At 38.5% G+C, this 57,671-nt stretch carries 51 protein-coding genes and 1 other RNA gene (1 of these 52 only partly in view); 21 read left to right on the forward strand and 31 right to left on the reverse strand.

The window, feature by feature from the left end:
• Positions 1–1,408: the 3' portion of a pyridoxal-dependent aspartate 1-decarboxylase PanP gene (gene panP, locus B7C41_RS10120; protein WP_085298819.1), read on the forward strand. 236 nt of this gene lie to the left of the window's left edge; 1,408 of the gene's 1,644 nt are visible here — the last part of the coding sequence; its start codon lies beyond the left edge, outside the window; its stop codon occupies positions 1,406–1,408.
• 126 nt (positions 1,409–1,534) lie between these two features.
• Here panP and panC read toward each other — a convergent pair whose 3' ends face one another.
• The 7 genes from panC to sfsA all read right to left on the reverse strand — a co-directional run bounded on the left by panC (position 1,535) and on the right by sfsA (position 7,741).
• Complete coding sequence (gene panC, locus B7C41_RS10125; RefSeq protein WP_085299436.1) at positions 1,535–2,380, reverse strand: pantoate--beta-alanine ligase; 846 nt, start codon at positions 2,378–2,380, stop codon at positions 1,535–1,537.
• Positions 2,381–2,414: 34 nt separating this feature from the next.
• Positions 2,415–3,209 carry a 3-methyl-2-oxobutanoate hydroxymethyltransferase gene (panB, locus tag B7C41_RS10130; RefSeq protein ID WP_085298820.1) on the reverse strand — a complete coding sequence of 265 codons (795 nt, stop codon included), beginning with the start codon at positions 3,207–3,209 and terminating at the stop codon, positions 2,415–2,417.
• A gap of 58 nt (positions 3,210–3,267) precedes the next feature.
• A complete protein-coding gene (gene folK, locus B7C41_RS10135; RefSeq protein ID WP_085298821.1) occupies positions 3,268–3,759 on the reverse strand; it encodes a 2-amino-4-hydroxy-6-hydroxymethyldihydropteridine diphosphokinase in 492 nt (163 codons plus the stop codon).
• Entirely contained in the window at positions 3,759–5,210 is a 1,452-nt protein-coding gene (gene pcnB, locus B7C41_RS10140; RefSeq protein ID WP_085298822.1) for a polynucleotide adenylyltransferase PcnB, read from the reverse strand. Before pcnB ends, folK begins: the two co-directional genes overlap by 1 nt.
• A gap of 87 nt (positions 5,211–5,297) precedes the next feature.
• Positions 5,298–6,200, reverse strand: coding sequence for a tRNA glutamyl-Q(34) synthetase GluQRS (gene gluQRS, locus B7C41_RS10145; protein ID WP_407919559.1), 903 nt, complete (start codon positions 6,198–6,200; stop codon positions 5,298–5,300).
• 76 nt (positions 6,201–6,276) lie between these two features.
• The gene (dksA, locus tag B7C41_RS10150; RefSeq protein WP_085298823.1) at positions 6,277–6,717 is read right to left on the reverse strand and encodes an RNA polymerase-binding protein DksA; all 441 of its coding nucleotides are present in this window, start codon (positions 6,715–6,717) and stop codon (positions 6,277–6,279) included.
• A 298-nt stretch (positions 6,718–7,015) separates the two neighbouring features.
• Positions 7,016–7,741, reverse strand: a complete 726-nt coding sequence (sfsA, locus tag B7C41_RS10155) for a DNA/RNA nuclease SfsA (RefSeq protein WP_085298824.1) — start codon at positions 7,739–7,741, stop codon at positions 7,016–7,018.
• A 107-nt stretch (positions 7,742–7,848) separates the two neighbouring features.
• Here sfsA and pepB point away from each other — a divergent pair, with 107 nt between their 5' ends.
• Positions 7,849–9,156: an aminopeptidase PepB gene (gene pepB / locus B7C41_RS10160; RefSeq protein ID WP_085298825.1), complete on the forward strand. Its 1,308-nt coding sequence runs from the start codon at positions 7,849–7,851 to the stop codon at positions 9,154–9,156.
• A 154-nt stretch (positions 9,157–9,310) separates the two neighbouring features.
• On the opposite strand, the gene B7C41_RS10165 is transcribed toward pepB, so the two are convergent.
• Both B7C41_RS10165 and thpR read right to left on the reverse strand, forming a co-directional pair.
• Entirely contained in the window at positions 9,311–9,721 is a 411-nt protein-coding gene (locus B7C41_RS10165; protein WP_085298826.1) for a hypothetical protein, read from the reverse strand.
• Between the two features lie 111 nt (positions 9,722–9,832).
• Positions 9,833–10,432 carry an RNA 2',3'-cyclic phosphodiesterase gene (thpR, locus tag B7C41_RS10170; RefSeq protein ID WP_085298827.1) on the reverse strand — a complete coding sequence of 200 codons (600 nt, stop codon included), beginning with the start codon at positions 10,430–10,432 and terminating at the stop codon, positions 9,833–9,835.
• 113 nt (positions 10,433–10,545) lie between these two features.
• Between thpR and hrpB the strand changes: the two genes are divergently transcribed.
• Positions 10,546–13,122: an ATP-dependent helicase HrpB gene (gene hrpB / locus B7C41_RS10175; RefSeq protein WP_085298828.1), complete on the forward strand. Its 2,577-nt coding sequence runs from the start codon at positions 10,546–10,548 to the stop codon at positions 13,120–13,122.
• Positions 13,123–13,149: 27 nt separating this feature from the next.
• Here the strand turns inward: hrpB and B7C41_RS10180 are convergent, their stop codons facing one another.
• Positions 13,150–14,064, reverse strand: a complete 915-nt coding sequence (locus B7C41_RS10180; RefSeq protein ID WP_328590785.1) for an AraC family transcriptional regulator — start codon at positions 14,062–14,064, stop codon at positions 13,150–13,152.
• 115 nt (positions 14,065–14,179) lie between these two features.
• Here B7C41_RS10180 and exaC point away from each other — a divergent pair, with 115 nt between their 5' ends.
• The gene (exaC, locus tag B7C41_RS10185) at positions 14,180–15,700 is read left to right on the forward strand and encodes an acetaldehyde dehydrogenase ExaC (RefSeq protein ID WP_085298830.1); all 1,521 of its coding nucleotides are present in this window, start codon (positions 14,180–14,182) and stop codon (positions 15,698–15,700) included.
• 131 nt (positions 15,701–15,831) lie between these two features.
• On the opposite strand, the gene miaA is transcribed toward exaC, so the two are convergent.
• Complete coding sequence (gene miaA / locus B7C41_RS10190; protein ID WP_085298831.1) at positions 15,832–16,740, reverse strand: tRNA (adenosine(37)-N6)-dimethylallyltransferase MiaA; 909 nt, start codon at positions 16,738–16,740, stop codon at positions 15,832–15,834.
• A gap of 234 nt (positions 16,741–16,974) precedes the next feature.
• On the opposite strand from miaA, the gene mrcB reads away from it, so the two are divergent.
• Together mrcB and B7C41_RS10200 are read left to right on the forward strand one after the other, a co-directional pair.
• Positions 16,975–19,332, forward strand: a complete 2,358-nt coding sequence (gene mrcB / locus B7C41_RS10195; RefSeq protein ID WP_085298832.1) for a penicillin-binding protein 1B — start codon at positions 16,975–16,977, stop codon at positions 19,330–19,332.
• A 185-nt stretch (positions 19,333–19,517) separates the two neighbouring features.
• Positions 19,518–19,952: a hypothetical protein gene (locus B7C41_RS10200; RefSeq protein ID WP_085298833.1), complete on the forward strand. Its 435-nt coding sequence runs from the start codon at positions 19,518–19,520 to the stop codon at positions 19,950–19,952.
• 441 nt (positions 19,953–20,393) lie between these two features.
• Here the strand turns inward: B7C41_RS10200 and dolP are convergent, their stop codons facing one another.
• Genes dolP through B7C41_RS10220 form a run of 4 tightly spaced genes read right to left on the reverse strand, consistent with a single transcriptional unit; the run spans position 20,394 to position 23,795 of the window.
• On the reverse strand, positions 20,394–20,969 hold the full coding sequence (dolP, locus tag B7C41_RS10205) for a division/outer membrane stress-associated lipid-binding lipoprotein (RefSeq protein WP_085298834.1): 576 nt from the start codon (positions 20,967–20,969) through the stop codon (positions 20,394–20,396).
• Between the two features lies 1 nt (position 20,970).
• Positions 20,971–21,561 (reverse strand): phosphoheptose isomerase, encoded by a 591-nt coding sequence (locus tag B7C41_RS10210; protein WP_085298835.1) that lies wholly within the window; start codon positions 21,559–21,561, stop codon positions 20,971–20,973.
• A gap of 28 nt (positions 21,562–21,589) precedes the next feature.
• Positions 21,590–21,958 (reverse strand): YraN family protein, encoded by a 369-nt coding sequence (locus B7C41_RS10215; protein ID WP_211279514.1) that lies wholly within the window; start codon positions 21,956–21,958, stop codon positions 21,590–21,592.
• A complete protein-coding gene (locus tag B7C41_RS10220) occupies positions 21,945–23,795 on the reverse strand; it encodes a penicillin-binding protein activator (protein WP_143764372.1) in 1,851 nt (616 codons plus the stop codon). Before B7C41_RS10220 ends, B7C41_RS10215 begins: the two co-directional genes overlap by 14 nt.
• Positions 23,796–23,872: 77 nt before the next feature.
• Here B7C41_RS10220 and rsmI point away from each other — a divergent pair, with 77 nt between their 5' ends.
• Entirely contained in the window at positions 23,873–24,730 is an 858-nt protein-coding gene (gene rsmI, locus B7C41_RS10225; protein WP_085298837.1) for a 16S rRNA (cytidine(1402)-2'-O)-methyltransferase, read from the forward strand.
• Here rsmI and B7C41_RS10230 read toward each other — a convergent pair.
• Positions 24,725–25,375: a glutathione S-transferase family protein gene (locus B7C41_RS10230; RefSeq protein WP_235839685.1), complete on the reverse strand. Its 651-nt coding sequence runs from the start codon at positions 25,373–25,375 to the stop codon at positions 24,725–24,727. The two genes, rsmI and B7C41_RS10230, sit on opposite strands and share 6 nt — an antisense overlap.
• A 98-nt stretch (positions 25,376–25,473) precedes the next feature.
• On the opposite strand from B7C41_RS10230, the gene rnpB reads away from it, so the two are divergent.
• The 4 genes from rnpB (at position 25,474) to B7C41_RS10250 (ending at position 28,239) form a co-directional block, all read left to right on the forward strand.
• An RNA gene (rnpB, locus tag B7C41_RS10235) (RNase P RNA component class A) lies at positions 25,474–25,897 on the forward strand.
• A 268-nt stretch (positions 25,898–26,165) separates the two neighbouring features.
• The gene (ppiC, locus tag B7C41_RS10240) at positions 26,166–26,444 is read left to right on the forward strand and encodes a peptidylprolyl isomerase PpiC (RefSeq protein ID WP_085298838.1); all 279 of its coding nucleotides are present in this window, start codon (positions 26,166–26,168) and stop codon (positions 26,442–26,444) included.
• Between the two features lie 299 nt (positions 26,445–26,743).
• Positions 26,744–27,607, forward strand: a complete 864-nt coding sequence (locus B7C41_RS10245) for a DUF4097 family beta strand repeat-containing protein (RefSeq protein ID WP_085298839.1) — start codon at positions 26,744–26,746, stop codon at positions 27,605–27,607.
• A 65-nt stretch (positions 27,608–27,672) separates the two neighbouring features.
• Positions 27,673–28,239, forward strand: coding sequence for a hypothetical protein (locus B7C41_RS10250; RefSeq protein ID WP_085298840.1), 567 nt, complete (start codon positions 27,673–27,675; stop codon positions 28,237–28,239).
• Between the two features lie 235 nt (positions 28,240–28,474).
• On the opposite strand, the gene B7C41_RS10255 is transcribed toward B7C41_RS10250, so the two are convergent.
• The 5 genes from B7C41_RS10255 to B7C41_RS10275 all read right to left on the reverse strand — a co-directional run bounded on the left by B7C41_RS10255 (position 28,475) and on the right by B7C41_RS10275 (position 33,310).
• Positions 28,475–29,182, reverse strand: coding sequence for a choice-of-anchor E domain-containing protein (locus tag B7C41_RS10255; RefSeq protein WP_158089113.1), 708 nt, complete (start codon positions 29,180–29,182; stop codon positions 28,475–28,477).
• A gap of 244 nt (positions 29,183–29,426) precedes the next feature.
• On the reverse strand, positions 29,427–30,299 hold the full coding sequence (locus B7C41_RS10260) for an HvfC/BufC N-terminal domain-containing protein (RefSeq protein ID WP_085298842.1): 873 nt from the start codon (positions 30,297–30,299) through the stop codon (positions 29,427–29,429).
• Positions 30,296–31,294, reverse strand: a complete 999-nt coding sequence (gene bufB, locus B7C41_RS10265; RefSeq protein WP_235839686.1) for an MNIO family bufferin maturase — start codon at positions 31,292–31,294, stop codon at positions 30,296–30,298. The genes B7C41_RS10260 and bufB overlap by 4 nt, the downstream gene beginning before the upstream one ends.
• 2 nt (positions 31,295–31,296) lie before the next feature.
• Positions 31,297–31,920, reverse strand: a complete 624-nt coding sequence (locus B7C41_RS10270; RefSeq protein ID WP_085298843.1) for a hypothetical protein — start codon at positions 31,918–31,920, stop codon at positions 31,297–31,299.
• A gap of 28 nt (positions 31,921–31,948) precedes the next feature.
• The gene (locus tag B7C41_RS10275) at positions 31,949–33,310 is read right to left on the reverse strand and encodes a ferritin-like domain-containing protein (protein ID WP_158089114.1); all 1,362 of its coding nucleotides are present in this window, start codon (positions 33,308–33,310) and stop codon (positions 31,949–31,951) included.
• A gap of 412 nt (positions 33,311–33,722) precedes the next feature.
• Here B7C41_RS10275 and B7C41_RS10280 point away from each other — a divergent pair, with 412 nt between their 5' ends.
• The gene (locus B7C41_RS10280) at positions 33,723–34,763 is read left to right on the forward strand and encodes an FHA domain-containing protein (RefSeq protein ID WP_085298845.1); all 1,041 of its coding nucleotides are present in this window, start codon (positions 33,723–33,725) and stop codon (positions 34,761–34,763) included.
• Between the two features lie 172 nt (positions 34,764–34,935).
• Here the strand turns inward: B7C41_RS10280 and B7C41_RS10285 are convergent, their stop codons facing one another.
• Positions 34,936–35,481, reverse strand: coding sequence for a hypothetical protein (locus tag B7C41_RS10285; protein WP_085298846.1), 546 nt, complete (start codon positions 35,479–35,481; stop codon positions 34,936–34,938).
• Between the two features lie 679 nt (positions 35,482–36,160).
• Here B7C41_RS10285 and B7C41_RS10290 point away from each other — a divergent pair.
• Positions 36,161–38,914 carry a serine/threonine-protein kinase gene (locus B7C41_RS10290; RefSeq protein WP_085298847.1) on the forward strand — a complete coding sequence of 918 codons (2,754 nt, stop codon included), beginning with the start codon at positions 36,161–36,163 and terminating at the stop codon, positions 38,912–38,914.
• A gap of 5 nt (positions 38,915–38,919) precedes the next feature.
• Here B7C41_RS10290 and B7C41_RS10295 read toward each other — a convergent pair whose 3' ends face one another.
• Both B7C41_RS10295 and B7C41_RS10300 read right to left on the reverse strand, forming a co-directional pair.
• Positions 38,920–39,429, reverse strand: coding sequence for a hypothetical protein (locus B7C41_RS10295; protein WP_085298848.1), 510 nt, complete (start codon positions 39,427–39,429; stop codon positions 38,920–38,922).
• A gap of 406 nt (positions 39,430–39,835) precedes the next feature.
• The gene (locus B7C41_RS10300) at positions 39,836–40,318 is read right to left on the reverse strand and encodes a hypothetical protein (RefSeq protein WP_085298849.1); all 483 of its coding nucleotides are present in this window, start codon (positions 40,316–40,318) and stop codon (positions 39,836–39,838) included.
• 536 nt (positions 40,319–40,854) lie between these two features.
• Here B7C41_RS10300 and B7C41_RS10305 point away from each other — a divergent pair.
• The 5 genes from B7C41_RS10305 (at position 40,855) to B7C41_RS10325 (ending at position 43,817) form a co-directional block, all read left to right on the forward strand.
• A complete protein-coding gene (locus B7C41_RS10305; RefSeq protein WP_085298850.1) occupies positions 40,855–41,313 on the forward strand; it encodes a plastocyanin/azurin family copper-binding protein in 459 nt (152 codons plus the stop codon).
• Between the two features lie 8 nt (positions 41,314–41,321).
• Positions 41,322–41,759, forward strand: coding sequence for a hypothetical protein (locus tag B7C41_RS10310; protein WP_143764373.1), 438 nt, complete (start codon positions 41,322–41,324; stop codon positions 41,757–41,759).
• Positions 41,760–41,774: 15 nt separating this feature from the next.
• Positions 41,775–41,990 (forward strand): hypothetical protein, encoded by a 216-nt coding sequence (locus tag B7C41_RS10315; protein WP_085298852.1) that lies wholly within the window; start codon positions 41,775–41,777, stop codon positions 41,988–41,990.
• The gene (gene sodN / locus B7C41_RS10320) at positions 41,980–42,483 is read left to right on the forward strand and encodes a superoxide dismutase, Ni (protein ID WP_085299441.1); all 504 of its coding nucleotides are present in this window, start codon (positions 41,980–41,982) and stop codon (positions 42,481–42,483) included. Before B7C41_RS10315 ends, sodN begins: the two co-directional genes overlap by 11 nt.
• 137 nt (positions 42,484–42,620) lie before the next feature.
• Positions 42,621–43,817, forward strand: a complete 1,197-nt coding sequence (locus B7C41_RS10325) for a putative manganese transporter (RefSeq protein ID WP_085298853.1) — start codon at positions 42,621–42,623, stop codon at positions 43,815–43,817.
• A gap of 83 nt (positions 43,818–43,900) precedes the next feature.
• Here the strand turns inward: B7C41_RS10325 and B7C41_RS10330 are convergent, their stop codons facing one another.
• From B7C41_RS10330 to B7C41_RS10355, 6 genes are all read right to left on the reverse strand, one after another.
• Positions 43,901–44,470, reverse strand: coding sequence for a PepSY-associated TM helix domain-containing protein (locus tag B7C41_RS10330; protein ID WP_085298854.1), 570 nt, complete (start codon positions 44,468–44,470; stop codon positions 43,901–43,903).
• Positions 44,470–44,943, reverse strand: a complete 474-nt coding sequence (locus B7C41_RS10335) for a DUF4920 domain-containing protein (RefSeq protein WP_085298855.1) — start codon at positions 44,941–44,943, stop codon at positions 44,470–44,472. Before B7C41_RS10335 ends, B7C41_RS10330 begins: the two co-directional genes overlap by 1 nt.
• Before the next feature lie 65 nt (positions 44,944–45,008).
• Entirely contained in the window at positions 45,009–47,960 is a 2,952-nt protein-coding gene (locus B7C41_RS10340) for a multiheme c-type cytochrome (protein WP_085298856.1), read from the reverse strand.
• A gap of 56 nt (positions 47,961–48,016) precedes the next feature.
• Positions 48,017–48,493, reverse strand: a complete 477-nt coding sequence (locus B7C41_RS10345) for a hypothetical protein (RefSeq protein ID WP_143764374.1) — start codon at positions 48,491–48,493, stop codon at positions 48,017–48,019.
• 136 nt (positions 48,494–48,629) lie between these two features.
• Positions 48,630–50,729 (reverse strand): hypothetical protein, encoded by a 2,100-nt coding sequence (locus B7C41_RS10350; protein ID WP_235839687.1) that lies wholly within the window; start codon positions 50,727–50,729, stop codon positions 48,630–48,632.
• A gap of 407 nt (positions 50,730–51,136) precedes the next feature.
• Positions 51,137–52,405 carry a diguanylate cyclase domain-containing protein gene (locus B7C41_RS10355; RefSeq protein ID WP_085298857.1) on the reverse strand — a complete coding sequence of 423 codons (1,269 nt, stop codon included), beginning with the start codon at positions 52,403–52,405 and terminating at the stop codon, positions 51,137–51,139.
• A 668-nt stretch (positions 52,406–53,073) separates the two neighbouring features.
• On the opposite strand from B7C41_RS10355, the gene B7C41_RS10360 reads away from it, so the two are divergent.
• The 3 genes from B7C41_RS10360 to B7C41_RS10370 all read left to right on the forward strand — a co-directional run bounded on the left by B7C41_RS10360 (position 53,074) and on the right by B7C41_RS10370 (position 56,888).
• Positions 53,074–54,207, forward strand: coding sequence for a porin (locus tag B7C41_RS10360; protein WP_235839688.1), 1,134 nt, complete (start codon positions 53,074–53,076; stop codon positions 54,205–54,207).
• 27 nt (positions 54,208–54,234) lie between these two features.
• Positions 54,235–55,038, forward strand: coding sequence for a substrate-binding periplasmic protein (locus tag B7C41_RS10365; RefSeq protein ID WP_143764375.1), 804 nt, complete (start codon positions 54,235–54,237; stop codon positions 55,036–55,038).
• A gap of 167 nt (positions 55,039–55,205) precedes the next feature.
• Positions 55,206–56,888 carry a pseudouridine synthase gene (locus B7C41_RS10370; RefSeq protein ID WP_085298859.1) on the forward strand — a complete coding sequence of 561 codons (1,683 nt, stop codon included), beginning with the start codon at positions 55,206–55,208 and terminating at the stop codon, positions 56,886–56,888.
• 126 nt (positions 56,889–57,014) lie between these two features.
• Here B7C41_RS10370 and B7C41_RS10375 read toward each other — a convergent pair whose 3' ends face one another.
• Positions 57,015–57,449, reverse strand: a complete 435-nt coding sequence (locus B7C41_RS10375) for a 2TM domain-containing protein (protein ID WP_085298860.1) — start codon at positions 57,447–57,449, stop codon at positions 57,015–57,017.
• Between the last annotated feature and the right edge of the window lie 222 nt (positions 57,450–57,671).

Here is a 57,671-nt window from a genome sequence, read left to right on the forward strand (position 1 = left end):
CCACTTGCTTGATAAATTAGTGTCGCAATCGGTTCACACTTCTAGTCCAAACTTTATTGGACATATGACTTCTGCATTACCTTACTTTATTTTACCGCTGTCAAAGTTGATGATCGGTTTAAATCAAAATCTAGTTAAAATTGAAACTTCTAAGGCGTTTACGCCAATGGAACGTCAAGTACTAGGCATGATGCATCGATTAGTTTATCAAGATGACGAGCCTTTTTATCAAGAATGGATGCACAGTGCTAATCATTCCTTAGGTGCATTTTGCTCTGGCGGTACTGTCGCGAACTTAACCGCACTCTGGGTTGCACGAAATAATTTATTAAGACCTGATGGTGAATTTCGCGGTGTCGCTCGTGAAGGTTTATACAGTGCGCTTAAACACTATCAATATGATGGTTTAGCGATTTTAGTGTCTGATCGTGGTCATTACTCACTGAAAAAGTCTGCTGATGTACTTGGTATTGGTCAAGATAGCGTTATTGCTATTCCTACAGATGAAAATAATAAAATTGATTGTCAGTTACTTAAAGCTAAGTGCGAACAGTTAGCACAAGATAATATTCGCATACTGAGCATAGTAGGCGTTGCTGGCACGACGGAAACTGGCAATATTGACCCGCTTGATAAAATGGCTGAAATAGCGCAGCAATACGGTGCACATTTTCATGTTGATGCTGCATGGGGCGGAGCAACGCTATTATCAAATAAATATCGACCGCTTTTAAAAGGCATTGAGTTAGCTGATTCGGTAACTATTGATGCGCATAAGCAGATGTATGTACCTATGGGCGCAGGTTTGGTGGTTTTCAAAAATCCAGCTTCAGTTGCTGCTATTGAACATCATGCTGAATATATTCTACGTAAAGGCTCGAAAGATTTAGGTAGTCATACCTTAGAAGGTTCTCGCCCAGGTATGGCAATGTTGGTTTATGCCGCGTTGCACGTTATTAGCCGCCCTGGCTATGAAATGTTAATTAATACCAGTATTGAAAAAGCACATTACTTTGCCCAGTTAATTGAACAACAAGCAGATTTTGAGTTGGTCACACAACCTGAATTGTGCTTATTAACTTATCGTTATAATCCATCTAGCGTGCAATCATTATTGGCTGTAGCGGCCGAAGATGAGCAAGAAAGTATTAATCGTTTATTAGATAAGCTAACTAAGTTTGTGCAAAAACGTCAGCGTGAAAATGGTAAGTCGTTTGTTTCACGTACTCGTATAGAGGTGCAAAAATATAACGGTCGTAAAACCTTGGTTTTTCGTGTGGTATTGGCAAACCCGTTAACGACAAAAACAATCCTGCAGGATGTGTTAGCAGAACAAACGCTATTAGCACAAGAAAGTGAAACCTTTTTACCGACCTTATTATCTATGGCCCAAGCTAAAACCGTATAGTCTAAAGCGACTTAGCGCTGATGCTAGCAAAATTTAATGGTAATAAAAAAAGCTAATAACAATGTTGTTAGCTTTTATGTTCAGGATGAAAGGTCTGTCATCTTCACTGTTTAATTATTTTTCTAGCTACAGAAATACCTGCAAATTATCTATCAATCGTGCTTTACCGCAATGTGCGGCAGCAAGAATGACCAACTCTTTATCGTCTTCACTTGCTGGCTGTAGAGTACGAGCATGGCAAATATGAATATAGTCAGTTTTCAACCCTGCGTTGTCTATGTAGTCCGCGGCTTGTTTCGCTAAGCCAATAAAGTCATTATTATTTACTATTTCTTTTGCTAACCATTGGATATTTTGAGCTAAGGCAGGGGCAATTTTCTTTTCTTCGTCGGTTAAGTAGTTATTACGTGAACTTAGCGCTAAGCCACTGTCTTCTCGCACCGTTGCCACTGGAATAATTTCAATCGGCATCGACAAGTCTTCAACCATAGTCTGAATTACTTGCACTTGTTGGTAATCTTTTAAACCAAAGCAGGCGATATCAGGTTGTACTAAATTGAAAAGCTTACAAACAACGGTTGATACGCCGCGAAAATGTCCTGGACGACTTTCACCACAATAGCCATCGGATACATTAGGCACTTCAACATAACTTTGCTTATCTAAACCTTTAGGATAAATAATGCTTGGTGTTGGGGTGAACAATAATTCACAACCGGCAGCTAATAGTTTTTCTTGGTCGGCTGCCATGGTTCTAGGGTAGTTGTCGATATCTTCATTGGCGCCAAATTGCATTGGGTTAACAAAAATACTCGCGACCACCTTGTCAGCGACAGACTTAGCTTTTTCCACTAAAGTTATGTGGCCTTGGTGCAAGTTACCCATGGTCGGCACAAAAGCAATTTTAAGGCCTTGCTGACGCCATGCACTAATCGTAGCGCGTAAAGTATCGATATCTTGTGTTGTTTGCATTGTCATACTGTTTTTCTACTCAGCTTGGGTATAACTATTTAAAAATATGTTCAGGGCCTGGGAAATTGCCATTACTGACTTCCGTAATATAAAGCTCAATGGCCTTTTGAATATCACCTGTATCAATTAAAAAGTTACGTGAAAATTTTGGCATGTAACTGCATGAAATACCTAAGGCATCATGCATCACTAATATTTGTCCGTCAGTGTCTTTACCTGCACCAATACCAATTGTTGGAATTGAAACCGCTTCAGTAATTGCTTTGCCTAAACCACTTGGAATACATTCAAGTACCAAGAGTTGTGCGCCTGCCGCTTCTAGTGCTTTTGCATTTTCAATCATTTCTTGTGCTTTATCACTTTCACGTCCTTGTACTTTAAAGCCACCAAATACATTGACAGATTGTGGTGTTAAGCCCAAGTGTGCGCAAACAGGGATACCGCGTTCAACTAGGCCTTTAATGGTACTTTCTAACCATTGTCCGCCTTCTAGTTTGACGATACTTGCCCCTGCTTGCATAAGCTTGGCAGCGTTCGTGTAGGCTTGTTCAATGGTTGCGTAGCTCATAAATGGCATGTCGGCAATAATCAGTGTATTTTCAACACCGCGCTTTACGCTTTGCGTATGGTAAGCCATATGTTCAATATCAACAGGTAATGTATCATCATGGCCTTGTAGCACCATGCCTAATGAGTCACCGATTAATATGGCGTGAATACCTGCTTGATCGAAAATTTTCGCAAAACTGGCGTCATAAGCCGTGATTGTGGTAATTTTTTCACCTTGTTGTTTCATTTTCTTCAAGGTGGCAGTTGTGATTTTAGCCATAGTATTGTCCATAGTTTATGATGCTAAGCAGGGCATCAGTAATTTTAGAGTTGTTATACTAACGCAATTTACTATGAATTTTTAGTCCATTTTTTTCAATCTGGTTAGCCAGTTGCAATACACTTGTACCATCAGGTAAAAGTAAACTTGGTGCAATTTCCGCTAAAGGCAGTAAAACAAACTCACGTAGCTTTAAGCCATAATGTGGCACAACTAAGCGTTCACTGTTGATGACCATTTCATTGAACAATAAAATGTCTAAATCTAATATTCTTGCACCCCAGCGATTGTCTTTACGGACTCGACCGGCGTCATTTTCAATGCTTTGTAATTGATCAAGTAACTCAATAGGGCTTAAGATAGTTTCGAGCGCAACCACAGCGTTCATGTAATCTGGTTGGTTTTGCGGGCCCATTGGGCGGCTGAAGTATAATGATGAGACTTGAGTAACTGAGCAGTTTGTTAACTGCTCTAGTTGGGTTAGTGCTGAAATTATTTGTGCATGTGGATCAGATAAGTTACTACCTAACCCGATATAGGCCAATGACATTACGCTTCATTACCCGCCGCTGCACGTGGCTTTCTGCGTTTACGAGTTGTTCTTCTTGAACCGCTTCTGCTTTGACCAACACTCTTAATCATCACTTGTTGAGTTTCGGCGTTGCTGTGTTGGAAGTCTCCCCACCACTTAGCTAACTCTTGTAATGATGAAGTTTTTTCAGCATCTTGATTGCCTGCGCTTTCGATTTCTGCTCGCAAAAGTAAAAAGTCATAACCGGCTCGAAATTTAGGATGCTCAAGGGTTTTAAATGCTCTTTTTCCTTCACGTCGAGATAGTTTGTCCTGTAATATCCAAATATCTTTCATTACCGCTTGAAAGCGTTTTGGAATGGCAATACTACGCTGTTGCTCTGACATAATTTCACTTAACGCAGCAAAGAAAGCGTCTTGTGGGGTAAGTTGCGTGTCACTGTTTAAGCGCTGTATCTGCTCTTGCATTGGGTACCAAAGCATAGCGGCAAACAAAAATGCTGGCGTAACACGTTGATCAGTATTTACTCTGTGGTCAGTATTTTTCATCGCTAAACAAATAAAGTCAGCAAGGTATACTTGAGACTGTTGGTTTAGTTGTTGGTCAACCGCAGGGAAAAAATATTGGAAAAGGTTGTAATCACGCAATTGGTGGAAATTATCTAATGCTTTACCCGACATGAATAATTTTAGGAATTCTTCAAATAAACGCGCAGGCGGAATATTTGCCATTAGAGGCGCCAATTCTTTTATTGGCGCCTTCGTGTCGGCTTGAATATTCATATCCAATTTAGTAGCAAAACGAATCGCACGTAACATCCGCACAGGGTCTTCACGGTAGCGAGTTTCTGGATCACCAATTAATCGAATTTGTTTAGCGTATACGTCAGCTACGCCATTGGCAAAGTCGTAGACTTTAAAGTCTTTTGCTGAGTAATAAAGCGCATTTATGGTGAAGTCGCGACGTTCAGCATCTTCTTCAATGTTGCCGTAAATATTGTCGCGAAGTAACATGCCATCTTCACTTTGTTTTGACGTTTTCTGACAATTTTTTTCTTCGCTATTTTCATGATGGCCACGAAAAGTAGCCACTTCGATAATTTCTCGACCAAAAACGATATGGGCCAAGCGAAAACGACGACCAATTAAACGGCAGTTACGAAATAACGATTTAATTTGTTCTGGTGTTGCGTTAGTTGCAATATCAAAATCTTTTGGTTCTAAACCTAGTAAAATATCACGGACACCACCGCCAACTAAATAAGCGTCGTAGCCGCCAGAGTTCAAGCGATATAAAACTTTTAGGGCATTGTGACTTATGCTTTTTCTAGATACAGGGTGTTGATCGCGAGAAAGTATCTTTGGCTCGTCAAATGATGGCTGTTTCGATTGGCTCTTTCGTGTTTTTCCAAGTACTTTTTTACACAAGTTGATCACGCTTTTGATAATGGTTGACCCCAGTTTTATCATAAAATTTCTCGCGCAATGATATAACAGCGCAGGCTAAAAGAGAATGAAAACAGTGTGAATAATCGACGTTTGTTAATAAAGAAGAGTTTAAAGAACGATTTCTTGTGATTTAGGCACGTTATTGATTGACCAGTGGCTTATTGCCCACGTTAAAAGCTCATCAACACTTGCATAATTCAACTCGGTAGGAGGCTGCTGACCAAGAAAGCTTAATGCAGCGATTAATGATGGTATAGGATTCTTTGCATCAATGGCGGGGGCATTATTTTGTTTACTTAACTTATAACCTTCATCCGTTATTGCCAAAGGAAAATGGCCAAATGTTGGTGCTGGGTGATTAAGTATTTGATAAAAACTTAATTGCCTAGCTGTTGGCTCTAATAAGTCGCAACCCCGTATAATGTGGCTAATACCTTGATAAATATCGTCAACAACAACGGCTAACTGGTAGGCAAATAAGTTATCTTTTCTGCGGACAATAAAATCTTCACCGGCAAGTTTTTTATCACAGCTTACTTCACCTTGAATTAAGTCGTGATATTGAGAAGTCGCTACCGCATTAATGACCCTAGTGGCATTATTGTTTGCTGCCAAGTCTAGCTTACGACAATGGCCTTGATATACGCCGCCGTCGGCTTTAATTTTCGCTCGGCTACAAGCACAGTGATAGCTTAATTTTTGCTGTTTTAGGCTAGCTAGAACTTCCAGATAAAGGCTGCTTTGCTGGCTTTGATAAAGAACGTCTTCGTCCCAATTCAAGCCATAGCTTTCTAAGGTATTTAGTATTTCGGCACTGGCGCCTAACTTTTCTCTAGGAGGATCAATATCTTCAATTCTAACTAACCATTGACCATGGTTATGCTTAGCATCTAAATAACTAGCGAGAGCGGCGATTAAAGAGCCAAAGTGTAATAAACCTGAAGGAGAGGGAGCAAAGCGACCACGATACTCTTGATGGTGTCGTAATCGCAAAGATTTCATATCTATCATTGTATACTCGTTACCATTCAAAGCGCTTATAAATGTTGAAATAACATTTCGACTGGTAACGAGTATAAATAGTAGCTTAACCTGCTAATTGACGTTCTTTGATTTCTTGTAGTGTTTTACATTCGATACAAAGGTCAGCCGTTGGGCGTGCCTCTAAGCGGCGAATGCCAATCTCAATACCACACGATTTGCAAAAACCGAATTCATCTTCTTCAATCAGTTGAAGGGTTTTTTCAATTTTCTTGATTAGCTTACGCTCACGATCTCGAGTACGTAATTCAAGACTAAATTCTTCTTCTTGCGCTGCGCGATCAACCGGATCTGGAAAGTTTGCCGCTTCATCCTGCATATGGGTCACTGTACGATCAACTTCTTCACGTAATTGATCACGCCAAGCTTCTAGAATTTTTTTAAAATGTTCTAGTTGCTCATCGTTCATGTATTCTTCGTTAGGCTTCTCAACGTATGGTTCAACACCCGCTAATGCTAAAATACCTAATGCTTTGTTTTTTGGCATGCTAATTCTCCTAATGCTACTAGACCTAAACTGATGAAAAATAGTTACTTCATTGTAACTTCATCGTTTGGTTGCAACTGCCAATCTAAATTGACCTAAAATATTGCACTTAATATTGTGCTGGTCAGTATGAAATTCAAGGCTAATTTTATAAAAAACGAATAAAAGTTAAAAATAATACTTTACCGATTAACTTTATCCACCATGGCAATAAAATATGAGCAAGCTTTTTTAGCAAGTTTATAGGCATGCCGTCAATCTTTATTACAGCTTATTACGTTAAATTTATAGCCATTGATTATAAAATAACCGCGACTTGGGTGTCTAAGCTGATAGAGAAGTTTTGTTTTTCATTCGAAAAACTTGCTTTATAAGCTAGAATTTCTACGCCTTGCTGTTGAGCTTTTCGTAGTAGCTGTGCATATTTAGGGTCGATATGTTCAGCAGGCTTTACGCTATTTATGCCACTATGTAACACTGCGAACAGTAAAACGGCTCTATGTCCTAAGGCTGTCATGGCAATTAATTCTCGTAAATGCTTTTGCCCACGTTCAGTAACGGCATCTGGAAAATAGCCTTGTTCGTCTTCTAGTAAAGTGACACTTTTCACTTCAATATAAGTTTCTCGCCCCGCTTTATCATAAAGTTGAAAATCTATTTTACTGTTTTCTTCACCATATTTAACCTCGCGCTTTAGTTTAGAATGCGATAAAAACTGGTTAATTAAATCATTGTTGAGCGCTTCTTCGGTTAGCTGGTTAGCTCTAATCGTATTGACACATATCCAATGCTTAGCTTGAGTATAAGTGATCTCCCAACTATTGGGATATTTACGCTTCAGATTATCTGAAGTGCTATACCAGACAATGTCGCCAGGTATAGCACATCCAGTCATTGCACCGGTATTGGCACAGTGCATCGTTACTTTTTTATCGCTACTCGACGTATCGTCTATCACGGTTACATCGGCTAAGAAACGTTTATAGCGCTTAATCAGGGTGCTAGGTTGTAAAGTTAAATTCATGATTTCAGCCAGAGATAAATTATGCGTATAGGTTAAATAGTTGCCTTCATGGTGTAAACTCTTGTTACTAACATTAATTAAGTTAAATTAAATCTAAAGGCGAGAACATGACAACAACGCATTCTGCTTCTGTATCTATAACGTTAAGCGAAAATAATCTATCGACAGGTTGGCAACAAGATAAAACCGTGCAAATAGTTGATGATAAGATCGCGGTGTATTTACCAAAAGATGCTAGTTACCCGTTAAGAAAAATTCAGGCTGCAGCACGTAAAATAGAAAAACTTGGAATTTCGCATGCCTCGCTAACAGGTGAAGGCTGGAACGAAGCAAGTCAATGGGCGTTTGCTTTGGGCTTTAGTTGTGTTGGTAAGTTAGAAAATATTAGTTTTTGTGGAGACGTAGCATTAGTTGAAAAGTTGAATAATAAGCTGTCGGTGTACGCTTGGAGTCGTGATTTAACTAACCAAACACCTGCAGAATTATATCCGTTGAAGTTGGCTGAACTTACTACTGATTACATTACAGAATTAGCCCCAGAGCATGTAAATACTCGCCTTATTCAAGGTGACGCACTAAAAGCTGAACAGTGGATGGGTATATATAATGTTGGCAAAGGTAGTGTTAATGAGCCTTGTTTACTTGAGTTAGATTTTAACCCAAGTAATGATGAAAGCACGCAAGTAGCTGCTTGTTTAGTCGGTAAAGGTATTACCTTTGACAGTGGCGGTTACAGTATTAAAACCAGTGCTGGAATGTTTGATATGAAATGCGATATGGGCGGTGCTGCGGTTGTTGCAGGAGCATTGGCGCTAGCGATTAAGCAAGGTTTAACACAACGCGTAAAATTGTATCTTTGTTGTGCTGAAAACATGATAAGTAATGATGCCTATAAATTAGGTGACATCATCACTTATAAAAATGGCGTGACTTGTGAAGTGGCTAATACTGACGCAGAGGGGCGTATTGTTCTAGCTGATGGTTTAATGGCGGCAGGTGCTACCGGTGCGCCACTAATTATTGACGCAGCGACATTAACTGGAGCGGCCGTCATGGCAACTGGTGGCGATTATTCTGCATTATTTTCACTGGATAATAATACTGTAGCTAAAGCACAAACGGCTGCACAGGTAACGGCAGAGCCTTTATGGCAATTCCCTTTAGAGCCTTGGCATCAAGATAAATGTTCATCAGTATTTGCTGATACTGCCAATAGCCGTACGCAAAAAGGTGGTGGTGCCGGTGGCGCGAGCAATGCAGCTGGATTCTTATCTCGCTTTGTCCCTAATGACGGCGCGGGTTGGTTACATTTTGATTTAGCCGCAGCTTATAATGCCAGCGAGTCAAGCCTATGGGCTGCGGGCGCAACAGGGCTTGGTATTGCCACTATTGCTGATTTAATTTCAGGTGAATAGTAACTTCATTCTAGTTAACGTAACTAGAATGAAATTTACTCGATAAAAAAGCTGAGAGTTTTTCAGTTTTTTTATATTCAGGAAGAGCGTATGCCATGATCACAGGGATGTGAATGAATGGCGATGATTTTTTAAATTTAAAGGGTGAGAGTAATTAGCCTGTGCGAGCTTGAAGTAAGTATTGTTCTAACCAAGATTTTGCACTACCAACATCGCTAAACACGTAAAAAGTAATATTACAGGCTTGGTAAATTCGGCGTAGTTGTAATTGTTGAATATCGGCGGTACTGCTATCAATAAGTACGCTAGCACTGGCAATTAAGCCATGTTCAACGCGGTATCTATTGACCTTAATTAGTGCTGCTTCAGCTTCAGGTGAAAACACGCTATTGCCGTGAAAGGAAATGAGTAAGCCCCATGGCTCACTAGAAAATTGCTCGCAAGCCTGATACATATCGTCAATGTACTGCTCTGTTACACTATTATTAAATGGGCCAAATGCATCTACCTGCAAAATGTTCGACTGCGATGCAATCGAGTATTCTCCTTTAACTGACGTATCCATTCTCCAACTCCTTTTCAAACGGGGTGACAATAAATAGCAGTATTTTAATCACTTGCCAAGTAAGCAGGTTTTTCTATTTTTTCAAGTTTAAATTAATATAAAAATCAACAGTTAATAATTTAGCTTCCAAGTGTGAATGGGGAGGTAAGTGGCACCTGAAACGCTTGAGCATGAATGATACAAACTAAAACTCTTGATGCTGAGTTGATGGCAAAAGCCATTCGGAAATTTAGTGTTTAGCAATAATGGCTCAGGCAATGCTAAGGGGGTTTTTGCTTTACGATATAAGCTTAAATGAGGTTTGTAAGCCCTGCTATCGAGTAATATCTCACTTTGCTGACATACCTCGGTGATGACTTTTTCTAGGTAAGATAACCAGTCAGGAGAAGATGCAGGCATTAAGTGTAATACTTGTGCTTTGTTAAAATGTCCCAGCTGTGGCAGTGTTAATTTTAAGGCGTCTGTATTCGTGTAGTTACCTTGTAAAAAGTTACTAAGCCGTTGCTTAATATCGACATACTTTTCACTGATAATGTTTGTTATATCATTTTGCTGCTTTTTACTAATTACGCCCAAAAAAGCTAAGGTTATATGGAAGTTTTGCTGTGGAATTATTTTAAAAGGCAGCGATAAGTGTTGTTCACGCCAAAGTGCAATTGCTGATTTGTCTGTAGTTGCTATATCCAAGGCGATAAACATTCTTTTATTCATATTTATTCGACTTCACTTTATGACTGAGGTTTCGCCCTCAAGTAGTTTGCGTATAGCTATGGTAATATTAGCGCCATTGAAACCATAAAACCTAATGTGATATCCAGTAAATTATGACGCTATCGGCTAGAAAGTTGCCAATTGATAATATCAAAGACGATGTTATTTCAACGTTAAAACAACACAATACCTTATTATTAACGGCGCCTCCAGGTGCGGGTAAGTCCACTCAGTTGCCTTTGTGGTTACTAGCATTAGATTGTTTAGCTGGAGAAAAAATATATTTGCTTCAGCCTCGACGCATTGCTGCTAAAAATATTGCCTGTTATCTTGCGTCACAGTTGGGTGAGAAGGTTGGTGAGACTGTTGGGTATCGCTTACGAAATGAAAGTAAAGTATCGAAAAGCACCCGGCTAGAAGTGATAACTGAAGGGATTTTAACGCAGATTATTCAGCATGATGCTGAGTTGTCTAATTGTGGGCTGATAGTGTTTGATGAATTTCATGAGCGCTCACTTAATGCTGATCTTGCATTTGCCTTGACCCGAGATGTGCAATTAGGTCTACGAGATGACTTGAAAATTCTGCTGATGTCGGCAACGCTAGCAACAGATACCATAAAACAAAAGTTGCCAGAAGCGGTTTGCCTTGAAAGTCAGGGGCGAAGCTTTCCTGTTGAAACTAGTTACCAGGCACCTACCAATGCCCGACTATGGCGTGAACATGCTTTATCGGCTTTAAAATCAGTGGTTAATTCCCATCAAGGCTCAATATTAGTATTTTTACCGGGCACTGGTGATATCCGTTATTTAGCTGAGCAGTTATCAACTTTTATGCCTGAGTCGATGTTGTTATGCCCTCTTTACGGTGACTTATCGCTTAGCGAGCAACAGCAAGCCATTGCCCCTGCACAAAACGGTAAGAATAAACTCGTGCTGGCAACCAATATTGCAGAAACCAGCTTAACCATAGAAGGCGTCGATTTAGTCATCGACTCTGGTTTAGAAAATGTCGCCATCTATGATAATCAAACATTGACCAATAAGCTCACGCAGCGAGCTATTGCCAAAGCATCAGCCATTCAACGTACTGGCCGAGCAGGGCGATTACAAGCCGGTCATTGTATCCGTTTATTTAGCAAAGATGACTTTCAGCGCAGAAATGAACAAAGCGTTAGTGAAATTCAACAGGCTGATTTGTTACCTATGTTGATGGAGTTGGCAAGATGGGGAGCAAGTGATTGCTCACAACTACCGATGATAGAAATGCCTGATGGTAAGCATGAACAGCTTGCTTGGCAGGAGTTGATTGATTTAGGTTTGCTTTCAGAAAACAAAAATTTAACGCATGACGGCAAACAAGTAAGCGTTTTTCCTTGTCACCCAAGATTTGCAAAAATGTTGCTAAGTGCGCAACAGCTAGAGCGGCAACAAGATATTAGCCACTTATTGTCATTAGCTTGCTTACTTGCTGCGTTATTAGAAGAACGCGATATTTTTAATGCGCAGCAGCGCAGCGATGATTGTGATATTGCGCATCGCGTTATACAACTTTGTCAGCAGCCCAAAAGAGGCAATCATCAACGTATTATTCAACAAGCTCAGCGCTTTTTTCGTTTAGCACGTCAGCAAGGCACTCAAAATATTCGGCAAACTCATTCGGCAGACAAGCTGTGTACTCTTGGGGGAGATTTGCCTATTCAATATTGTGGTTTAATACTAGTGCACGCCTATCCAGAACGAATAGCAAAACAGAGAAATAACCAAGGGCACTACTTAACTGCCTACGGTAAAGGCGTAGTGATGAATGAAGCCGATGCCTTGGCGGGAGAAAACTATATTATTGCTGCGCAATTATTTCAACGGCAACATACGCTCAGTATCGCATTAGCAGCAGAGTTTGATTTACTACAAGCAATCGCTTGGGGAGTGGTTAATACGACCAGTAGAACGCACTTAAAGTTTGATAATCAGCTCAACCGTATTATTTCGGGTCAGCAGTCGGTGATTGGTGCATTGGTGATTAAAGACGAAAATAGTTCACAAAAAATATCGCCAGAGTTACTTGTTGACTGTTGGTGTCAACAAATACGTAAGAAAGGTCTTAATTGGTTGAAGTTTGATACCGACAGTCAGCAACTTTTGTTACGTTGGCGTTGGGTAAATAGCACGCAAAGTCATTTAGATTTTCCTGAGGTGGGCGAGCAGTTTTTATTAAACAATTTAGAGCAATGGTTAGGACCTTATTTAGCCGATATTACAACTAAAAATCAGCTTGATAAGCTTAATTTTTCAGAAGTGTTGCTTAACCAATTAAGCTACCAACAGCAGCAGGTGTTTAAACAAGTCGCCCCGACATTTTTTGTTGGGCCAACTAAGCGTAAGTGCGTTATTCGCTATAGTTTAGAGCAAGCACCGATTGTTTCCCTACCGATGCAAGAGCTATATGGTGTGACGGAAACACCTTCTGTAGGGGATAGGGCGAATAAAAGTCAAATTCCATTAGTTATTGAAATACTATCGCCTGCGAAGCGTCCTATTCAAGTAACACAAGATTTAGTGGCATTTTGGCAGGGGAGTTATCGTGCGGTACAAAAAGATATGAAAGCACAATATCCGCGACATTATTGGCCGGATGATCCTGCTAATGCAGAAGCAACGAGAAAAACTAAGCGACACCTTAATGTTTAAGTATTTGAATATTTATGGAATAAAGGCTTAACTACTTAAATGCCGATTCTTATAAGCACTGGGACTAAGATTAAAAAATTGTTTAAAGCAGCGGCTAAAGTGACTGGCGTTGTTATAACCCAGTTCAAAGCAAACTTGCGTTATTTGATGGCCTTTTTTGATCATGCTTGCCGCTTTTTTTAAGCGAATTTGCTGTTGATATACCGCTGGGCTACAACCCAAATGAATTCGAAATTGATGAAAAAACTTTGTCCGGCTCATACAAGCTATTTTACATAACTCTTCAATATTTAAATTCGCCGCTAGATGCTGATTAATAAAATGAATAGCGGCATTTAAGCCGTTGCTATCAGGCGTTTTTTCACTATGAGACATAATGAAATCACGGGTTTGATGACGCAATAAACGCACAGTTAATTCTGAAATGGCCAAGTCAATCATATAATTTCTGTCTTGATGATTTTCAGTGTAAATTTGTACTATTCGATTCAGTAACCCTTGAGTTTGAGCATTGTGATGTGTGTGCACTAAATGTTGATGATATTGCCATTGGCCGTAAACTTGATTCAATGGCGTTTGTTGCTCAATGCTGTTAACAATTTTGTTGATGCGCTCAAGTGATATTTCAATGGCTAAGCAGGTCGTGGGGTGTTCTATATTCGCAACTGGAAAATCAATTTCTACTTGGTGATTAGGAGCCATAACAAAAGATTCGTGCGGCAGAAACTCACTTTCGTAACGAGTGTTGTCATCATGCATAATCTTTTTCCCCGTTACCATGCCACAAAATAAAAGCTGATCGGATCTTAATTGCACTCGGTTGGCTTGCTCAAAAGTATCGTAAATACTCAACTCGGTTTCTGGTCCTGCAAAGCTAATTTTGTTTTCAACTAAAACTTGCGGGTTTTTCCGCTGCTTTGCTAACACTTCCTTAATCATCATCAAGCCCTTTTTATATGTACTGGCAGTCAACTTTTTTGAACTTATTGCATAGTTAAATTTTTTTAATCTACTAAGGTAATAGCAATTGACTAAAAATACAACTAAAGGAAAGTCTATGATATATGCAGCTCCAGGTACTGATGGTGCCTTAATTAGTTTTAAACCACGCTATCAAAATTTTATCGGTGGTCAATGGGTTGAGCCATGTGACGGCCAGTACTTCGACAATATTAGTCCTGTCAACGGGCAAGTGTTTTGCCAAATTCCACGTTCAAATGAAAAGGATATTGAGCTTGCGCTTGATGCCGCTCATAAAGTAAAAGACGCATGGGGCAGTGCTTCAGTTACTGAACGTTCAAATATTTTATTAAAAATTGCTGACCGTATAGAACAGAATCTAGAGTATTTGGCGGTAGCAGAAACTTGGGACAACGGTAAAGCTGTGCGAGAAACACTAGCTGCTGACATTCCGCTAGCAGTTGATCATTTCAGATATTTTGCCGGTTGTTTACGCTCGCAAGAAGGTTCGATAGGCGATCTTGATGAGAATACAGTTTCTTATCATTTTCACGAGCCTTTAGGTGTCGTTGGGCAAATTATTCCTTGGAACTTCCCAATACTGATGGCTGCGTGGAAATTAGCGCCGGCATTAGCGGCAGGTAATTGTGTAGTATTAAAACCTGCTGAACAAACACCGGCATCCATTTTAGTTTTGGCTGAACTTATTGGCGACATACTACCCGCTGGCGCGTTAAACATTGTCAATGGTTTTGGTAAAGAAGCTGGGCAGGCACTAGCTAGCAGCACTCGCATTGCCAAAATAGCCTTTACTGGCTCAACACCTGTTGGCTCTCACATTTTAAAATGTGCTGCTGAAAACATTATTCCTTCTACCGTTGAACTTGGTGGTAAGTCACCGAACATATTTTTTAAAGATGTGATGGACCAAGAAGACGAATACTTGAGTAAATGTATTGAAGGCATGGTTTTAGCTTATTTTAACCAAGGTGAAGTCTGTACGTGTCCATCGCGAGTCTTTGTACACGAAGATATATACCCACAGTTTATTGAAAAAGTCATTGAACGCTCTAAATCCATTGTTCGTGGTAATCCATTAGATACGGAAACTATGGTGGGTGCGCAAGCATCTAAAGAGCAATTTGATAAAATCATGCGCTATATTGCTATTGGCCGTGATGAAGGTGCGGAAGTGTTGCTAGGTGGAGAAGTTGAAGCGTTAGACGGCGATCATGAAAATGGTTTTTATATTCAGCCGACTTTGTTGAAGGGCACTAATGATATGCGAGTCTTCCAAGAGGAGATTTTTGGTCCTGTTATCTCATTGTCGACTTTTAAAGATGAAGCCGAAGTACTTGAGCTCGCCAATAGCTCTGAGTTTGGTTTAGGTGCTGGCGTATGGACTAGAGATATGAATTTAGCCTATCGTATGGGGCGTAAAATACAAGCAGGTCGAGTTTGGACTAACTGTTATCACATGTATCCTGCACATGCTGCCTTTGGTGGTTACAAAAAATCAGGTGTTGGCCGTGAAACCCATAAAATGGCGTTAGAGCATTACCAGCAAACGAAAAACTTATTAGTGAGTTATGACGTTAATCCATTAGGTTTTTTCTAACTTAGTTTTTAAATTTAGATTACAGTAATAAGAACGATCGCTAATGGTCGTTCTTATTTTTTATGATCTAGTTGAATGGTGACACTTTAGAAAGTCACTTTACATCGTGATTTTGGATAGCTAATTTAAAGCTATTTGCCTACTTGTGCGATTACCGCCATCGCTTGTGACAATATATTTTTTTCGCCATCAAGCCAATGAACTTTGCTGCCGTTTCGCTCTAGTCGACGTAGCCACGTATCCTGTTTTTTAGAAAACTGATGAATTGCAGAGTTGAGTTTTTGAAAACAATCATTTTTAGTTAACTGCCCTTGTAAATGTTGGGCAATAAATCGATATTCTAGACCATAAAAATATAAAGTTTCCCAACTTACTCCTTGGCTATGTAAATGGGCTACTTCTTCTATCAGGCCTTGCTCCATCCTCACTTTCAAACGCTCAGTGATCCGCTGACGAATGACTTCTCTTGGCCATTTAATAGCAAAAATAAGCGGTTTAAGTGCTGGAAAATCATTAATTTCATCTTTTGCGTCCAACTCACCTTGAGCAATTTCAATTGCTCGCACCAATCTGTCACGTTCAATAACATCAGTAGTGTTATGTAAGTTAGGCTTAAGTGTTAACAACTTACTGACTAAGGTCTCATGAGAAAGTGTTGATAGCGAAGCTCTCAATGCTACATTTTCAGGTACTTCAACTAAACGATAGCCTTTTAAAATGGAGTCAACATAAAGTGCTGAGCCGCCAGCCATAATAGCGAGTTTTTTTTTGTTGGTGATTTTTTGGTAAGCGCCAATAACATCTTTTTGGAAGTCGAAAATACTATACTCATAACCAGGGTCGACAATATCGATAAGATGATGTTCGATTTCTTGGTACTCATCGAGATCTTTACCACTACCAATATCTAAACCGCGATATACCTGCCTTGAATCAGCAGAGATAATTTCACCGTTGAGCATTTTGGCTAATTCTACCGCAAGTTTTGTTTTTCCAGATGCCGTTGAACCAAGTACAACTAACATATTATATGCGGACATAATTAACCTAAATATTTACTTAAAAAAGAAGCTAATATTATATCGCTAAATAATTGTTGATGCTTGTTTGTTGTGAATAATTTAATAAATACATAGCCAAGCCACTTGAAAAACTCTTAAACTGCATTCTCACGTAGTTTGGGTATATTTCAATAAAATAATCATTAGGGATATGCGGTTTGCTAGATTAGTATAAGCATATATTTACATAAAACAGGCCTGGCTAAATAGCGTATGTCGGCAAGAAAACCACCTCAAACTAAAACTACTCCTACTAAAAAAAATAGCTCCAAAAAGCCGGAAGTTAAAGCGCGCAGTCGTATGCGTCGAGCATTACGTTGGTCATTGTTTTTTACGCTGAAAATGACCTTGTTAACGGTTTTTGTTATCGCTTTATATAGCATTTACCTTGATAGCAAAGTTCGGAATAAGTTTGAAGGCCAACGTTGGCAAGTGCCAGTGCAAGTTTACGGCAAGCTAGAAAGCTATGAGGTCGGTGGTAAGTTGAATCTTACCGAGCTTAAACAGGCATTGTTGGCGAATCGCTATAAAAAAGTACAGCGAGTTCAAAGACCGGGTGAATTTGCTTTATCTAAAAGTCGCGCGATTATTTTTCGTAGAGCTTTTGACTTTGGCGCCGGTATTGAAGCCAGTAAAAAAATCACCTTAGATGTTAGTAATAATGTGATTAAGGCGTTATATCTTGATGATATAGCCGTGAATCAAATCGTATTAGAGCCGCTACTACTGGATAGGATTTTACCTGAAAGTAAAGAAGACAGGGTATTGGTTTCCTTACAAGCGGTACCCGAAGAATTATTAGATACGCTTTTATTGGTAGAAGACAGAGATTTTTATTTCCATTATGGAGTGTCCCCGTTAGGTATTTTAAGAGCTTTATATCAAAACCTTAAAGCAGGAAGAACAGTGCAGGGCGGTAGTACGTTAACCCAGCAATTGGTTAAAAATATGTTTTTAACTCGCGATAAAACCATATGGCGAAAAGTTAACGAAGCGCTGATGGCGTTAATTTTGGAGTACCGTTATAGCAAAGACCAACTGCTCGAAGCCTACATCAATGAAGTATATTTAGGTCAGCATTATGCCAATGGTATTTATGGCTTTGGTTTAGCGGCAGAATTTTATTTTGGTAAATCCATCCAATCACTGAATGTTGAGCAAATGGCGATGCTAATCGCACAAGTAAAAGGGCCTAGTTATTATGATCCGTGGCGCTTTCCTGCTCGTACATTGAAACGCCGTGATTTAGTTTTGCGATTAATGTACCAACAAGAAATTATTACGCGATATGAGTTTGAAAGTGCGCTTGAATCGCCGTTATCAATTAGAAAAACTCGTCGTATTGCTCAACAGAAATTTCCTGCCTATTTACAGTTGGTAAAAGCTGAACTTTCAAGGCACTTATCTGAATATGAGCAGCAATCGGGTGTACGAGTTTTTACCGGTTTTTCAATAACGCAACAAAGTGCGTTACAAGCGAGTATTAATCAGCAGTTACCCGCTTTGGAGAAAAAAACAGGCTCAGCGCTGCAAGTAGCTATGGTGGTATCTGATTTTCAAAGTGGTGCTATTCGTGCGTTAGTTGGCGGTAAAAAAGCTGGCTATGCTGGTTTTAATCGGGCTTTACATGCCAAACGCCCAATAGGGTCGTTAATCAAACCAGCAGTATATCTTGCGGCGCTAGAACGTTATCAGCGTTTTAACTTAGCGAGTTTAATCGAAGATAAGGCCATTACACTTTCGAGTGAAGACGGCCAAGCATGGAAACCGAAAAATTATAATGGCAAATATCAAGGCCAAGTACATTTAGTTGATGCCTTAGCCTCTAGCCTTAACATTCCAACGGTTAATTTAGGTATGGAATTAGGGTTAGACAATATAGCACAAGCCATTCATTTATTAGGTTACGCTGGCGATATTGTTACACGACCTTCGATGTTACTTGGTTCCTTAAATATGTCACCGATAGAAGTAAATCAACTGTATCTACCGCTAGCTAATCGTGGTTCTGCAGAGCAGTCACATGCCATTGAAAGAGTAGTCAACGCCGACGGTGAAACCTTATGGCAGTTTGAAGCGCAACAGCAGCAAGTAATATCAGCGCAGGCGGCATACTTACTTGACTTCGCGTTAACTAAAGTGGCTAAGTCAGGTACTGCTCGCTCATTAACTTGGCGTCTTAAGGATAAAAATTTAGCAGGAAAAACGGGTACAACCAATGATCAACGTGATAGTTGGTTTGTTGGCTATGACAACGAACTATTAGTAACAACTTGGCTTGGACGTGATGATAATAAGCCAACCAAGCTAACTGGGAGTAGCGGCGCTTTGGTGCTATTTGCAGAATTTATGAAAAAAAATGGTGTGCAAAGTCGGCTAAAAAAAATTCCCACTAATGTTGAGCTAGTCCGATTTGATAACAAAAGTGGTCGTGCAGTAAGTGAAGCATGTGATAACTCTCAATTACTGCCAGCGGTGACCAGCGGTTTAGTTTACGAAAGTGAATGTGAGTATGATGCTAAGCATGTGAAGAAGAAAAAGTCATGGTTTGATAAAATATTTGGTGAATAGATCTGCTGAAAATTCAATCGTTAAGCTTTCTAGCGTTTGTATTTATAGTTTTTGCGTTTGAATAACGCTCATTAGAAACTATGGTTAATAGGTAGCTTGTTTACAGGGCTGTAATTTAAAATAGTAAAGGAAACGCCACTACAGTAATAAAGGTATCCACTCTTTTCTCTAGTCAAGGGAGCAAAATGAAATATAGACTAAGTTTTGGTTACTTTACCTTACTTGCTGATAACATTGTTGAGGTGATAATTGATGATGACGTAATAATGTCATTAGAAATGGTTGAAGAATGTGATCTATTTTTTAAAACACATATCTTGGGCGAGTTTGGTATGCTAATAAATCGTATTAATAAATACACTTATAGCTATGAAGCTCAATTGACAATCGGTTCGTATCAAGGCCTGAAAGCGATAGCATTTGTTTATTACAGTGATAAATGTAAAAACCTTTTTGAAGAGCTTAATGTAGCGCGTGCATATGATCATTGGAACAGCCAATTATTTTCTGGTTTGGATTTAGGTTGGCAACAAGCATTAAATTGGTTAGAACAAGAGCTTTTACCTGATAAAAAGCAAGTTGAAAGTAACTTTATTAAGGAATGCCTAAAAGGTAGGTAACCATAATTAACGTTAATAAAATGAAAAAAGCAAACCTTAGGGTTTGCTTTTTTATGTTCAGGAGGAACGGTATGCTCTGATCACAGGGGTGTGAATGAATGGCGATGTTCAAGCCTCTCCCGTACATCCTGTCCTACGAGGCATTAGTGCGTCTCGGTAATTGCTCCTGCATTACTCTAATGACCAACATCTCTGTTGGAACATGCACGTCGATGAACAGTATGCCATGATCACTTGGCGATCTTAGCCCTACGTTAATGCTTCCTCTGACATTCTGCCTTACAAGGTATTAGTGTGCCTTGATAGTTGCTCTTACATTAATTTAATGAGCAACATACATATCGATAAACCGTCAGCTATAGCTATTTGTTCCAGAAAACTAAGTATTTTGCGTATCCGAGTTTAGGCGATTTACATCCATGTAGGCATGGTGATGCTTCATTATTGATTAATATACTCAAATATTTTAAGTACCCGATTAACGCCACCAACATTACGAGCAATGTCAACGGCGATATCAGCTTGCGCTTTTGTCACTAAGCCCATTAAAAATACTTCACCATTTTCGGTAACCACTTTAATATTGTTGGCATTCAACTTTTTATCACTAAATAATGCCGTTTTCACTTTTGAAGTTAACCATATATCGTTAGTTTTTGTGGTAAACGCCGTGGTGTTACCAATGCGAATTTGATTATGCAGCTGATTCACACCATTAATTTCACTAAATAGCTTAATGGCTTGATCACGTAAGTAGCTATTAGGTGCTTGCCCAACGACTAAGACACTGCCATTAACACTAATAACTTGCAAATTAGTATTTGCGCTTAAAGCATCATTTTCGGCTAGTCTTTTATGAGCATCAAGTTCAATTTTTTGATCATCAATTTGATTGCCTAATGAACGGTTATCGGTAGCAACACTGGCGCCACCAACCACACCAACAACGGCTGCAGCAATACAACCTTGTAAAAGCGCCGCGCTAATAATAATTGCAACAATAGATTTTATTGACATATTAATCATCAGCTTGTGGAAATAATGTGGTATCAATAATGTCACATAAACAATGGATAACCACTAAATGAACTTCTTGAATACGAGCAGTACGACCAGATGGAACACGAATTTCTACATCATTTTCACCAAGTAGCCCTGCAATATCACCGCCGTCACCACCAGTTAAAGCAATAATTGGCATATCACGTGAAACGGCTGTCTCAATCGCTTTAATGACATTACGTGAATTACCACTAGTTGATATAGCGAGCAATACGTCGCCATTATTACCTAAAGCACGTACTTGTTTTGAAAATATCTCATCAAAATGATAGTCATTGCCAATAGAGGTAATTGTTGAGCTGTCGGTTGTTAGGGCAATAGCTGGTAATGGTGGACGTTCTGTTTCATAACGATTAAGCAACTCTGCTGAAAAATGCTGAGCGTCACCGGCAGAACCGCCATTACCACAGGCTAAAATTTTATTACCTGCGAGTAAGCTCTGTACCATAATCATACCAGCCTGTTCAATTGGCCCAGCCAAAAGCTCGCTTGCTGCGATTTTAGTTTGAATGCTTTCGGTAAAATTGCTTTTTATCCGTTCTAACATGTTGGATGTAGCTCCGTTGTTTTATTCATCAAAAGGCATTTTTCAGCCAAGTAATTTCTGGGTTGGTGATGTCACCTTGCAAGGCGATAACATCGAATCGGCAGGAAGTATTATATTCATTTAATCCTGCTTGTTGCAGATAATATGCTGCACATTGTTTAATTTTTTGCTGTTTTTGAGCTGAAATGGCTGAAATTGCACCGCCAAAACTATTACTTCGACGAAATTTTACTTCAACAAACACCCAAGTGTCAGCTTCAGTCATCACTAAATCAACTTCGCCACCGCGATTATGAAAATTGGCAGCTTGTAGTGATAACCCTTGTTTAGCCAGATAGCCTGCCGCTAATTGTTCAGTAACTTTACCTATTGATACCGAGTTATTAGTTAACGGCAATTTCTTGTACCTTATTGCGACTATATTTACCCCAAATTAAGCTGCGCCTTAAAATATTGTCACGGCCCAATTGCAGTATGCCGGTTTGACCATAATGTCTGACATAAGTTTTATTTTTCATTGCCGAAATTTTATCAACTAAAGCTAAGCTATCAAAGCCCATAGCAAAAATAGTTTGTAAGCTATCGCTGCGATTTGGCCAAAGTATTTTAGCCTTAGCTGCTAAAGCTTTATTTTGTTGCTTACTTGATAGCTGCCAAGGCATTTCGGTAAAGGTTAGTCCAGATAAGTCGCGATTATCGCTTTTATCGCTTTTAGTGCTGTGACTGCGAGAGCTAGCGTAGACCGGAATAATGTCAGCAAATGGGCTGATGTTAACATCAATATAAGGCTTTAATAGTTTAGTTTCCAATGGCAAACCAACAATATAAATCATGTCGATATCTCGACGATTACGAAGTTCACTTTTAATAGAGTACTTAATTCTACTATTTAAGTCCTTAGTACGTTGCTGGCTTAAATCAACACCTAGGCTAGCTTTTAGCTGGTTTTGCATTTTTGCGTCACTATTGAAAAATACAATCTCAGGTTGCTGGTCTGTAATGTGCTGCCATTGTTGGCTAAAGGTTTTTGCAATACGGCGACTGGCTTTATCTTGATGACTTAAAATAATTGGCCGCTTATAATGCTGGCGGCTTAATGTGGTTGCTGCTTGTATGGCTTCATCTTCAGGTCGCATCGATAAGGCAACTTGATGCGGTTTTAATACTGTCGCTGTAGGAAGGTTAAGTAATAATGTTGGTAGTGTTAGTGCTTCTTGTGCCAAATATTTTTTAACATTTTTTTTCAATAATGGGCCAATAACAGCATCAATATTCATCTCTGCTAGCTGCAAAGCTAGGGTAGACATGTCTAAGGTTGTTGAATCAATAAAATGTAATGTTGCACCACTGTTATTGTCATAAGCCGCTAATATGCCTTGCTGAGCGACTTTTCCTGCCCTTTCTTGTTTACCTGATAAAGGGATAATTATCGCGATATTTTTATTTTCGTTGGCTACTATTGGCTCAAGTTGCTGTAATTGAGTGATCACATGCTGAGCTGGGTGGGTTTTATATTCCCGTTGCCATTGACTTAAATAACGCTGAAAGCGCGTATTATCACTTCCAAACTTATTAGCAAAAGACAGTAATTTACTCCAGCCTTTTATTTTTGGTGGAGCCATTTTCACTAGCTGTTGATGTTGCCACTGTGATAATTGGCAAAGTTGTTGCCATATGGCGTCTATTTCATTAGTGCTCGCCTGAGGGTTTTTTACAAAGGCTCTTAACTTTGCGTTTAATGCCGCAATTGGTAAGTTTCGCTTTGTTTGCACCAAAGCTAAAGTTTGATAGTAGGAAAGACCGTGATTAAGGCTTGTCGTTGCTATTATTTTATTAGCATTTTCTAGTGCTTGGTAAGCTTTATTTGTTTGTTCTAACGCTAATAGACTTTTTGCGCTGATCACAGACAACTGATATTTTTTTAAGGGGAGCTGCGTTAACGGCATGGTTTGGTTAGCCAACCATAGAGCTTTGTGTGGTTTAGTTTCAAGCAAGTATAGCTCGCTAGCTTGAATGAACGAATCTACTGCTGCACTACTATCCTGAGAAAGCGCTTGTGCCATCAGTTGCTTAGCGGTCAGTGTAGTTGCTACTTTTTCAACTAACTCTACTTTTTCAGGTAACGATTTAGTTACTTTCGTTGACTTTGTTGTCGAGCAACTCACCAGTAACATCATACTAATGATCGCGAGTAGAGTACTTTTTTTAGGTGAAAACCATTTTGTCAGTGTCAAAGGTAAGAAATCCGTACTTTTTAAGAGTGCTTTATAATAAACTTCATCCTCTTCAGTCTCAACACAAGTATTTTAATATGTCAGAACAAATTATTCAGCCAAGTACCCTTTATATCGTCGCAACTCCTATTGGCAACTTAGCTGACATCAGTAAACGCGCACTTCACGTGCTAGAAAATGTTGATGTAATTGCTTGTGAAGATACTCGACATACTCAGCGCTTATTATCGGCATACAGTATTAAAAATAGAACAATGTCGATGCATGACCATAATGAGCGACAACGCCAAGAACAAATAGCTAAATTATTGCAAGAAGGGAAAAGTGTTGCTTTAGTGTCTGATGCTGGAACGCCATTAATCAGTGACCCTGGTTTTCACCTTGTTCGCCATTGTCGTCAACTTGGTTTAGCGGTTTCACCGATTCCAGGTGCTTGTGCTGCTATTTCTGCTTTATCAGCTGCTGGGTTGCCAACTGATAGATTTACCTTTGAAGGCTTTTTACCCTCTAAATCAGGTGCGAGACAAGCCACATTGAATGATCTTGCGAGTGAAACACGTACTATGGTGTTTTATGATGCGCCGCGTCGTGCAATTGATACCGTTGAAGATATTGTTAAAGTACTCGGTGGCGAGCGTTATGTTGTAATGGCACGTGAACTAACCAAAACTTTTGAAACTGTTCATTCAGATACTGCTGAAAACTTATTAGCTTGGTTACAGGAAGATCCTAATCAACTTAAAGGTGAAATGGTGCTAATTATTGAAGGCCATAAAGTTGACCCAAATAAAATTCCCGCCAATGTTGTTGCAACATTGAAATTATTATTATCTGAAATGAAGCCTAAAAAAGCATGTGCAATAGCAGCCGAAATTTATGGCGTAAAGAAGAATGCTCTATATGAATACGCACTTGCTATGAAAACTACGTTATAACTCAATAGACTTTATTGTGTAATTACTTATTTCTTGACCTATATTTTTTATTGCAATAAAGCTTTCTCTATTTTTTAGTTTTTGTAGGTAAGCATATGTTTGTGGCTGATATGACTTAGCTAAGCCCAGTAACTCCCCTAGATACAGAGCGTATCCAATGGAAATATCAGCCATCGTGAATTTATTTGCTACTAAGTAAGTGTGATGCTCTAAATGTATATTTAGACGTTTTAATCGAGCTAAATACCAAATGGCATAATCTTTGACAACCTGTGGCTGTCGACGCTCTAGTTTTTCAAACTGGCCATATCGTAATATTAATGTTTGCGGAAATGTTAGAGTTGCATCGCTACTAAATAGCCAATTTAGATACGCACCATAATCTTTGTGTGTTGTTGCTACGGTCAAATTTATTTTTTGATAGCGCTCAGCAAGATAAAGCAGCATAGCGCTTGACTCGGTTAGCGTTGTCTCATCATCTTTTAAAAAGGGAACGGTGCCTAATGGGTTGGTCTCTAAATATGATCGTTCTAAAATTCGTGGTGGGAATGGTAATGAGTGAAGGCGATACTTAAGCTTCATTTCTTCTAATGCCCATAATACACGAAGTGAGCGAGTATTGTGGCAATGCCATAGTTCGATCATAAGTAAGCCAGCTTAGTTTTTGAGATTACTATATCAGCAGAGTGCTATTAGCGATATTTATTTTAGACCTAAACAAAAATATGGGGTAGAATGCGCGCCGAGTTGACGAGACAATCGCTGCTTCATCGTTGTGCCTTCGGGTAGACAGATGGGGGGGAGGAAAGTCCGGGCTCCAATGAGCAGGGTGCCAGGTAACGCCTGGGCGGCGTGAGCCGACGACAAGTGCAGCAGAGAGAAGACCGCCGATGGTTACTTTTTCGAAAGTTTCACAGGTAAGGCTGAAAGGGTGCGGTAAGAGCGCACCGGATTGCTGGTAACAGTAATTGCAGGGTAAACTCCACCCGGAGCAAGACCAAATAGGGTTTCATGACTATTTAAGCGCAAGTTTGAATAGTATAAGCGTGGCTCGCGTGGAAACCGGGTAGGTTGCTTGAGCTATAGAGCGATTTATAGCCTAGACGAATGATTGTCACTTTTCTTAGGAAAAGCTACAAAACCCGGCTTATGCGTCAATCTCACCAATTTTAGACACCGCTTGATTATTGAAAGGTAATCAAGCGGTTTTCTAAAATTATTTCTAATCATATTGTTACAATCAATAAATGGTGTATCTTTGACTACACCATCTTAAATTTTTCATCCAAGTTACTTAACCGGTAAGTGATAAACGTCGAAAAAATATTTATAATAAGAAAGTTTATTGCATGTTATCGATGTTAAAAAATAATCTCGACAACATCTATTTGTTCAAAGTTGGTTTAATTACCAAACTGTATTTAAAAGGTTTTACATGGCAGCTACCGCACACGCACTTCATATTCTCGTTAAGCATAAAGAAATTGCCGAAGATATTATTAAGCAGTTAGGCAAAGGAGCCAAGTTTCAAACTTTAGCTAAAAAACACTCAACATGCCCGTCTGGCAAAAAGGGTGGTGATTTAGGTGAATTTAAACGAGGGCAAATGGTTCCTCAATTCGATAAAGTCGCATTTAGTGGCGCAATATTAGAGCCTCACTTAGTTAAAACTAAATTTGGTTGGCATATCATCAAGGTGCTTTACCGTACCTAATTTACAAGCACTATGATGGTAAATTAGGTGTTTGTAAAAATTTCAGGCTTTATTTCTAAGCATGTTTTAAACTGATAATTGTCTCTTTTGTTTACCGTTCACACAATTAAATGGTGTTACGTTAGAGCTGTTAACCTCGCTGTAATTTTCGCTTACCTAGTTAAGTTGTTGATTCAACTTAATATCAAATACTCATTACCCGTAATCCAGACAGATGAATAATAAAATAAATTCAGGGTTGCTGTCACAATTCAGAGCTTGTACATTAAGTAAATAAACACTTAACTAAGGACAGTTTCTTGAAAATAACATCGCTTTTTTTACTCTTCTTTATGGCTATAAATAGCTATGCCGCTACCATTGAAAACAACGTGAATCATTCGTTAAAAGGGGTAAATAAAATACTCATTTTTAATGGTGATGGTAATGTCAATATTACGGCCAAAAAAGGAATTAAGTCGCTTCAGGGGAATTACACTATTGCTATGTCTGGCAGTACATCATTAGTCAATAAGCATATTGAAAATGAGATGACGATCTATAGCAAAATAGACAAAAATAAACTGACACTGAAATTTGGTTATGACGCACAAACTAAAAAATCACAGAAAAAGGCAATTACTAATATCAACCTAATTGTTCCTGATGACATCTTTATCGATTTACGTAGTAATAATGGTGATATTTCTCTATCGAACCTAACGAAAGGCGCACGCATAATTGATAAGAAAGGGCATATTAGTATTACCAATGTTAGCGGATTCATGAGCATAAATGATGGCAGTGGTGATATCACCATTCAAGATACAAAAAGTAAATTAAAAGTTAACGACACAAAAGGCTCCATCATTATTAAAAACCATGATGGTGATTTAATTATAAATGATAAAAGTGGTGTTATTACGTTAAGTGATACCGACGGTAAAATTAAAATTTCTGATGGCAGCGGAAATATCAAAATAAAGCGTCATATTGGCTTTATTAAAGTGACTGATAAAAAAGGGCATATTGAAATTGATGAAAGTCGTGGCAACATAAAAATAAAATCTAAATCAGGGGAAATTGAACTAACTAATATAGAAGGAGATGTAAAAATTCTAACAAAAAATCAGTCAGATATTATAACGAAGAATGTCTCTGGAGAAATTACTCACAGCAAATAACTTGAAAGGTAAGGATGTTTACCTGAGATAATTTTTTACTCACATTAAAATTTAAAGGAATAAAAATGAAAAAAATAATAATAACAGTCTCTATATTATTCATGAGCTTTATGGCTAGTGCAGAACAAGCACTATCAAAAGATTTAATTCTTAAATACTTCAGCGTTACTGACCAACTTGAAATACTCGATCTTGATAATTCCTCCATGTTGGAAGAAATAAGTGATGTCATGCTACTTGATAGAGAAGAAGCAATACGTATTGTCGAATCACTAGACGAGTATCCACAAATAAAGTCTATTACTGATTCTGCAGGCTTTACAAATTTTGAAAACTTTCTTGATATTGGTTATAGAGTTATCGGTAGTATGTATGCTGTTCAATTAAAGCAAAACCCAGAATTGATGCAAATTCAAAATTTCACTGCCGCCATTGAAAGTCAGATCGATTCAATGAAAAAAAGAAATATGCCCAAAGAGGTCATAGATGAAATGGAAAGAGAAGTAGCAAGCCAAAAAAATGCTATAGAATCTATGAGTAAAGCGGCTAAAGATGCATCAAGTGTCGATATAACATATGTTGAAAATAACTTTGAATGGTTGATGAGTATTCTACCCGGATACGATGAGTAGTTATTCATATCAACTTTCTAAGTATTTTAGTTTTAATATACGAGCATTAATTTATATGTCTTTGTTATCGTTCCAGCTACTATTCTTTTAGCTAAATATAGGTCTGTAAAAATAGGCCTATACTCTTATTTTTACAGTTATAAGCTTGGTGCTAATGATCAACCATTAAGTAACTAGAGCGCTAAATAAGTAGTATTTACTCAACATTATTTTCTCTAATTAGCCAAAATTCAGGTTAACTAATGATTGAAAAAACTCTCCTAGCCGCTAGCGGTAAAATTAACCAAGTTAAGCCAACAAGTGCTAAAGAGTTTTGCTCACTTACTGCATCGTAAGTGTAAGTAATTTCTACTTTCCCCCATGCTCCAGCAGAGTTTTTATTTCTAAAATCATTAGCGCCGGTAATCGAGGCATTATTGAAAACGTTGAACACATCTGCAGAGAATGCAAAGTCAATACTAGGCTTGTTGGTAAAAGCGGCTAAATCATCACCAGAAAATAACAACGAGTTGATAGCAACGTCTTTAGTGGCCGCAGAATAAGAAAATTTTTCGTTTAAAGCTAAAGTGTAAGTACCCATTTTAGAACTTTCTCCACTCCAAATCATGTCGAAAGCATTGCCTAATCGATGTTCCGTGCCAAATGATGTGGTGATCTTCCAAGCTTTTGACAGTCTAATGTCTAAAGCGGCGCGAGCATGATTATCGGTCAGATTTTGAATTGTCCCAAGGCTGCTTATTTGGCTGTATAAGCTGATGCTTACGCCTGTAAGCTTGCCTAATGAAGCATCAAAACTTTTTAACGATAGCGTTTGATTTAGGTTTTTAATATCGACGCTTTCAGCGCTTCCTTGAATGCCAAACTCCATGTTCTGGGTTTTACTGGCCGCAAATGCTGTCGAACTGGCTAAAATCATTATTAAGCCTAATAGCGTCTTTTTCATGCCAAGGTCCTCTATCATAAATGCAGGAGATTAAATATTTTTAATGATTAACTCCTAAGATAATATGGAACAGATCAGCTGAATAACTATATTTTATGGATGTTTTAATTATTCGGCATCTGTTATTGAACATAATGCAATAACAAAGAGACTTCAGCCATTACAGGTTATTACAAGTGGCTCTAATTGATTTTATATGTTTTTAGTTAGGGAGGTATTTAAAGAATTAAGCTACTGAGGTTGGTTAAGTGGATGGCTGATTAAATATGCCCATCTTAATAAAGTAGCTGCGCCAATTACTCCAAATAGCAGCAATTTTTTCTTTGTGGTAGCCGTTATGGGTATTTAATTTTTGCTTAGCTATTTCAATATCTCTGCCATTAACTAAATCTTTCATAAATAAGTACTGGCCGTAGTTTAGATCTATTAACCCTAAACGATAATTACGTCGAATGATCAAACCATAACTCACTTCGGGTAGAGGAAGTTCTGGTTGTTTCTCGTCATTAAAGGCACGGTAGTAATCGAAAATAGCATGTTTATGGCAAAACAGTTTTAGTATGGGTACTAAGCTTAACTGGCTGTCTAGGGTATTTATATTAGCTTGCGTTTGTTCATGGTCTAATGGGCTATTAGCGACTTCTAAATCAAATAACAAGTTTAGACTATATTCAAAGTCGGCAAGTTCAATCATAAAATCAGGCCAATCTTCTTTCACTTCATCTTGAGCATCAGGGCGAGTTTGGCCTAAGAATAAGCTAAAATTATCACCCAAATTATTTAAGCTGTAGTGCTTAGACGGATAAGTATGCAAATATTGGCGAACAAATAAATGAAATATATCATCGCCCAAAGCAAACTTTAATGCACTAAATTGACTCGCCATACATTGCTGCAGCCTTAGAACATAACTACGTTGGTAAACACTCACGTGTGCCTTGGCTGTCATTTTTATTGATGAATTTATCTCAGTGTTAATAAACTCTTGATGTTTTTGGTATAGCTGCGGACTTAATATAACTTGTTGCATCTCATGTTGTAACACCGATAGCGCATTGTTCTTGGTGACTAAGGCCGTATTATTTTTAGCGATTAGGCTATTATTTTTCGGGCTCATTTTTCCACCTGAGTGTGGTGGAAGCGGTTTTGTTTATGCACGATAAAATCAATCGGATTTGATATCGCAGATGATTCAGCTGCCGCTGACTGAGAGCAACGGCTTGTTGAAAAAAACTCATCAGGCAATGTCGTCATAAACTGCTTAGCTTTTAACAGTTCTTGGTGATAAACCTCAAAAGTAGGAATGTTACCATCCCATTCTAAGCTAGTTGCACAGCCCTTTGTAAGTTGCCACGCTAAATTGAACAATTGCCAAACTGCAGGAGTCACCTGACTATCGTGAGTATCAACAATATGATCTCCACAATGTTGATGCCCTGCTAAATGCATTTGCACTATCGCATGATGTGGTAACGACTTGATATAAGTAACAGGGTCAAAGTCATTATTAAACGCAGAGACATAAACATTGTTAACATCTAGCAACATACCGCAACCAGTATCACTAATTAAGGCACTAAAAAATTCCCATTCAGGAATGGTTGATTGTGTAAAACTTAAATAGCTACTTGGATTTTCTAATACTAAAGGTTGTTGCAGAATATCTTGTACTTGGTGCACGCGATTAATGACATGGGCCAAAGACTCCTCAGTTAGTGGCAAAGGTAATAAATCATGAGTATTTAGGCTCATAGCGCCTGTCCAGCATAGATGGTCGCTAACCCATGCAGGTTTAATTTCGTCAATCAGTTGCTTAAGTTTAGTCAAATAATTGAGATCTAGAGCGTCGGTACTACCAATAGATAAAGACACGCCATGCATAACAATTGGATAATGCTCAGCTATTTGACGCAGAATATGACGTGGCCTGCCACCCGAGTCGATAAAGTTTTCAGAAATAATTTCAAACCAGTCAACTTCAGGTTTATGCTGCAAAATAGTATTAAAGTGCTGACTGCGCAAGCCAAGGCCTAGCCCTAAATTGGCTTTGGCCTTTTTAATTTGCGAGGCTGATTGAAGGGGCGCATTAGTCATAGCAATAGTATTGCGCATGGCTAATCTTTGTCATCACAAGCACAATTTTTCAGGGTCTTGGGCAGTTCATCTCGGCTGCGATCGACCAGTTCTTGAGTGTTTTCTGCTGGGCTATTAAAGCCAAATGAACAAGATTTATCACCAGAATTTCCACAAGAATCGTATTCGCCAAAAGACGATAGCCAAGCTTGCGGCGGTCCTGCTGAAAAAGGGGCCTCGGCAACGTTACGTCGTGCTTTTTTCATCCGTTGTTCAAACAATTCTCTAGCCAATAGCCATACGCTTTTATCTTTGTTTGCGCCAAGGGTACTAAAACGCTCAGCCTGAATAGGCGTAGCACAACTACCTTGCCACGAGCAATCATTTGCTCCTGGTTTACATTGCTCCGCGCCATCACCAAATAAGCCACAGCCGCCTTGGCCTGCGCAATTATTCAATGTATGACAAACATGGGTTTCAGTTGCGCAATAACCAGCGCCAGCACAACTATTACTACCAAATCTATCATGACCTTTACAGGCATTTAACCCCATACAAGCATGCAGCTCTAAAGGTGCTTTAATATCCGCAGTATCGCTTGATGGTGGCGTAACTGGTTGGCTACCACAACCATTACTTAAAGGTTTATCTTTTAATGTCGACATACACTTGTCCTCTAATAATTAGCTGGTCTTACGCCATTAATGGTGTGTTGGATTTTTCAAGAAAACCTGCTTGTGAAACATCGGGCAAATCATGAATGCGCTGTTCAATATAAGCTATGCCTTTATAAGCACCTACTGCTTGGTTGAATAACGCAATAATTTGCGTTTTCGGACTTGATGCCGAACTAAATTGATACTCTTCATAAGTTGCGGTTGCTGCGTACTGTTTTCCGTCAGCGCCTAAATAGGTAAAGTTAGTCATTTCGCCGCATAACGAGCTCAGGATCCATAGCATCGTCTTATGAATGCCAAACATAAAAATTTCAAACTGTGTATGTTCATCGGCGTGATAACAGCCTTGAGACATAATAAAAAGGTAGCTGTATACCGCATTCGTTAATGTAGAAACTGATGCTATGGCGGGTGGGTAATCAGTGGTATTAGCATTATCTTTAATATTGTGAATAAAATATTTATCCACTTGCATCTCGTCACCAAATTGCTTTTTAAACGCTAGAGTGATTGCTTTTAGCTCATCTTGTAATTGTTTAAATTTATAATAGTGAGCCAATTCATTATGTGATTTATCATCAAAGTCACAATCGGCTCCTTCGCCTTGTTCAACAATAGTCTCTAAAGCCTTAAGTGCGCTAGCTTGGTCAACAACATGGATTAAATTTCCGGCATCAGCTGAATTTTCATAAACCGGTTTATGCTCTTTGTTATAATAAATAGTGTCGATATTATTTTGTGCATAATAGCCGCGATCTGGAATAAGTTGCGCACGATCTGCATGATAGTCCTTGTCATCACGATAATGATCTCGAATACAATCTTCTATACCTTGGTAAAACTCCCCTATCGTGTAATACGGAATAGCACCAACCTTTACTGTACGTGCTTTAAGACGTTCAGGGCTTTCTATTTTCAAAAATGTTGCTAATTGCTCATGGCTTAATTTTGCGCGATTAATAGCAAAAGGTGGCTCGTGGCCCGCCAAATAAGCTGGCCATACACTAGGTGATTTACCGATTAATTCTGGGTCGCCAAACATCGCTTGTTTCACATTGGCAGCGAGCGACATATGTAGCATTTCTTCTACTAGTACGCTCATCACATTAGCACCGGCTTTATTGGCAAAAACCATTATTTTGGCTGAGAATTCTTGCGCTTGAGTTGCTGCTTGTTGTTCGGTTAAACCTTGTGCTAAAAGCCGCTCGGTAAATTCTGCGGTAAGTGCGGGCTGTTTTGGTGTTCGGTTAATCGAGTAATAGGTGGATAAATAGGTCGGTAGCGTGGCAATTTCTATCTCTATTGCCTGTTGTAACGCTTCTTTCATATTGTCAGGCGTTATATCAGTGATGCCACTTTTTAAAAAATGAGTTTGCATTTTCACATCCTTATCGTCAATCATCAGTGTCTGTGGTGATTATTATTACAAGGTTATTGCTATCTTAACTTTTCTCTTACCTTGTACCTTATTGCATTATTATCACGGTTAACTGTTAAATTTTTATTGTTAAATACAACAAAACAATAGGCATAAACAGCCAGTAAAAATATTACACAGCATTACAACTAAAACGGAATTTCAACGTAAATACTCAGCTGTAGCGCAACTACTCGTTAAAGGTTAAAAAAAGCCAAGGCAAAAAAGTTGCAAAATAGTGACGTTTTGGATCACACTAGGATAATTAGTCGAGCAGTTATTTGCTCAGTTGAATTCGAGAGCATTTTTTATCATAAATACTGCGACAATATGCAATGTATTAATGTTCGAAATATCGAGATAAGGAAACGCGATGGCCGTTTTAATGAATAAGAAAACTCAGCAAAATTGTTTATTACAATCGCATCATAGTTTTGGGCGACTGAAAAGTTCAGTGAATACATTTATTTCTGATGTTTATATTTCTAAAATCCATGCCTTTATTGAATGGAATGACGAACATTGGCTTTTACGTGATGTGAGTAGTAATGGTACTTGGGTCAATGGCAACCGATTATTGGGCGATAAAGTTGTACAGCTTCATACAGGTGATGTTATCGCTTTTGCTAGTAAGTCGGGTTACACCTTTGAAGTGTTAGATGTCAATCCACCTTGTGATTGTTTAGTGCCAGTTGAGCATAACAGTGAAGCTATTGAACTTGATTATTTTCATTTAATACCGAGCAAAAAGTCACATAATATGGTGTTAAGCTATAACAATAAAACCTATTCTTGGTGGCAAGAAGTCCTTGACGATAACCTGAGCAAGTCAGTAAGCGCTAATGAACTTAACGACCAAGAATGCTTAGATATAGACGGTTTAACATGGCAGTTGCAAATAAATCGCACCATTGCTGATACCCAATTACTCAGGCCTAATGTCGCATCGCTTGATGAATTAACCTTTCTTTTTCAAACCAGTCAAGATGAAGAAAGCACCCATGTTTTTATGCAAAATGGTGAAGAAAGCATTGATTTATTAGTCCGTAGTCATCATTACCTTACGCTTTGCTTGGCACGACAACGCGCTAAAGATATGCAAGAAAACCTCGATGAAAGCGAGCAAGGCTGGGTATACGCTGAATTATTAGCGAAAGATTTAGGGCTAGAAGCGAACCACTTAAATATTCAAATTTATCGTATTCGTAAACAATTTGTTGATGCCCTCAATAATGCCTGTGAATCGAGTAATATTATTGAACGTAATGCTGGCAAGTTGCGTTTAGCGAGTAAGTTTTTTCGAGTCATTAAAGGTGACAGCCTTGAGTGTGATACTAGCCAATTTACTAAAAATATGCCGGATCAAAGAGCTAGTGATGAAGCTCACCAGCGCCAATATGCTAATCAGCATTAGTCATTAAGCTATTAAACCATTAAGTAAAAGAGCATAGCAATGCACTACGTATGCTCTGTGGGTTGTTATGTTGAAAGTGCTGTTTAATAAAAAACAGCGCTTAAAAGTAAGCTAATTACTTAAAAAGGCAACTATTTAAAATCGGTGAATCACTTCAAATGAATGTACCGTTTTAACTTATCACAATAACTTTTGGATCACACATCAGTACTTCACCGGTTAAGGTATCATAAACCCAAACTTCAAAATAAACATCTTGGTCTTGCTCTGTAGCACCTGCGTCAATCTTAACTTTCATTTTACGTTTTTTAACTTTATCAAAGCTGACCAATTGCGGTTGGTCCGCGCTTACCCAACGAAACTGATAGCGCTTTTTAAGGTCAGGATGAAATTCAAAGGCAATAAGTTGTTCGCCGGCATCGGCTTGCACTTCATGGCTTTCAGGGGTATAGCGATATTGGTAGTTTACGCCATATTCTACTGGAATAGCTTCTGCTGGAGCGACTTGGTCGGGCGCCCATAAGTTAAGGTAAAAGGTTTTTACCGCTTGTTTTGAACTGCTTCCTTGCTGTTGAGTCAGTGCGTTATTGCTGGTAGTGATATCTACTGGGGTATTGGCATAACTTATTTGGCTTAAACTAAAAATGCTTAATGCTAATAATGATTTTGCTAAGAAGTGCTTTTTTATGGGGCGTTTTTGCATAGTGCTATTTCTCATGGTGCTTCCTTTATAAACATTTGCCTTTAACGGCTTTCCTTTAATTGAATTGCAATACTCGTGTTTGCAATATTGGCTAACTTTAGTCATTTCACTCCGTTATTCTGCTAAAACACTGCTATCAGTAGTTCCCTTAAGCCGTACCTTCAAGCTATGACGCACAACACTGATGCTGCCGTGCAAAACAATTGTCATGAAAATGACATGAAATGATGATAAAAAAGCATCAAATTTTTGTCGTTAGCGATAATAGATTACCTGCGATATTCTTATAATTCAATTGCTTATTGCTTATTGCTTATTGCTTATTGCTTGTTTTGGGGGATTTAGTGGCTAAAAATTAACTTGCTAGTGGCTTTTTCGGCAGCTCTATTACGTCAGTTTTTCTTACTTACTCAATTAGGCTAGGTTAATATCCGTAAACTCATATTTGAAGCCTAACATCAGTAACTTATCGACATATTGTTATAGTCATGTGATGATTAACCTTATTAGCAAGGTATGCTAAAAACATTATAGGCAATAATCAATTGATGTAATGATTAGGTAAGTAACAGTAATAAGAAAAAGAAAAAGTAATAATAAGAAAAACTAAAACCCACACGAGTAAAAGCCAAGTATGGCATTAAGCTGATATGGATGTTTTTACCGCAAAAAATTAAGTGAAGTAGACCGCTAAGTGACACAAAACAACGAAGTAAGCCAAGCAGACCATACCAATCACGACAACGATACCATTGCGATGTCGATAGCTGATACTCAGTTTAGCCAGCAGGTTTTTCTTTCTGAAGATGAACAAGCCGCGCAATTGAAAAAAAGCAGTATGGCGCACTTTAAAATTATCGATATTTTAGGTAAAGGCGGCATGGGCGCGGTGTATAAGGCGAAAGATTTAGCCTTAGAGCGTTTTGTTGCCATTAAAATGTTACGGGTTAGCCAAGCACAGCAGCCGCTTATATTGGCGGAAGCAAAAACCATTTCACAGCTTAATCACCCTAATATCGTTACTGTACATGATATTGCCCGCGATGGTGATGCTAGCTTTATTGTTATGGAATGGATTAACGGCAAACCGTTGAATGCTGTTATTCCATCGACAGGCTTAGCGCTTAATATTGCTGTTGATTATGCCAAACAAATGGCAATGGCACTGGATTGTGCTCACCAACAGCATATTATTCATCGCGATATTAAGCCGCAAAATATTATGGTTGATGTTAACGGGCGAGTAAAAATTCTCGACTTTGGCATTGCCGGACTTATCGGCTCAGCGCCATCAGCAGAGCCTTTAGTAGAAAAAGAGCCTTTAACAGAACAAGCGCCATCAGTAGATTTAGCCGAAGCAGAGGCAAGTATTATTGTCGGTTCGCCGCAATATATGTCGCCAGAGCAAATTCAGGGGCATGGTAGCGATGCCCGCTCTGACTTGTTTTCTTTTGGCATTGTTTTATATGAAATGCTAACGGGCGTTAAACCTTTTTTGGGTTTGAATTTAGCGCAAATTAGGCAGGCGATCAGCACAGGGCAATATACGCCGTTAACCGAATTTGACGCGGAACGAAAAACGAAACAACAAGCAAAACTGCCAAGCGAATTAATTGCTGTGGTCGACAAATTACTGGCGAGCACGCCATCAGCGCGCTACCAAAGTGCGACTGAACTTGTAAAAGACATTGCGGTAATCGATGACGCGATAAACCAGAAAAAAAATTGGTGGCAGCAACAGCATTGGCTAACGAAAACTTTACTAGTACTCCCTGTTATCGCGGTGTTAGCTTGGAATGTTCGTAGCACGTTATTTCCGCCGAGCACCCAAGAGTTGATTGCCCGGCAATTAATTGAGTCGAAAAAAATTGCCTTTTTACCGTTTGATAACATTAGTGGCGATCCAGTGTTACAAATATTCAGTGATGGTGTGGCGACCATGCTCAGTAGTGATTTAGCGGAAGTCGGTTACCAGCAAGGTGACGGTAGCACTTGGGTATTGCCAACTAGCGAAATTAGCAAGCTTGAAGACCCGAGCGTGGCAGGAATTTACAACAAATATGGTGTCGATTTTATTATCACTGGCAGCATTCAACATATGGGCTCTACCCGTAGCATTCATTTAAGTTTAGTGAATGGCGCTGATGGTCGGCAATTGAAATCACAGCAACTGACTATTGACGCCAATAACTTATTTGCTGCACAAACTCAAATTCGAAAACAGGTGATGACTTTACTGGGTTGGCAAATACCTACAGAATTAACAGCAAAGTTCGCCCAACAAAAGCCCGACTTTGATGGTGCTTATAAGCATTATTTACAAGGGCAAGGTTATTTATACCGTTTTGATCATAAAGATAATATTAGTAAAGCGCTTGAATCTTTTAGTGCAGCGATTTCGATAGATTCTAATTATGGTGATGCCTATGTTGGTTTGGCGGAAGCGCAATTACGTAGTTTTATTACCACCAAAGATGTACGCTTATTAGCACTTATGGTTAAAACGGTTGAACAATTAATATTGGTCGCAAGTGAGCATCCGCTGCTCAGCTATTTGCAAGGAGAACTTAGGTTTAATCAAGGGGAGTATGCCGATGCCATTGAATTATTCAGTAAAAGCATTGATTTACAGCCGAGTTTTTTGAAAGCTTATACTGGGCTTTCATATGCATATGTAAAGTTAGGTGACTTTGCCAAAGCAGAACAAATTTTATTAAAGGCCTATGAAATTATGCCTAATAATAACACTATATTGACCGATTTAGGTGTTTTTCATTTTGAAAATGGCGACTATCACAGAGCAATAGTTTTTTTTGAATTATTAGCTCAACAAGCACCTAATAATTACATAGCCTATTTAAATATTAGCGCTTGTCATTATCTTAATGGTGATTTTAAAAAAGCAATTTTAGCGGCTAAAAAAGCAGTAAAAGTTAAACCTGATTATATTGCTTATTCAAACCTTGGCACTTCCTATTTCATTTTGAAAAATTATGATAAAGCGGTTGAAGCTTTTGAAAGTATGATCGCCTTAAACAATCATGATTATATGAGTTGGGGCAATTTAGCCGATGCTTATCGTTTTGCTAATAATGATAAATATGAAGAATCATTTAGACATGCAATAATGCTGGCAGAGCAAGCACTTGGGCTTAATATCAATGATAAAGCAGCGATTGCCTCTTTAGCGTATTATCATGCCAATATAGGTAATAGCGATAAAGTACATTTTTATGCTCAACAAATTAATGAAAATGATCTTGGTGAAAATCAGTTTTCTGTTGCTGCTGCTTATGCTCAATTAAATCTCAATTCAGCAGCAATGAAATACTTAACTTTTGCGATTAAAAATAACTATTCCATTGCCGAAATATCAAACTCACCATTATTTAATAATTTAGAAAGTGAATCCAAGTATCAACAATTAATGAGTACAACCATAGAATAGCTTTATTAACCCCTCACAACACGGATACGAGGATCCCAAGCCACATAATATTTCTCACCATCAAGTTTAAAGCTAATCTGAATGATGACATCATCAATGTCATCTGCACCTTCGGTTAGCGAAGCTTTATAGATAACTTGTGTGCTGCTTTTTGATACTTGCTGTAAATCAAAGTTATTTTGCACAATACCTTTCCACTTACCCTTAGCGCCACTGTTATCGTTGTCTACAAGGATACAAGCAACGGTATTACCATTATTGATTTCAAATGGTGGCTTGATTATCTCAAGGCCGGTTTCACTTGAAGTATAATGAAAATATTTATCCTCTAGGTTTTCTGGAATATAAGAAACCGTATGGCCCTTGCCGTTAAATTGTACTTTTAGCTCTTCAGGATTTTTCGTTGTTGGCTTTGTTGCGGCCAGCTTAATATCGGCGGCAAGTTGGGCAAAGTTCATATGGACAGAAAAAGTGCTGTCTGGTGTTATTTCGCTATCTGTTTTTGCGTGACTCATATTGTTATTCCTGTGAGGTGCCTGTATGGCGATTAATAAAAATAAAAAGGGTTGATATCGATACTGAAATTATTCCTACTATCTATTACAACAATGAATTTATCATAACGGTTTATGATAAGTTCGCCAAATTTTTCTAGCATGATTAATGAGTTAACACACAAGAGACGTTGTATTATTGAGCAATAATATAAGTAAATAATGTTCACCTTGCTATAGTATTTACTTTGCTGCCAAAGTGCTTGATTCACTTGAATATCAACCACTCATTATCGAGAGTTCAGGTTAAATATTTTCCAGAGTAGTCAGTGAGGAGCTTAATGGGTAAATAATGCATTGACGCTAAATTTTTTTAGTGTTGTTTTAGTGCCTCTTAACAATTTTTTGGCAGGGTACTATTTTATTGTTACTGCTTATTAGAAAAAATACGGCTAATTTTTTCGGCAATGGTTAAGCGTGGTTTTTGCTCTGGATGTTTTTCTGCTTTTCTTTCTGACTTACTATAGCGTTTACTTTTCATGTTATTGGGTTCAAATAATTCAAGGGTAATAATGTCAGTACGCGCGAACAGCTCAGTTTGTTTTGGCTGATCTGATTGTTCTATGCTTGCTGCGGTATCACTTTCTTCTATTGCTATTTCAATGGCCGTTGTTGTATTTTTATTTTCATGCTTACTGCTAGTAAAATATTTTTTAGTCATGTTATTTTCTAAGTCTTTCTTCGCTGTAATAAGATCATCTTCTTTACTGAAAAAGCAATATAAATCAGTCTTAATTTCTATATCATCAAAGTGAAAACCTACTGGTAATGGATCTGTGCATGGTACGCCAGATTTATAATAGTCACGCATCGTTTTCATATAACTTATAAATGATTTAGGTACGCTCATGATATTCTCCAATTTACAGCCACTTTTCATTTCTTTTCAATTTTTCGCTATGCGGCATAATAGCGGCTGAGCGAGCGTAATAACCATTACATGGCATTACATGAAGCATGTATAAGCATTGTTATAGAAGAAACTCCTGACTTTAATGCAGTTAATACCAAACGGATTAACTTATCGGTTAACTTAGAACTACATTAGCGAGCTTAAAACAAGCAAAATGCGTTAAACATAGTTACTCTATATTTCATTCATTTTGTGCTGTTATTAGTTTGCTAATGAGCTCCCGAAGGGCGAGTTTAAAAAGCCTACATGCGGCGTTATTGATTTTGATAAGGGAATAGCCATTCTCTTCAATCAATGTCTTGCCTGTAAGCCTTTTAATTCTCGCTAAGTGATCAATAAATTAGTCCGGTTGGTATAATTGCAGTTAAAATCAATAGTAAAATACCCTCTCTATTTTTCCTTTAAATAAACCCTTGTAAATATTAATGAGAATGATTATCATTTGATTTAAGTTGTTTTTAATAAGGATATCTATGAAGAAGGTAATGACTATTTGGACTATTGCTTTAGCTGTTGTTTTGGCTATTGCTTTGAATGCTACCGCTTACGCTAAAAATCATCAGGTAAAGTTATTGACTAGCGATGATAATGGCCAAAATATGATTATGTCGCCAGGTTATTTAAAAATAGCACTAGGGGATTCGGTTACTTTTATTCCAGCAGATCCATCTCATAATGTTGAGTCAATTTCTATTCCTGAAAAAGCAGCAAAGTTTGTCAGCCCAATGGGGCAGAAATATAGCCATACCTTCAATGTAAATGGTGTTTATCTCTACAAATGTACACCGCATTTTGTGCTCGGTATGTGGGGTGTTATTCAAGTTGGTGATGCGGAAAATATCGAACAAGTAAACAAAGATTGGTCAACGCTTAGTACTGGCGTGGCAATGAACAAAGCGCGTGTAAGTGCCTATTTGTCTCAGGTGAAATAGGGATGAGTATGATGGAACACGCTCAATGGCAGTCATTGCTAACACTTGGTAATGAATGTTTTCACGATAAGCAATTAAATCAAGCGGAAGCTTTTTACTGGCAGGCTTATGATTTATTGAGCTTGGCTTGTCATGAAGAGCCACAGTCTTCTGATGTACTGATGGCGTGGATCTGCGCTTGCCATAATTTGGCTTTATTGTATGAAACCTTTGGTAATTTAGATTTGTCGCTGAAGTTTTTAATGACTCCCCATGAGTATTTGGTCGCGGTATCTGAATCTAAGCATTTTAATGACGATGTTAAGTTCACGGCTTTTAAAGGCATGGGTTTAACGCTACCGCCGATTTTATTATTTACTAAGAACCATAAAATTTGTGATGGCTGTCGTGAGCAACTGCCATTGCTAGAAAAAATTATTGCACAAGCGACTAGCTCTATTCATTAACAAGGAAAAATTATCATGTATCAATTACTCATTTTACTGACTGGCTTGGTTATCTCTATGCAAAGTTTTGCGCATGAAGGGCATGATCATAGCGATCCTATGTCTTCACTTATTCACTTATTTTGGTTAGCACCATTGATAATAGGCGCAGGATTGCTAGTGACATATGTTAAACGTCGTTATTTTTCGTCAACTAAAAATAACGCCGGAGTAAGCAATGATGATGTATAAAATATTAGCGCTGCTTGATAGTAAAAATCCCTTTGAGCAAGCTTCTGCCCACTGTGATATTCCCTGTAAAATTTATGACCCTATTTCAGCGCAGTTAGCGGTTCTCACGATGATCCGTATGGTTGATTTATTAACAGAATTAAAAACTAATGACTCATTAAGCTTTGAGCAGCAAGCAACGTTTAATCGCTTAGTGGGTGAGAAAGAAGCGCATGGTAAACAAATAAAAGCTGATATTAGCGTTATATGGGGTGATTATATTAAACAACCTCAGCTAGACAATCACCCTGAATTACATCAGTTGACTCATGAAATAATGTTGGCAGCTTCATTTGCCAAGCAGCATATTGACCGCGCAGCAACATTAACTTTATTAGATAAAGTTAATCAGTTTGCTGAAATATTTTGGCAAACAAAAGGTGTTGCTACTTATCGTGCAGTGAGTCCTTATCCGCCTGCTGAAATTCTGGTTTACCCTGATCTAAAAGCATAATGCTACAGCGCTTTACTATTAGCGGTTCAATGCTTGCTAATACTATCAGTTGAAGCTACGAGTAAGACGATTGAAGCGTTTAATATCTTTGATAAAAAACGCATTACCGTACTATTTATACCAGAGCTAAGCACATTATGAACCTTTCGTTGACACTTGCCCTAGCCAAGCAACATTCGTTAAAATTCAAGGCATTAGTACCGCATTATCGACGATTGCTGTTACCTGTTTTTCTTTGTGTATTATTGCTGCAAACACAAACTCGTGATCTTACCTTAAGCGTACTTTCTGATGCTTTTTGGCAGGTGGCGGTATTTGTTGCCATGACCTTAACTATCTACCATTTATTTGCCGATAAAATTAGCCATTTATATGTTAATAGTAAAGGTGAAAAAAAGCCGTTTAGGGAAATAGTGACCGCAAGTTTGATGGGAATTTTACCGGGGTGTGGCGGTGCAATTGTTGTTATTACGCAATATGTTAGTGGCCGAATGAGCTTTGGTGCTGTGGCGGCGGTGTTAACGTCAACCATGGGCGATGCGGCATTTTTGTTGCTAGCCGCTGAGCCTGTAACAGGTCTCGGCATTGTGGTGTTATGCTTTTTTGTTGGCATTGTATCGGGCAGTGCTGTTAACCGTATTCATGGGCCTGATTTTTTACGAAATACCATCACGCAGCCACAAACTAAGGCGGGTGTAGGAGAAGTTAAAGCCACTCGCTCTAAACGCTTAAAATTTCAAGGTTTACTTTGGCAATGGCTGATGATCCCTGGTGCTGTTATAGGCTTACTTATCGCCGGACAAGTTGATATTGTTGCGTTGTTTAATACCAGTGAAGCTGTTATCCAGGGAATAGGAGCTGCAATCACCTTAGGGTTTATATTTCTTTGGGCAGCAACGCGTGAAGTGACTAGTTATGAGTCTATAGTCTCAGAAGACAAAAAAAATCGGCAAAGTAAAGTTTTTCAAAAAGTAGCCGTGGATACTAACTTTGTCACGAGCTGGGTGGTGGTGGCATTTCTGCTTTTTGAGTTAGTGATGCTTTATGGCGATTTTAAAATTGAAAACCTCTTTCTGCGGTTTGGCAGTATTGCGCCATTAGCGGGTGTGTTGATTGGCATGATCCCAGGATGTGGGCCACAAATTATTACCACATCGCTATATTTGTCGGGAGCCATTCCGTTGTCTGCACAAATAGGCAATGCAATAAGCAACGATGGTGATGCTTTATTTCCTGCCATTGCGCTATCACCTAAAGTAGCCTTTGTTGCCACGATATATTCTTCAATACCCGCAATATTAGCGGCTTATGGTTACTATTGGTTATTTGAGTAAGAGAGATCTGGAGATTGCTATATTGAATTGAAAGCGCTACTTTGATGTGTTTTCGCAGCAGCCCCTTTTATACTATGAATATTCTAATAGGCATAAATAAAAACAAAAGCGGCTGGAATCAAAAAGCCAGCAACAACCAATAAACCTCGTGAACTTTTAATACCCTTTTTACCTTTCACCATGAATAATGCCGATAGTGCTAGATAAATAAGTAAAGCAGCATAAAAGTCAGAGTAATAGGTCCATGCACTTCTTGCGTCATTCAAATGTAAGAAATTAAAATTTTTTAGCAAAAAACGTGGTGATATTTGCTGTAAAACCACGGTGTTTTTAGCAACGTTTATGATTAGCGTCTGATTGTTTTTAGTGAATAATTTATAGGTTGTCGGTGTTTGCCAAAACCTTGCTTTGACGGTGCCACTAAGGCTAAGTTCTTTTAATAACCAAGGTTCAAAGTTGTCCTGATTAATCTTCTTTGCAATATTCGATATTGCATGTTCTGTTTGCGTGACCTGATAGTTTGGGTCCCAATCATTTACATGGTTAAGCGCAATGCCCGAAATTGCAAAAATTAAGGTCAAACCAACACAAAAGTAACCGATATCTCGATGCAAATTTCGGTTTAATCTAAACCAATTAATATTTTTTGCCATTAGTCGTTAATTGTCACACCAGTTGGAGATATTTGATAAACCGTAATTGCTTCTGTGACTGAATTTACATCAAACTCTTCTTGCTGCTCTTGTGCCGTGTAAGCTAAATATTTTTTTGATTGTGCTAAATCAAGTGGCAAAGCTTGTAACTTCCCTGTGGCGTAAGCCGTTTTTCCTAGTGATGTCATGGGGAACACCATATCGCCATCACGTACTTTGATTCGCAATGTTTGAAACTTTTTGTCTGATGCTAATTCCATCCAACATCCTCTTTTTTTGCAAACTTTTACAATAGCTCCTTTGACCGTTACATCGGTATCCATAAACTTTGTCGGCGACGCTAAAATGGCTGATATTTCGGCTAAATGCTTCATATCAGCACCCTTGCCATAGTTTTGTTCTGCATGAGCGGTATTTGTTAATGAGAAAATACTGCTCAATATCATAACGATAATAATTTTTAAACCTGACATTTTTGTTTCCTTATTTATTTAGACGTTTGAGGAAGATTAATTTTATCTTAATTCTAGCGTTTCGTTTATTCATTAAAAATTTCTTGAACTTGCAGTAATTCAATGACCTCAGGCTCAGGAATATTCTCCATGGGAAATGCACTACGTACTTGCTCAGTTAACGCTTTGGCAAATACTTGATATAACACCCGAGTTTTTACGGTAATCGGGTATTGAATATTACTCGGTAATTGATAGCTTTCTTGTCGGGTTTGGCCTGATTTAATACGGGTATCTTGACTAAGTTTTACATAGCGCCAAAAACGTAAACCTACAGGCTTATCATCTTTATCAACGCCAATTTTAATAAAACGTCGGGCGTCTTTGGGAATGTAACCATTGTTCATGACACCAGAGCTAAAAGCTTCCTTGCCGTTGGCATCAGTTGCAATAACTTCCAGCCACACTTGGCGCCTAGCACCGCCGGGCATGTCGTGGCCAGAATTAGCATTGGTAACATTAGCGGTGAAAGTATCACCTTGTTTTTCAACTGATAGCGTTAAAGCGGTTTTTAGTATGTCGATACTAAGCTTCTTATGCTCAGGATTACGCATGCCAGTGAAGTAGTAATTACCACCAGCAAAATGATGTGAGCGCATATTACTTTTTATCGGTCCGTCATCAGTTGATTGACCCGCTACTTTGTTGTCAAAATTAGTGACATCTTGAGTCATATGACAATCGATACAGGTTTTGTGTTGGCTTGGGTCATCAGGTGAGTTAAAAGGGGATGCTAACCATTCGCCAAAGTTGTCGTTTATTTTCGCACCGGGACCTGAGGTGAACTCGTTATGACAAGTAGCACAGTACAGTGAGCTTTGATAAAGCTCAGGCTTTGAATACGATACTTTATGGGCATTAGGTGCAGCATTAATTTGCTTCTTAGCTAACCACTGTAAAAACTGGTTATTACTGTCTTCAAAAATATAGCTTTGGCGATCTTTAATATTAACGGTTAAGTCAGTATTACCACCTGCGTCTTCAGCTTCAGTAACGCGGTGACAAAATACACAGCCAGTACCACGTTCGTTAACCGGTGTACCATGTTGATAAGCCGTGTTTAATGATGCGGCATTTTTTTCCCACATATCACCGAACTCAGTTAATGGGGAGTTATCATTGTTGATGACCATTTGTGGTGTATGGCAACCTCGACACAGCACCCTAAACTCTTCTCCCTCTATTTCAGCAGCCACATTCTCTTGGTAACGATAGTAGGGATGGTCCATGTTCATACCATGATTTGAATCGGCCCATTGGTCGTAAATGGTGCTATGGCAGTCTTTACATTGTGCTGAGTTTAGCCATTCTTTCGGGTGAGCATACTTTTTGTCGTCATCTAATTTTAACCAAGTAGACAGGTAAGGTAAGTTTTCTTGTGTTCGTACATAGCTATTTAACGCCCCCATCATTTTTGCGACAGCAACAGGAGGATTTAACATATCAATAGCCATTATGGTTTCTTCGGTGGCAGGATCTGCGCCCATACCGCCTTGAGTTTTTTGAATCATATCAATATAAGCCGCAACAGGGTCGCCAGCGATCATTTTGTAGGTATCAACATGACCTGTGGTGGCATTGGAAAACTTATCTTTGGTTGCATCTTCCATTAGCTGTTTATTAGTGAAATTAAAACCGTCGAAATGGCAAGAATTACAGCTCATCCAAAAATCACCGGCCATTGGATGGTCTTTATTTTTTTTGCTGTTGGCTTGATTGAATAAGGTTTTACCTAAACGAACTTGTGCAGGTAATGGGTCGTGGCTGACGAGATCGGCAAAGTTTGCTTGTTTAAGTTTTAGCTTGGCAAAAGGGCCAATGGCACCGGTATCAAAAGTGGCAATATTTAATGACATGGCGTTTTGTACAAACAAGACTTGGCCGTCGATAAGCAGGCCTTTAGGGTTATCACCCGGGACATTACGATATATTTGCGTGACTTTAGCACCGCCTTGCACTTTCTTGCGACGATGACGTCTTTTTTTCTTTTTTGAGTTTTTCTTTTGCAAAGCTTTCTTTTTGGTTAGTTCTCTGGATAAGTCAAAGACCATTAAGTCTTCTGATCCCGCTAATGAAATAATGACTTTTTTGCCATCATCATTAAAAAGTATGTCATGTGGATTTGAAACAATACGGACTTTATTGCCACTTTCAATAATATTAATCTGTTTAAATAATTGTTTACGTTGCTCGGTAATTTCTTGTTCTTTTCCCGGCGTTAAATCGATAAGTGATACGGCTGGAAAAACACTGGACTGAAACTGAAAGTCATGGCCGAAAGACCACAATACGTGCGGTAACCAAGCGGTAGAACCATCTGGACTAATGGCGATATTATCGAGTAAGCGTGGCTTACCTTGCGGTACTGATTTTGTCTCGTTACTTGCTGTATCAATCAATTGAATAACACGACTTAATGCTGGCGTAGCGTGATTAACATCATAAATAGATACTTGGCCAGATAAGCTATGGCTAACGAGCAATCGACCATCGTCGGTCAAAGCTAAGCCACGTGGCGTTGGTTCAGTTGTTACCGTATTGGTGATATCGCCATCTAACGAAATGGTAAGTAATTTATTGTCTTTGAAACTGGTGAGATAAAATTGTTGCTTTTTTTTATCAAATATAACGCCAAAAGGGCGGGCAGGGACATCAATAACCTTTCTTACTTTCAGTGAATTGGCATCAAGCAGTAGCGCTTTATTATTTTGAAAGTCACTGGCGAGGATAAGGTTTTTTTCTTCAGCCAGCGCGAGCCGACGAATATCTCGCCCAATGGTATTTTCAATAATTATTTTGCCGCTATCTCGGTTGATAATAGAAACACTACCGGCATCAAAATTAGCGCTGAAGATGTGACTTTTATCTTGATTAAAACTCATTGAACTACTTTTTTCTGTCGCCAAACTGGCAAGCGGAAATAGCTGAGAAAAAAGAACTATAAGTAGAAAAAATGGCCACTTTTGGCGTGTTAACATTGCTGTTCCGAATTTGTTAATTGAGACATTTGGTTAGGTAAAAATACAACACATGATTACTTTCTAAAGTTCAAAATGCTCCATCGTAATGCGTGTCTAAAAACTAATGGTGCTAATAGCCAAGAAGAATAAAAATGTAGCTCCTGGAGTAGCCAACCGATATCGTTTCCTGTATTGCCATAGAAAAACAAGTAGAAGCCACTCAACGTACAGATCACGAGTAGCCATTCTACAGCAGTGCCTGTTTGGCGAAGGAAGCTTTTTTTACTGCGCACAAGCAGTTTACGATGTGAACTCCAAAAAGCACCCACAACAATGCTAAATAAGGTTGCGCCAACAAGCATATGAGCGGGCAATAACCAACGTGATATTTGCCAACTCAGTTCAAGTTTATCCCAGAGTAAGACACCACTAATAAACATCAGATACAGTAAAAATTCGGCCGACTTATGACGGTAGGCAAGTTGTTTCCACCATGTTGATATTGTTATTGCAGGTGGCTTGGTAACTGTTGAAGTCTCTATGCTAATCATATCTTTAATCTTCACTGCTGAGTGCCGTATTTAGTAGTGTATTTAACGGCAAAAGCAGCGAGGTAATATCCGCTGCTTTATCTACGCACTATATGCGCTTAATCTACATGTTAATGGTCATTTTTGACCTAAACGGTTACTGAATACTGACTTTATTTGCCATGACCGCTGCTGTGCCGTATTTGCCACCTGCAGCAATGATTTGGTGCACGCCATCTTCATCAGTATCAGTGTTATTACTGCCTTTGATAACCAATTCACCGGTATCACCAATTGGCTCGGCAAGTTGCATAGCGCCATTAATTACGGTGCTAAACCAATTAACATAACGCGTGGTTAATGTTGTTAGTTCAAAAGCTGGGTTATGCTCACCTTCTTCATTTTTAAGGTGCAAAATTGCTTCACGTAATCCACCAGAAATAGCCGCGGCGGTATATGGCGTATGCTCGGTTGCTTGGCCTAGGTTGGTTGCCCAAGTTTTAAGATTTTTATCAAACATGTGCTTTTCAACGGCAAGATAAATGCTACGCGCTGCGGCTTTATATTTGTTATCTTTGGTGGCCAAAAATGCTGAAACTAAGCCGCGAATTGTGGCAAATTGAGCATCTAAGGAAACGTTACTGTCTTGAGTGACTTTTTTACCTAAAGTTGCACCGTCAACCACTAATCCTTTTGGAGTAATTAATTGCGCTAAGATGAAATCAGCTTGTGCTTTAATCATGCTAAGTGCCTGCTTGCCTGCCGGCGTTTTCAAATTGACTGAACCAGAGTCTGCTGATGCATAACCAACAGGCAGAGCGTCTTTTGCACGTTGATAAATAGTTAAAGCCACAATTGAATAAGCAGCATCATAACTGTCAACATAATTTCCTTGAACATAGCTTCCTTGTTTGCCTTGGTAGTCTGTCACGAAACTACCGTGGGTTTTATTAAAATGCAATGCTGATAAGTTTTTAAAGACTAAATTCGATAGGTTATTCGCTAAAGAAAATGCATCGTCGCTGACAATATCATTAGCTGGGCTGTTATCGGTATTTACTGTTGGTGCTTTTGCAAAAGGTGCGCCGTCAAATACCGCTAGCATTGCCGAATTTTGCCCGCTATTTGCCACACGTTGGTCAGTGAAGGCGAAAAACTCTGCCAATGGCCATAGCATTTGCCATGTATCGCGCAAGGTTGAACGACCATCAGTAACTTTCAACTTACCAAGAGCATTAACACCATTTCTTTTTGTTTCGCTAACCGCCACTTTATGTGGAAACCAAATTGCGCCTTGTTCTGGTGAGTAATCAGGGCCAAAATTTATGCCTAGGGCTTTACCGTTGTAAGCCAGTTGATTTTGCATGATGATAAGTTTGTCGATAGACATTTCCGTTAACATCATGCCATTAAAACCATCAGCAGCAGAAACACCTAAGCTGTGCACACCGTCTTGATCCATTATTGCCGAGTTAGCTTCAACTTCGTCATCAGTTTCAGTGATATGCATACCACCTAAGAAATCTTGTGACCACATCACTTCTTTTAAAAATATTGCGCCAATAGCAGCAGGATTAATGCTTTTATCGAAACTATCACTGTTCCACGCCAGTGTTTTGTAGTCATGTACGTATGCCGGTGTAACACTGATAATGGTTTTATCTTCACCTTTCGCGGTGGTGATATCTAATGTTTCTGCTTCGTCTACGCTAGTATCAGGTTGGGCAACAAACTCAGGATTACCAGACATATAAGGTAGCGATAACGGATAAACATTTTTAGGCACGTCTGATTGGCTTAAGCCAACAGCGTTTGCCATGAGGCTAATACGTTTTGCAAGTTGTTCAGTATTACCGCCACGTTTAAGGTTTAGCGGACCGTTAGCTAAGTGAGGGCCCATGGTCGATTGATAATTTAAGGCGTACATGGCTTCTTCTGAATACTCATAGCTTTCGATGCCAGCAGAAAAATCAAATGGCGTAGGGCTATTTGCTGTGGTTGGGTCAAGAATGTCTAAATCTAAACCTAGCGCCTCCGCTAGTGGCTCGCCAGATAATTCAAATTCGGTATAGGCTAAAAAGTTACTCGCAGGATTATGGCTTTTATCGATGAGCTTAATTTGTGCGGCACTAATTGCGCTTGAAAATAAGGTTGCGCTTGAGCATAAAGTCGCAATGACTGCGAGATGTAATACCGATTTTTTCACTTGTAATCCTTTAAATTCGCTTTTTAGACGATGAGTAAATATTGCCGCCATGTTAACGCATTTACTTTTTCATTAAAAGTAATGCGACTAATTCTTATTTGTGTTAACTATTCTAGATCAAAGAGGATTTAGTTAGTGTAAATAATTGTAATTTTGCCATTGAATAGCAGCTATTTAATCTTTACATTTGCGAAACACTTTACCTGCTCATAGATCATTGATGGGGTTATTGATTAAAGAGCTATTGCTTTTGGTAACGATTACACCGGGTTTGATAATGTTGGTATTGAGGTACTAAATGTTGGCTTCGATGACGGAGAAGATGAAGTAGATGAAGTAGATTTATTAATCAGTTATGACTTTGGTAGCGATATAACGGTTGAGTTAACTTTTCATCATATGCACGACGATGGCGACATGGCACTTGCTACGTTTAATATTGCGTTTTAATTAGTAAGCTAAACGTCTTCATAATTAAGGTGTACAGCTTGATTTCTACCATTTGACTTCGCTTGATAAAGTGCCTGATCTGCCGCGCTCATCATTTTTTTCATTGTCGTATCATTGTCGTAAGGTGTTAGTGTAGAACCTATGCTACAAGTGAGCTTAATATCAGCGTTTTCAGATATTTTAATATTACTAACATCGGTTAATATTTGTTCGGTAAATTTTTGTAATTCTTCATTCGATATATCTTGTAAAATTATCGCAAATTCTTCACCACCGATTCTGGCGTGGAAGTCTTGGTTACTTCTAAGCGCAAGGTTTACCGTATTTACTACTGCTTTTAAACATTCATCACCCATATCATGTCCGTAGGTGTCATTAACATTTTTAAAGTAATCTAGATCGTAAATGAGTAAGGCAACTGGCCTATTCACTTGGGATTGACTATTAAATAGTGCTTGGGCAAACTCCTCAAAGTGTCGACGATTAGCAATTGAAGTGAGGGAGTCTGTGCGGGCAAGTTGGCTTAAAACTGCTGTTCTTTTTTTTACTTTCCGTTCGAGCTCGCTCGATAAATTTAGTGTGCGCTTCAGGGTAACGAACATACATAATAAGCCAATGACAGAAAAAGCGATGAAAATAACATAGGCATACTGTACTGTTTTTGTTAACTCTTCATCGTCAGTACTTAATGGTATAGTTATATCAATAGCGCCACGCATGTCGCCAACTTGCCAGTCTTTTTTCGGACTTTCGGGATGTTTATTGTGGCAATCAACACAACTTTGCTCCATAAAAATTGGTTCAGCATGCCTAAGAACATTGGTTTCACCGAACATTTCCACACGCTCAAATACATGGTTGTTTTTGCTCAATTTTTGTAGTGCTGTTTTTTGAAAACTATCTTTTGGGCCGCCACTACTTTGTCTACTTTTAAAAGGGTAATTGCTAAAAGTATGCAGAATGAGTCCTTTTTCCGGTGCTGATATCGCTTCTCCAAGTTCAATAGCAAAAGTTGCAGGGTTTGGAATTGCGTAAGGCGTATCATGGTATTGCGACTGGACAGAAATATCAGGGTGCGCGCGTAAAGCTGCAACAGCATTTTTACTATAAGAAACTCGAGCTTGGGTTATCGTAGAAGCTAAAACTGTTGCAGTACGAGTTGCTAGTGCAGTCGAAGCTGAATACTGTAATTTTTTAATGGCAAATAGGGAAATTACAGCCATTAGCATAAAGAGTAAGGTAAATGTGGTGATGGCTTTAATATGAGAAGATTTCATTATTTGTAGATAATATATCACTTGAGTAAAAGTTAGCTATATCAATAGTAAAGCACAAAGTAGGAAACTTCCCACCATTTAGCTGCCAATGGTTACATTTATCAATACTTTCGCAAATAAATTGCGCTAGTCAGAGTAAACTTCTAATTCATGTTTATCTTTATTGTGCCGTATTTGGCACACTTTTATCAAACTATTGTGTCAACTCTAATGCAAGTAGACCACTCTAATGTCAAAGTTATTTCAATAATATTATATTAAACAATAGATTAGTTAATTAATTAATAAATGCTAGTGTTGATTTTGTAATGTAATGTAATGTAATAGCTTAGTATTAAATGAAAAACAGAAAATAGAGTTTCCCAATGGATACTCAGCTAATAAAACTAGCCAAGACTTTATGGAAAAAATTGGTATTTACTCTCTATTGCATTGTCGTTAAGAAAGCTGCCGTAATAAAGCAGTTCAAGCTTGATTGATGGCGAGTAACCTGAGAATTTTCAACATATTTAGCATAGTTATTTGTTTTTTCGCACTTTTTGTTGAGCTAGATCTGAAAGAACAGATATAAAATTTTAATTTTTAGTCTACACTCAAGAGCAAGTACATTTGAAAGTGGTCCATATAATGATGTTTAAAGGGTTTATATTATGAAGTTTAAAGGGTTTATGAATTTTTTTTTATTATGCTTTTTAACTACTAGCTATAGTAGTGTTGCTGAAGAATCTATCACGCTTGAGGAGTTGAAAATACAATTTGGTGTTTTACAAAAAAAAATTGCCCAGCTCGAAAAGCAACAATTGGCTAATACTGAATCTCAAGCTAAAGCTAAAAGAGCGCAAGTTGTACGAGAAAATAAGATCGCTGCTGAAACAGCCAAAAAAACCAATAGTTTGAAAGTTTACGGTACCTTACGTCCTACATTTGGTTATATTGACGAAGGTGGTGAAACGCAAGCTGATGTTCGCGATGCACTGTCGCATATAGGTGTAAAAGCAACAAGTGAGATTGATCAAGGCTGGAGCACGACACTACACGGTGAATGGGGTATTGATCTATCCAATAATGCTGATTTTGGTAAAGCAAGACAAGTATATGTGGCACTAAATAGCCCTATGGGGACTGTTGCTATTGGTAAGCAAAGGCCGGTGCAGTACTCATTTATTGCTGAATATGTTGATATATTTGATCATGCTAATAGTCCATATGCATATGATGCTGAAAGTGTTTTTTTTGTTGATAACTTACTGACCTATAAATATAAATATAATCATTTTACTTGGATGGCTGCGGCACAGTTTAATGGTGATAACGGTGATAACTATAGTGATTTAGTCAATTTAGGTTTTAGTTATGATGATAAAGGCTTACATGCTGCGGTAACTTATTTAACGCAAGATGCCAATTTTAATGGAAATACTATTGGTGATGATGAAGTGTATGCTGGCGCCTTGGCGTATGACTTTGATAATGGTCTATATTTAGCGCTCGGCTATCAAGATAAAGAATATCAAAGGGAAAATGGAGAGGCTGACAGAAATGGACACACTGTTGATTTATCTGCAGCGTACTGGTTAGCAAAAAATTATCGCTTAAAGCTAGGATACTTTGACTTTTCTGATGGTATTGATCATAACTTAAGTCGTGATTTTGATGGCTTTAATACAACGCTAGAATGGATACCAAAACCCTGGTTAAGATTCCACCTTGAGTACCTAAAACGAGACTTTGAAAATTTGGATGATTTTTCATCTCTATCAATAGGTTTTCGTTACGATTTTGCCAAGCAGTGGCAATATTAATTTATGCTGAAAAATTGGTAACGTTTTATGCAATCAAAATATGTCATTTGCGCTTTATTTATCTATTGTCAAAGCTTTGTATTATGGGCTGATAACGTAAAACAGGTGACTATTTTGGCGGATGATGGGTATCCACCTTATTCATATGTTGAAAATAATGAGCTAAAGGGAATATACGTTGATGTTGTTAGAGCTGCAGCGAAGTTAATCAGCAAGTCGTATCAAGTTACATTAGAAGGTGTTCCTTGGAAGCGAGCGTTAATGCAAGCAAAAGAAGGCAAAGTATTAGGTATTTTGCCTCCTTATAAGCACATTGCTGACCGAGATTATATCTGGCCTTACTCTATAGCAATAATGAGTGAAACGGTTGTTGCTTATTGTCAAAACGAAATTAACATTATTGAATACTTTAACTCATCTTCTGTGCAGAGATCACCGCCATCACCATTGAACATAGGTATAAATTCAGGGTACATTATTTTTAGCGAAGAAATTAAAAAGGCGATTGCAGATAAACGCATAGTGGTTTGGGAAAATAAAAGTACCGACGCTAATATCATGAAGTTGCAATCAAAACGCCTTGATTGCTACTTAAACGACAGACTAGCGATTCAATATGAATTAATGAAACTAAATCAAACTCATGATCTAAACTTTGATAATGTATCAGAGTCATTAATTGTTATGTCACAAACCGGACATATTGGTTATAGCGACAGTGGTAAATTTCCATTTAAAAGTGATTTTGTTCTTCGGATGGATAAAGCATTATCACAGGTGCTAAATTCTGCACAATATTTAAAAATAGTAGATCAATACATTCAGCACTGATTTGTATAATAAGTGCCGAGCATTAACTTGAGCTTTGATTTATTCTTGTGTGATTAAGTGGAAAAATGTACGTGATTTTATTGATGCGATGCCCAGAGAGTGCTTATTGCCCAATAAAGTGTGATAAAATTGTACTATCCTAATGTCGTTATTTTTACCAATATTTTATGTCCTTGAATAGCCTTTGCTTTACTTCCTTCGAACGAGATACATGCCAAGTTAATTTACCGGAAAAATTTACTTTTCCATTTTATTACCAGCCACACATCCTAGCGAATATGGCGGCAGAACAATTACAAGGTTATTTAAATAACCAAGCACAATGGCAATACGATATTGAATCTACAACCGAAAAAACGGCGTTAGAAGGCAAGATGTTTGGTGTGCTAGTGGTTAAAAACTCAGCCGAAGAACTTGGCTACTTAGCCGCATATTCAGGGCAAATAATTAGTTTATCTACAGATAACTTATTTGTTCCACCAGTATCTTCTATGCAATTAAACGATGATGCATACCTGACAGAGCAGGCACTGATTAATCGCATTAATGATGAAGTAACAGCAAAAGAAACTAGCTCACAGTTACGACAATATGTTGATGAAATAGCCGTTGCTACAAACGATTATCAAAGCCGTTTACTTACGCTACAAGCAACGATGGCAGATGGCCGAAAACAGCGTAAACAGCAACGTGAAGCGGCGAAAACATCTGTAAACGAAGATGAATATCAACAGCTAGAACGTGAACTTGCTGGCAAAAGTATTGAACAGAAAAAGCAATTACAAGCGTTAAAGAAATTTTGGCAAGAGAAAATTTCTGCATTGCAAAGCCATTTGAATGAACTCAATAGTGAAATTGCTGGCTTGAAAAAACTCAGACGTGCTAAATCTAAAGCCTTACAGAAAAAGCTATTTGCGCAATACGAATTTTTAAATGCCGATGGTGAAGTAAAAGATCTGAATCGTATCTTTGCTGACTTACCTGAGAAAACGCCACCATCGGGCGCGGGTGATTGCGCCGCTCCTAAATTATTGCAGTACGCTTATCAACATAACTTAACGCCAATTGCCATGGCTGAGTTTTGGTGGGGGCCAGCACCAAAATCGGCGATTAGACAACATAAGAATTATTATCCATCTTGTTATAGTAAATGCCAGCCAATATTAGGGCATATGCTGCAGGGGTTAGTGGTTGATGAAAATCCACTGTTAGTTAATCCCGCCGAAGGGAAAGACTTAACTATTGTTCATCAAGATGACGATATTTTAGTGGTAAATAAACCTGCAGAGTTTTTGTCTGTACCAGGGAAAAATATTGAAGATTCAGTATATTTGCGTATTAAAACGCAATTTCCACAGGCTTCAGGGCCGCTTATTGTTCATCGCTTAGATATGTCGACATCTGGCTTATTGGTTATCGCGTTAAATAAACGGGCTCATAAAGCGCTGCAAAAACAGTTTATTGAACGCACGGTAGAGAAGCGTTATGTCGCATTGGTTACTGGTAATGTTGCAGCTGAAAGTGGCACTATTGAATTACCACTGCGCTTAGATTTAGATGATAAGCCTCGACAATTAGTGTGTTATCAACATGGCAAAGCATCGACTACTTATTGGGAAGTGTTGGCGAGAGAAGATAATATTACTCGACTACATTTGTATCCGAAAACAGGTCGTACTCACCAACTTCGCGTACATTGTGCACATAAATTAGGTTTAAATATGCCGATTGTTGGTGATGATCATTATGGTGATAAGGCTGAACGCTTGCATTTGCATGCTGAATATTTAGCATTGCGGCACCCAATTAGTCGCGAAGAAATGACATTTGAAGTGCCAGCAGAATTTTAACGAAACCCTCTTTGCTCTAGTGTAATATTGCGCAACTTGAAGCCGTTATAAATAGTTAATTAGTTTATGACGGTTATGCTCTTAGTGCTGCTATCGCAATGTATTAGCTAGATTCTTTAGTGCAGTTTAGAGTTTTTTACCTAATCTTTTTTCTATTTGTTTCTTTTCCCAATCAGCACCAAAAAAGCTATAAACTTCAAAAACACTAATGCCGTGAGAAATTAGTCCTACACCCCAGCCTAAAGCAGCCCACCAAGCCCAATAATACCCAGGGCTGGTTAAAAAATTGATGAGGAATAATCCCATTACAACTACCGTATAATTAATAAGGTGACTGTAAAATCCTTTAATGTCTTTAACATGTTCTATAACACGGTTTTCTTCTTCACTAAATTTATCTGAATTATTCATGTTTTCCTCCGGCAGCAGTTCATTTAATTCAACTTCAAAGACAGCGGCAAGAGATTTTAATGATTCCAGGCCCGCTTTTTGACCTCGTTCAATACGTTGAATGGTTCTAATATTTATACCCAAGCGACTTGAAGGTGCAAGATTCAGCAAGTCGAAAAAGGGTTAGAACCAAGGCATTGATTGAATATAATGGTTCTCCCATTGTAAAAATTAATAACGCCGGAGATGACCCTTTATCGCCTTGCCCTACGGGAGCTAAGCTAGAAAAACAGTTCAGCGTTGCAGCACTTGGTAAGGGAATAACCATTACCTGCGTGCCGCGTCTTGCTCTGATTTCCTAGCTTAACTCTGAAATTACACCCTCAAGTCGCC

It is taken from the genome of Cognaticolwellia mytili, assembly GCF_002104475.1.
GTDB lineage: Bacteria > Pseudomonadota > Gammaproteobacteria > Enterobacterales > Alteromonadaceae > Cognaticolwellia > Cognaticolwellia mytili.

Bases quoted from the DNA above. Each gene is read 5' to 3' on its own strand.
- B7C41_RS10330 (WP_085298854.1), bottom strand. From the start codon at position 44,470: ATGGCAAAAAATATTAATTGGTTTAGATTAAACCGAAATTTGCATCGA.
- thpR (WP_085298827.1), bottom strand. From the start codon at position 10,432: ATGAATAAAAGAATGTTTATCGCCTTGGATATAGCAACTACAGACAAA.
- sodN (WP_085299441.1), top strand. From the start codon at position 41,980: ATGATGTATAAAATATTAGCGCTGCTTGATAGTAAAAATCCCTTTGAG.
- miaA (WP_085298831.1), bottom strand. From the start codon at position 16,740: ATGTCCGCATATAATATGTTAGTTGTACTTGGTTCAACGGCATCTGGA.
- pcnB (WP_085298822.1), bottom strand. From the start codon at position 5,210: ATGATAAAACTGGGGTCAACCATTATCAAAAGCGTGATCAACTTGTGT.
- B7C41_RS10200 (WP_085298833.1), top strand. From the start codon at position 19,518: ATGAAATATAGACTAAGTTTTGGTTACTTTACCTTACTTGCTGATAAC.
- B7C41_RS10340 (WP_085298856.1), bottom strand. From the start codon at position 47,960: ATGTTAACACGCCAAAAGTGGCCATTTTTTCTACTTATAGTTCTTTTT.
- sfsA (WP_085298824.1), bottom strand. From the start codon at position 7,741: ATGAATTTAACTTTACAACCTAGCACCCTGATTAAGCGCTATAAACGT.
- B7C41_RS10355 (WP_085298857.1), bottom strand. From the start codon at position 52,405: ATGAAATCTTCTCATATTAAAGCCATCACCACATTTACCTTACTCTTT.
- B7C41_RS10250 (WP_085298840.1), top strand. From the start codon at position 27,673: ATGAAAAAAATAATAATAACAGTCTCTATATTATTCATGAGCTTTATG.
- exaC (WP_085298830.1), top strand. From the start codon at position 14,180: ATGATATATGCAGCTCCAGGTACTGATGGTGCCTTAATTAGTTTTAAA.
- B7C41_RS10260 (WP_085298842.1), bottom strand. From the start codon at position 30,299: ATGAGCCCGAAAAATAATAGCCTAATCGCTAAAAATAATACGGCCTTA.
- B7C41_RS10210 (WP_085298835.1), bottom strand. From the start codon at position 21,561: ATGTTAGAACGGATAAAAAGCAATTTTACCGAAAGCATTCAAACTAAA.
- B7C41_RS10275 (WP_158089114.1), bottom strand. From the start codon at position 33,310: ATGCAAACTCATTTTTTAAAAAGTGGCATCACTGATATAACGCCTGAC.
- B7C41_RS10180 (WP_328590785.1), bottom strand. From the start codon at position 14,064: ATGATGATTAAGGAAGTGTTAGCAAAGCAGCGGAAAAACCCGCAAGTT.
- bufB (WP_235839686.1), bottom strand. From the start codon at position 31,294: ATGCGCAATACTATTGCTATGACTAATGCGCCCCTTCAATCAGCCTCG.
- B7C41_RS10325 (WP_085298853.1), top strand. From the start codon at position 42,621: ATGAACCTTTCGTTGACACTTGCCCTAGCCAAGCAACATTCGTTAAAA.
- panB (WP_085298820.1), bottom strand. From the start codon at position 3,209: ATGGCTAAAATCACAACTGCCACCTTGAAGAAAATGAAACAACAAGGT.
- B7C41_RS10295 (WP_085298848.1), bottom strand. From the start codon at position 39,429: ATGAGTCACGCAAAAACAGATAGCGAAATAACACCAGACAGCACTTTT.
- rsmI (WP_085298837.1), top strand. From the start codon at position 23,873: ATGTCAGAACAAATTATTCAGCCAAGTACCCTTTATATCGTCGCAACT.
- B7C41_RS10300 (WP_085298849.1), bottom strand. From the start codon at position 40,318: ATGAGCGTACCTAAATCATTTATAAGTTATATGAAAACGATGCGTGAC.
- dksA (WP_085298823.1), bottom strand. From the start codon at position 6,717: ATGCCAAAAAACAAAGCATTAGGTATTTTAGCATTAGCGGGTGTTGAA.
- B7C41_RS10365 (WP_143764375.1), top strand. From the start codon at position 54,235: ATGCAATCAAAATATGTCATTTGCGCTTTATTTATCTATTGTCAAAGC.
- gluQRS (WP_407919559.1), bottom strand. From the start codon at position 6,200: ATGATAGATATGAAATCTTTGCGATTACGACACCATCAAGAGTATCGT.
- B7C41_RS10230 (WP_235839685.1), bottom strand. From the start codon at position 25,375: ATGATCGAACTATGGCATTGCCACAATACTCGCTCACTTCGTGTATTA.
- B7C41_RS10165 (WP_085298826.1), bottom strand. From the start codon at position 9,721: ATGGATACGTCAGTTAAAGGAGAATACTCGATTGCATCGCAGTCGAAC.
- panC (WP_085299436.1), bottom strand. From the start codon at position 2,380: ATGCAAACAACACAAGATATCGATACTTTACGCGCTACGATTAGTGCA.
- B7C41_RS10345 (WP_143764374.1), bottom strand. From the start codon at position 48,493: ATGATTAGCATAGAGACTTCAACAGTTACCAAGCCACCTGCAATAACA.
- B7C41_RS10305 (WP_085298850.1), top strand. From the start codon at position 40,855: ATGAAGAAGGTAATGACTATTTGGACTATTGCTTTAGCTGTTGTTTTG.
- B7C41_RS10280 (WP_085298845.1), top strand. From the start codon at position 33,723: ATGGCCGTTTTAATGAATAAGAAAACTCAGCAAAATTGTTTATTACAA.
- B7C41_RS10360 (WP_235839688.1), top strand. From the start codon at position 53,074: ATGAATTTTTTTTTATTATGCTTTTTAACTACTAGCTATAGTAGTGTT.
- B7C41_RS10285 (WP_085298846.1), bottom strand. From the start codon at position 35,481: ATGAGAAATAGCACTATGCAAAAACGCCCCATAAAAAAGCACTTCTTA.
- ppiC (WP_085298838.1), top strand. From the start codon at position 26,166: ATGGCAGCTACCGCACACGCACTTCATATTCTCGTTAAGCATAAAGAA.
- hrpB (WP_085298828.1), top strand. From the start codon at position 10,546: ATGACGCTATCGGCTAGAAAGTTGCCAATTGATAATATCAAAGACGAT.
- B7C41_RS10315 (WP_085298852.1), top strand. From the start codon at position 41,775: ATGTATCAATTACTCATTTTACTGACTGGCTTGGTTATCTCTATGCAA.
- mrcB (WP_085298832.1), top strand. From the start codon at position 16,975: ATGTCGGCAAGAAAACCACCTCAAACTAAAACTACTCCTACTAAAAAA.
- B7C41_RS10310 (WP_143764373.1), top strand. From the start codon at position 41,322: ATGATGGAACACGCTCAATGGCAGTCATTGCTAACACTTGGTAATGAA.
- folK (WP_085298821.1), bottom strand. From the start codon at position 3,759: ATGTCATTGGCCTATATCGGGTTAGGTAGTAACTTATCTGATCCACAT.
- B7C41_RS10370 (WP_085298859.1), top strand. From the start codon at position 55,206: ATGTCCTTGAATAGCCTTTGCTTTACTTCCTTCGAACGAGATACATGC.
- B7C41_RS10350 (WP_235839687.1), bottom strand. From the start codon at position 50,729: ATGGCGGCAATATTTACTCATCGTCTAAAAAGCGAATTTAAAGGATTA.
- B7C41_RS10255 (WP_158089113.1), bottom strand. From the start codon at position 29,182: ATGAAAAAGACGCTATTAGGCTTAATAATGATTTTAGCCAGTTCGACA.
- B7C41_RS10335 (WP_085298855.1), bottom strand. From the start codon at position 44,943: ATGTCAGGTTTAAAAATTATTATCGTTATGATATTGAGCAGTATTTTC.
- B7C41_RS10270 (WP_085298843.1), bottom strand. From the start codon at position 31,920: ATGTCGACATTAAAAGATAAACCTTTAAGTAATGGTTGTGGTAGCCAA.
- pepB (WP_085298825.1), top strand. From the start codon at position 7,849: ATGACAACAACGCATTCTGCTTCTGTATCTATAACGTTAAGCGAAAAT.
- dolP (WP_085298834.1), bottom strand. From the start codon at position 20,969: ATGTCAATAAAATCTATTGTTGCAATTATTATTAGCGCGGCGCTTTTA.